Annotated in this window: 48 protein-coding genes (2 of these 48 running past the window's edge); 27 read left to right on the forward strand and 21 right to left on the reverse strand. The window is 45.9% G+C overall.

From position 1 onward, the window contains the following. The 3 genes from JUB15_RS24705 to JUB15_RS24715 all read left to right on the forward strand — a co-directional run. Positions 1 to 210, forward strand: the 3' portion of a protein-coding gene (locus JUB15_RS24705; RefSeq protein WP_207515334.1) for a sulfatase family protein. It extends 1,353 nt beyond the left edge of the window; only the last 210 of its 1,563 coding nucleotides appear in the window; its start codon lies off the left edge, out of view; it ends in the stop codon at positions 208 to 210. A 125-nt stretch (positions 211 to 335) separates the two neighbouring features. Beyond that, complete coding sequence (locus JUB15_RS24710; RefSeq protein ID WP_242696502.1) at positions 336 to 1,694, forward strand: YeiH family protein; 1,359 nt, start codon at positions 336 to 338, stop codon at positions 1,692 to 1,694. Between the two features lie 177 nt (positions 1,695 to 1,871). Continuing rightward, positions 1,872 to 4,295: a glycoside hydrolase family 2 TIM barrel-domain containing protein gene (locus JUB15_RS24715; protein ID WP_207515335.1), complete on the forward strand. Its 2,424-nt coding sequence runs from the start codon at positions 1,872 to 1,874 to the stop codon at positions 4,293 to 4,295. A 195-nt stretch (positions 4,296 to 4,490) separates the two neighbouring features. On the opposite strand, the gene JUB15_RS24720 is transcribed toward JUB15_RS24715, so the two are convergent. Further along, a complete protein-coding gene (locus JUB15_RS24720) occupies positions 4,491 to 5,003 on the reverse strand; it encodes a hypothetical protein (protein ID WP_207515336.1) in 513 nt (170 codons plus the stop codon). A 363-nt stretch (positions 5,004 to 5,366) separates the two neighbouring features. On the opposite strand from JUB15_RS24720, the gene JUB15_RS24725 reads away from it, so the two are divergent. The 9 genes from JUB15_RS24725 to JUB15_RS24765 all read left to right on the forward strand — a co-directional run bounded on the left by JUB15_RS24725 (position 5,367) and on the right by JUB15_RS24765 (position 19,194). Next, the gene (locus JUB15_RS24725) at positions 5,367 to 5,726 is read left to right on the forward strand and encodes a DUF6934 family protein (protein ID WP_207515337.1); all 360 of its coding nucleotides are present in this window, start codon (positions 5,367 to 5,369) and stop codon (positions 5,724 to 5,726) included. A 102-nt stretch (positions 5,727 to 5,828) separates the two neighbouring features. After that, a complete protein-coding gene (locus JUB15_RS24730; protein WP_207515339.1) occupies positions 5,829 to 6,002 on the forward strand; it encodes a hypothetical protein in 174 nt (57 codons plus the stop codon). A gap of 241 nt (positions 6,003 to 6,243) precedes the next feature. Continuing rightward, complete coding sequence (locus JUB15_RS24735; protein ID WP_207515340.1) at positions 6,244 to 7,311, forward strand: hypothetical protein; 1,068 nt, start codon at positions 6,244 to 6,246, stop codon at positions 7,309 to 7,311. Positions 7,312 to 7,755: 444 nt separating this feature from the next. Beyond that, positions 7,756 to 10,182: a DUF8696 domain-containing protein gene (locus JUB15_RS24740; protein WP_207515341.1), complete on the forward strand. Its 2,427-nt coding sequence runs from the start codon at positions 7,756 to 7,758 to the stop codon at positions 10,180 to 10,182. Positions 10,183 to 10,533: 351 nt separating this feature from the next. Beyond that, positions 10,534 to 11,097: an RNA polymerase sigma factor gene (locus tag JUB15_RS24745; RefSeq protein ID WP_255539676.1), complete on the forward strand. Its 564-nt coding sequence runs from the start codon at positions 10,534 to 10,536 to the stop codon at positions 11,095 to 11,097. Positions 11,098 to 11,313: 216 nt separating this feature from the next. Then, complete coding sequence (locus JUB15_RS24750; protein ID WP_207515343.1) at positions 11,314 to 12,531, forward strand: FecR family protein; 1,218 nt, start codon at positions 11,314 to 11,316, stop codon at positions 12,529 to 12,531. A gap of 372 nt (positions 12,532 to 12,903) precedes the next feature. Continuing rightward, positions 12,904 to 16,389, forward strand: coding sequence for a SusC/RagA family TonB-linked outer membrane protein (locus tag JUB15_RS24755; protein ID WP_207515344.1), 3,486 nt, complete (start codon positions 12,904 to 12,906; stop codon positions 16,387 to 16,389). 53 nt (positions 16,390 to 16,442) lie between these two features. Next, positions 16,443 to 17,813 (forward strand): RagB/SusD family nutrient uptake outer membrane protein, encoded by a 1,371-nt coding sequence (locus JUB15_RS24760; RefSeq protein WP_207515345.1) that lies wholly within the window; start codon positions 16,443 to 16,445, stop codon positions 17,811 to 17,813. A gap of 100 nt (positions 17,814 to 17,913) precedes the next feature. Then, on the forward strand, positions 17,914 to 19,194 hold the full coding sequence (locus JUB15_RS24765; RefSeq protein WP_207515346.1) for a redoxin domain-containing protein: 1,281 nt from the start codon (positions 17,914 to 17,916) through the stop codon (positions 19,192 to 19,194). On the opposite strand, the gene JUB15_RS24770 is transcribed toward JUB15_RS24765, so the two are convergent. From JUB15_RS24770 to JUB15_RS24800, 7 genes are all read right to left on the reverse strand, one after another. Continuing rightward, positions 19,175 to 20,224 (reverse strand): hypothetical protein, encoded by a 1,050-nt coding sequence (locus JUB15_RS24770; RefSeq protein WP_207515347.1) that lies wholly within the window; start codon positions 20,222 to 20,224, stop codon positions 19,175 to 19,177. The genes JUB15_RS24765 and JUB15_RS24770 overlap by 20 nt on opposite strands. Before the next feature lie 66 nt (positions 20,225 to 20,290). Then, positions 20,291 to 20,512, reverse strand: a complete 222-nt coding sequence (locus JUB15_RS24775; protein WP_207515348.1) for a hypothetical protein — start codon at positions 20,510 to 20,512, stop codon at positions 20,291 to 20,293. Positions 20,513 to 20,594: 82 nt separating this feature from the next. Further along, positions 20,595 to 21,086 (reverse strand): MauE/DoxX family redox-associated membrane protein, encoded by a 492-nt coding sequence (locus tag JUB15_RS24780; RefSeq protein WP_242696503.1) that lies wholly within the window; start codon positions 21,084 to 21,086, stop codon positions 20,595 to 20,597. Between the two features lie 228 nt (positions 21,087 to 21,314). Beyond that, a complete protein-coding gene (locus JUB15_RS24785) occupies positions 21,315 to 21,677 on the reverse strand; it encodes a helix-turn-helix domain-containing protein (RefSeq protein ID WP_207515349.1) in 363 nt (120 codons plus the stop codon). A gap of 262 nt (positions 21,678 to 21,939) precedes the next feature. Continuing rightward, positions 21,940 to 22,557 carry a fibrobacter succinogenes major paralogous domain-containing protein gene (locus JUB15_RS24790; RefSeq protein ID WP_207515350.1) on the reverse strand — a complete coding sequence of 206 codons (618 nt, stop codon included), beginning with the start codon at positions 22,555 to 22,557 and terminating at the stop codon, positions 21,940 to 21,942. Next, positions 22,554 to 23,120 carry a hypothetical protein gene (locus tag JUB15_RS24795; RefSeq protein ID WP_207515351.1) on the reverse strand — a complete coding sequence of 189 codons (567 nt, stop codon included), beginning with the start codon at positions 23,118 to 23,120 and terminating at the stop codon, positions 22,554 to 22,556. The genes JUB15_RS24790 and JUB15_RS24795 overlap by 4 nt, the downstream gene beginning before the upstream one ends. Before the next feature lie 114 nt (positions 23,121 to 23,234). Continuing rightward, entirely contained in the window at positions 23,235 to 24,305 is a 1,071-nt protein-coding gene (locus JUB15_RS24800) for a right-handed parallel beta-helix repeat-containing protein (RefSeq protein ID WP_207515352.1), read from the reverse strand. A 445-nt stretch (positions 24,306 to 24,750) separates the two neighbouring features. On the opposite strand from JUB15_RS24800, the gene JUB15_RS24805 reads away from it, so the two are divergent. Together JUB15_RS24805 and JUB15_RS24810 are read left to right on the forward strand one after the other, a co-directional pair. After that, positions 24,751 to 25,635: a helix-turn-helix domain-containing protein gene (locus tag JUB15_RS24805; protein WP_207515353.1), complete on the forward strand. Its 885-nt coding sequence runs from the start codon at positions 24,751 to 24,753 to the stop codon at positions 25,633 to 25,635. Between the two features lie 129 nt (positions 25,636 to 25,764). Further along, positions 25,765 to 26,142, forward strand: coding sequence for a DUF983 domain-containing protein (locus tag JUB15_RS24810; RefSeq protein ID WP_369411603.1), 378 nt, complete (start codon positions 25,765 to 25,767; stop codon positions 26,140 to 26,142). 57 nt (positions 26,143 to 26,199) lie between these two features. Here JUB15_RS24810 and JUB15_RS24815 read toward each other — a convergent pair whose 3' ends face one another. Continuing rightward, a complete protein-coding gene (locus JUB15_RS24815) occupies positions 26,200 to 26,670 on the reverse strand; it encodes a hypothetical protein (RefSeq protein ID WP_207515355.1) in 471 nt (156 codons plus the stop codon). Positions 26,671 to 26,812: 142 nt separating this feature from the next. Here JUB15_RS24815 and JUB15_RS24820 point away from each other — a divergent pair, with 142 nt between their 5' ends. Next, the gene (locus JUB15_RS24820; RefSeq protein ID WP_207515356.1) at positions 26,813 to 27,481 is read left to right on the forward strand and encodes a YceI family protein; all 669 of its coding nucleotides are present in this window, start codon (positions 26,813 to 26,815) and stop codon (positions 27,479 to 27,481) included. A 56-nt stretch (positions 27,482 to 27,537) separates the two neighbouring features. On the opposite strand, the gene JUB15_RS24825 is transcribed toward JUB15_RS24820, so the two are convergent. Beyond that, entirely contained in the window at positions 27,538 to 28,161 is a 624-nt protein-coding gene (locus JUB15_RS24825; protein ID WP_207515357.1) for a GyrI-like domain-containing protein, read from the reverse strand. A gap of 221 nt (positions 28,162 to 28,382) precedes the next feature. Between JUB15_RS24825 and JUB15_RS24830 the strand changes: the two genes are divergently transcribed. The 9 genes from JUB15_RS24830 (at position 28,383) to JUB15_RS24870 (ending at position 41,239) form a co-directional block, all read left to right on the forward strand. Further along, complete coding sequence (locus JUB15_RS24830) at positions 28,383 to 28,985, forward strand: RNA polymerase sigma-70 factor (protein ID WP_207515358.1); 603 nt, start codon at positions 28,383 to 28,385, stop codon at positions 28,983 to 28,985. Positions 28,986 to 29,094: 109 nt separating this feature from the next. Beyond that, positions 29,095 to 30,291 (forward strand): FecR family protein, encoded by a 1,197-nt coding sequence (locus tag JUB15_RS24835; protein WP_207515359.1) that lies wholly within the window; start codon positions 29,095 to 29,097, stop codon positions 30,289 to 30,291. A 268-nt stretch (positions 30,292 to 30,559) separates the two neighbouring features. Then, complete coding sequence (locus JUB15_RS24840) at positions 30,560 to 33,913, forward strand: SusC/RagA family TonB-linked outer membrane protein (RefSeq protein WP_242696504.1); 3,354 nt, start codon at positions 30,560 to 30,562, stop codon at positions 33,911 to 33,913. A 108-nt stretch (positions 33,914 to 34,021) separates the two neighbouring features. Further along, the gene (locus tag JUB15_RS24845) at positions 34,022 to 35,491 is read left to right on the forward strand and encodes a RagB/SusD family nutrient uptake outer membrane protein (RefSeq protein WP_207515360.1); all 1,470 of its coding nucleotides are present in this window, start codon (positions 34,022 to 34,024) and stop codon (positions 35,489 to 35,491) included. A gap of 14 nt (positions 35,492 to 35,505) precedes the next feature. Then, on the forward strand, positions 35,506 to 36,309 hold the full coding sequence (locus JUB15_RS24850) for a DUF4843 domain-containing protein (RefSeq protein WP_207515361.1): 804 nt from the start codon (positions 35,506 to 35,508) through the stop codon (positions 36,307 to 36,309). 26 nt (positions 36,310 to 36,335) lie between these two features. Further along, a complete protein-coding gene (locus JUB15_RS24855; protein WP_207515362.1) occupies positions 36,336 to 37,754 on the forward strand; it encodes a PKD-like family lipoprotein in 1,419 nt (472 codons plus the stop codon). Positions 37,755 to 37,786: 32 nt separating this feature from the next. Further along, a complete protein-coding gene (locus tag JUB15_RS24860; protein WP_207515363.1) occupies positions 37,787 to 38,890 on the forward strand; it encodes a TlpA disulfide reductase family protein in 1,104 nt (367 codons plus the stop codon). A 401-nt stretch (positions 38,891 to 39,291) separates the two neighbouring features. Beyond that, positions 39,292 to 39,846 carry a hypothetical protein gene (locus JUB15_RS24865; protein WP_207515364.1) on the forward strand — a complete coding sequence of 185 codons (555 nt, stop codon included), beginning with the start codon at positions 39,292 to 39,294 and terminating at the stop codon, positions 39,844 to 39,846. 826 nt (positions 39,847 to 40,672) lie between these two features. After that, entirely contained in the window at positions 40,673 to 41,239 is a 567-nt protein-coding gene (locus tag JUB15_RS24870) for a sugar O-acetyltransferase (RefSeq protein WP_207515365.1), read from the forward strand. A gap of 12 nt (positions 41,240 to 41,251) precedes the next feature. Here JUB15_RS24870 and JUB15_RS24875 read toward each other — a convergent pair whose 3' ends face one another. The 4 genes from JUB15_RS24875 to JUB15_RS24890 all read right to left on the reverse strand — a co-directional run bounded on the left by JUB15_RS24875 (position 41,252) and on the right by JUB15_RS24890 (position 48,719). After that, positions 41,252 to 42,244 (reverse strand): bile acid:sodium symporter family protein, encoded by a 993-nt coding sequence (locus JUB15_RS24875; RefSeq protein WP_207515366.1) that lies wholly within the window; start codon positions 42,242 to 42,244, stop codon positions 41,252 to 41,254. Positions 42,245 to 42,359: 115 nt separating this feature from the next. Beyond that, positions 42,360 to 43,616, reverse strand: coding sequence for a PepSY-associated TM helix domain-containing protein (locus JUB15_RS24880; RefSeq protein WP_207515367.1), 1,257 nt, complete (start codon positions 43,614 to 43,616; stop codon positions 42,360 to 42,362). A gap of 11 nt (positions 43,617 to 43,627) precedes the next feature. Continuing rightward, entirely contained in the window at positions 43,628 to 46,084 is a 2,457-nt protein-coding gene (locus JUB15_RS24885) for a TonB-dependent receptor (protein ID WP_207515368.1), read from the reverse strand. A gap of 226 nt (positions 46,085 to 46,310) precedes the next feature. After that, positions 46,311 to 48,719 (reverse strand): prolyl oligopeptidase family serine peptidase, encoded by a 2,409-nt coding sequence (locus tag JUB15_RS24890; protein WP_207515369.1) that lies wholly within the window; start codon positions 48,717 to 48,719, stop codon positions 46,311 to 46,313. A 380-nt stretch (positions 48,720 to 49,099) separates the two neighbouring features. Here JUB15_RS24890 and JUB15_RS24895 point away from each other — a divergent pair, with 380 nt between their 5' ends. Next, positions 49,100 to 49,945, forward strand: coding sequence for a CvfB family protein (locus JUB15_RS24895; protein ID WP_207515370.1), 846 nt, complete (start codon positions 49,100 to 49,102; stop codon positions 49,943 to 49,945). 19 nt (positions 49,946 to 49,964) lie between these two features. On the opposite strand, the gene JUB15_RS24900 is transcribed toward JUB15_RS24895, so the two are convergent. The 5 genes from JUB15_RS24900 to JUB15_RS24920 all read right to left on the reverse strand — a co-directional run bounded on the left by JUB15_RS24900 (position 49,965) and on the right by JUB15_RS24920 (position 56,338). Beyond that, entirely contained in the window at positions 49,965 to 50,414 is a 450-nt protein-coding gene (locus tag JUB15_RS24900; protein WP_242696505.1) for a DoxX family protein, read from the reverse strand. Between the two features lie 109 nt (positions 50,415 to 50,523). Beyond that, a complete protein-coding gene (locus tag JUB15_RS24905) occupies positions 50,524 to 51,108 on the reverse strand; it encodes a Crp/Fnr family transcriptional regulator (RefSeq protein WP_207515371.1) in 585 nt (194 codons plus the stop codon). Between the two features lie 90 nt (positions 51,109 to 51,198). Next, positions 51,199 to 53,658 carry a spermidine synthase family protein gene (locus tag JUB15_RS24910; protein WP_207515372.1) on the reverse strand — a complete coding sequence of 820 codons (2,460 nt, stop codon included), beginning with the start codon at positions 53,656 to 53,658 and terminating at the stop codon, positions 51,199 to 51,201. Beyond that, entirely contained in the window at positions 53,627 to 54,319 is a 693-nt protein-coding gene (locus JUB15_RS24915) for a protein-L-isoaspartate(D-aspartate) O-methyltransferase (protein ID WP_207515373.1), read from the reverse strand. The genes JUB15_RS24910 and JUB15_RS24915 overlap by 32 nt, the downstream gene beginning before the upstream one ends. 45 nt (positions 54,320 to 54,364) lie before the next feature. After that, complete coding sequence (locus tag JUB15_RS24920) at positions 54,365 to 56,338, reverse strand: sensor histidine kinase (protein WP_207515374.1); 1,974 nt, start codon at positions 56,336 to 56,338, stop codon at positions 54,365 to 54,367. A 90-nt stretch (positions 56,339 to 56,428) separates the two neighbouring features. On the opposite strand from JUB15_RS24920, the gene JUB15_RS24925 reads away from it, so the two are divergent. Both JUB15_RS24925 and JUB15_RS24930 read left to right on the forward strand, forming a co-directional pair. After that, the gene (locus JUB15_RS24925; RefSeq protein ID WP_207515375.1) at positions 56,429 to 56,854 is read left to right on the forward strand and encodes a response regulator; all 426 of its coding nucleotides are present in this window, start codon (positions 56,429 to 56,431) and stop codon (positions 56,852 to 56,854) included. A 47-nt stretch (positions 56,855 to 56,901) separates the two neighbouring features. Further along, positions 56,902 to 57,126: a hypothetical protein gene (locus tag JUB15_RS24930; RefSeq protein ID WP_207515376.1), complete on the forward strand. Its 225-nt coding sequence runs from the start codon at positions 56,902 to 56,904 to the stop codon at positions 57,124 to 57,126. A gap of 124 nt (positions 57,127 to 57,250) precedes the next feature. Here JUB15_RS24930 and JUB15_RS24935 read toward each other — a convergent pair whose 3' ends face one another. Together JUB15_RS24935 and JUB15_RS24940 are read right to left on the reverse strand one after the other, a co-directional pair. Beyond that, entirely contained in the window at positions 57,251 to 57,463 is a 213-nt protein-coding gene (locus JUB15_RS24935) for a hypothetical protein (protein WP_207515377.1), read from the reverse strand. Positions 57,464 to 57,565: 102 nt separating this feature from the next. Continuing rightward, positions 57,566 to 57,671 carry the final stretch of a secondary thiamine-phosphate synthase enzyme YjbQ gene (locus tag JUB15_RS24940; protein ID WP_242696506.1) on the reverse strand. 317 nt of this gene lie beyond the right edge of the window, so the window shows 106 of its 423 coding nt (coding positions 318-423); the start codon falls outside the window, past its right edge — the gene reads right to left on this strand; the stop codon is at positions 57,566 to 57,568.

The following is a 57,671-nucleotide window of genomic DNA, read 5'->3' on the forward strand; positions in this document are numbered from 1 at the left end:
AAAAATGGTACGCCAGAGTGGCTGAAAAGGAAAAGGATTGAATCTGGTTTATCACCGGAATTGCAGTTGTATGACCTCGAAACCGATCCGGCAGAAAAAAATAATGTTGCTGCTGAACATCCTGAAATCGTTCGCCGGTTACAGGCTGAACTAAAAAGAATACAATCAACACGGAAAAACCGCGACGCGGCGCAGAGTTACCCCCGCTAATGCCGGCGTGTACGTGGCTAAAAAGCACATTAAAATCATTGTAAGCAAGTCTATTCAAATTATTGACTGAAAAGTTTATGTAAATTGTTAGCGGGATTCCTGAACAGCTGATAAATAATTATAACATGTCGTACCAACCCGCTGACAGTTTAACAGCCAAAGAGACCAGTCAACCGGTTCCTGCAAAAAAAGCCATGCTCGGAGATCTCTCGGAGGATGGCTGGGCCATATTGATAGGGAGTGTTGTTATTGTAGCCATCCTGGCATTAACCACTTTGGTGGCTGGTTTCAAATTCCCCCTGCCAACGTATCAATGGGAAAATACCAGCGACCTGGCGACCAAAGTATTCTCCGGTAAAAATATCATATTGATCGTTCAAACCGGGTTGTTGTTCCTGGTGCTCTCCGGTGTGGCTATCCGGTTGTCGGGTGGCAGCATTAAAAATTATGCGGCCGGTTTCTCCCTGGTGTATTTGCTGGCCGTCGCAGCGCTTATTATAGAAGGTAACAGTACCATCTCTTATTATGGACTGGAATATGTGGTCTTTGCGCTGGTATTGGGGTTGTTGATCGGTAATCTCACCCGCATTCCGGTTTGGCTCAAAGAAGCCGCCCGTTCCGAATTTTTTATTAAAACAGGCCTGGTGATCTATGGCGCCAGCATCTTGTTCACCGATATTATCAAAGCCGGTGCACCGGGTATTTTGCAATCGGTGCTGGTGGTGCTTGCCGTTTGGTTCGTGGCCTTATGGATCTGCCGGCAATTAAAGGTGGATGATGAGTTTGGCGTAATACTGTCATCGGCAGTAGCCATCTGCGGCGTGTCGGCAGCCATTGTGGCCAGCGGCGCTATCAAAGGCGATAAAAAGAAACTGTCTTATGTGACCACGCTGGTATTACTGGTAGCCATTCCCATGCTGGTAATTCAACCCTGGTTGATCAAACTGTTGAACATACCCGAAATAGCAGGCGGCGCCTGGCTGGGTGGTACACTGGATACCACGGCTTCCGTTTCGGCAGCAGCGGAACTGGTGGGCCCTAAAGCCTCCAAAGTAGGGGTGATCGTAAAATTTTCGCAGAACGTATTGATCGGGATTGCCGCTTTTTTCATTGCCCTTTGGTGGACGTACAGAAAAGATCCCTCCAGACAAGGCTCCGAAAAACCAGGGCTGGGCGTAGTATGGGAACGGTTTCCCAAGTTCGTGCTTGGTTTCATTGCAGCTTCGCTGATCTTCTCGTTTTTGATACCTGCAGCCGTTACCAAAGAGGTGGCCGGTCCATTGAAAGGGTTGCGCACGGTATGGTTTGCGCTGGCATTTGTTTCCATTGGATTGGAAGCCCGTTTTACCGACCTGGTAAAAACGGAAGGCGGCAGGCCGGCGCTGGCATTTATAGTAGCGCAGGTGTTTAATATTCTCTGGACCCTGTTATGGGCTTACCTGTTGTTTGGCGGTGTGCTGTTTGCGGTTCCGGATATTGAGTAATGAAGCGGCACTGTGCCATGGTTGCCTTACGGCAAAACGAAAGCGGCGCAGTTTGATCAATAGTAAAATATACAATTGTAACCCCTGCTGTAAACATTTGGCTACCGCGATATTGCCCGGGGAACCTTAATTTCATGCCCGTAAAACATAAACCGTCACCATACCTGAAAGATCGCCATGCAGCTTCGAAAAAATGTCCTGCTTGTTACCTGTTTTCTCTGTTGCTTTTTTAATTCCCTGTATGCACAACCAGCCCGTGTTAGGGAGGATTTTGATAAGAACTGGACATTTCACCTCGGTGATATTGCCGGGGCTAAAAGTACCAGCTTTGATGATGCCTCCTGGCGAAAATTAAACCTGCCGCATGACTGGAGCATTGAGTTGCCGTTTGATTCAACCAGTCCTACAGGCACAGGTGGCGGCGCCTTGCGGGGTGGATTGGGCTGGTACCGGAAAACGTTTACCCTGCCGGCCAGCGACAAAGGCAAAAATATCTTTATTGACTTCGATGGCGTATACTGCAACAGCGAAGTGTTTATCAATGGCCATTCTTTTGGCGTACGGCCCAATGGCTATATTTCTTTCCGCTACGATCTCACCCCTTACCTCAAATACGGAAGCGAAAAAAACGTCATTGCCGTAAAGGTAGACAACAGCAGGCAGCCGAACAGCCGCTGGTACAGCGGTAGTGGTATCTATCGAAATGTATGGCTCGTAAAAACAGGCAGCACCTATGTCGATAACTGGGGAACTTATGTTAAGACGCCATCTGTGTCCGCTGCTTCCGCCAAAGTAAATATCACAACAACGCTTTGTGGAACCGGCGACTATTGCGATGTTACAACCACCATCCTGAACGCAGCCGGTGCTCCGGTGGCTACACAAACACAAAAGAATTTACATGTGGGGGCTTTACAAACAGCGAGCCAGGCATTTACCATTAGATCGCCGGTGTTGTGGAGCATCGAGAACCCATACCTGTATAAAGCGGTCACCAGGATCGTTAGCAAAGGAAAAACAACCGATGAATACAGCACTGTATTCGGCATTCGTAGTTATCAGTTTGATGTTGATAAAGGGTTCTTCCTGAATGGTAAACAGGTGAAAATTGTGGGGGTATGTAATCACCATGACCTGGGTTGTTTAGGAACGGCCATCAATACGCGGGCATTGGAGCGGCAACTGCAGATCATGAAAGGCATGGGGGTGAATGGGATTCGCACATCGCATAATCCACCGGCGCCTGAGTTGCTCGATCTGTGCGATAAAATGGGCTTTATTGTAATGAATGAAACCTTCGATATGTGGAAGCGCAGCAAAAACAAATACGATTACAGTAATGATTTTGACGAATGGTACCAGAAAGACCTGAAGGATCAGGTGTTGCGCGACCGCAATCATCCATCGGTCTTTATATGGAGCGTAGGCAATGAAATACCGGAGCAATGGGCAAAAGATGGTGATACATCGGGAGGGGCTTATTTGCGCACTATGCAGAACATTGTACGCAGTCTCGACGACCGGCCTACTGTTACAGCCAATAACGAGGTAGGAGCATCGAACCAGTTGCTGCAAACGGGCATTAATGAGCTGGTAGGGTATAACTATCATCATCAGCATTGGCCGGCCGACTCGGTGCAGAAAAAATGGGGCCGCAAACCTTTCATTGTAACGGAATCGGTTTCTGCATTACAAACGCGTGGGCATTATGATATGCCTTCCGACAGTATGCGCATCTGGCCTCAACGGTGGGATCTGCCTGTAGCCAATGCCAATGCAGACCTGACCTGTTCTGCTTACGAAAATTGTTTTACGCCCTGGGGATCTTCTCATCTGGCTACTTTAAAAACATTCTTAAAACATGAAAGCATCAGCGGCATGTTTGTGTGGACCGGCTTTGATTATATCGGTGAGCCAACGCCTTACCCGTGGCCGGCGCGCAGTTCTTATTTCGGAATTGTAGACCTGGCCGGATTTCCGAAGGATGTTTATTATTTGTATCAAAGTTTGTTTACCTCAAAAAATGTATTGCATTTGTTTCCCCACTGGAACTGGCAACCCGGGCAAACCATTGATATGTGGGCCTATTACAACAATGCCGATGAGGTGGAGCTGTTCATCAATGGCAAGTCACAGGGAGTGAAAAAAAAGGCGGCGGATGACCTGCATGTGATGTGGAGGGTAAAATATGAAGCAGGCAGGGTAGAAGCAGTGTCGAGGAAAGCGGGAAAAGTAGTGGCCACCAGATTGATAAGAACAGCTGGTGCGCCTGCCAGGATCATCCTGGAAGCAGACCGCCGGACAATTCAGGCCAATGGCAAGGATCTTTCGTTCATAACGATAAAAGTGGTAGACAAGGATGGCAACCTGGTTCCCGATGCGGCCAATAAGATCCAGTTTACCGTCAATGGTGCAGGTTTTATCGCGGGTGTCGATAATGGTGATCCAACCAGTTTGGAATCATTCAAAGCGAGTGAACGAAAAGCATTCAATGGATTATGTTTGGCGGTAGTTCAGTCGAACGGCAAACCGGGCAGTATAAAATTGCAGGCAAAATCAGCTGGACTCTCAGGCGCATCGATCGATATCATAAGTAAATAAGAAACGGTCTTTCCGTTGTGAAAGCATATATGCCGGGGTTATGGGCGTATATGCTTTTTTTATGACATCCTGTAAATGACTTGCCCAAACTTGCAGGCGTCTGATGTATGCTTGCGAGTCTGGGCAAAAGCAGCTTAATAATTTACAATTCAGTTACAGCGTTACTAAAGCGATCAGTAATTTATGCAATGACTATTAAGGAAATAATCCTGCGTATAAAGCCTGAAAAGTATCCACGATCAGTTCATTGAATTTCTTTGAGATGGCAGGATTAGCAACAGTGCCCTGCTCTGTTAATACCACGTTGCCAACCTGGTAATAATTGGTGGTATTATTATCAAAGATCTTGTTCACGCTATTGCCTTTGAAATAATAGCATCTGCTGAAGTTCAGTGAATCAGTGGTGAACACATAATTGGCTTTCAAAACCTCTTTTGTGCTTTTACTGTAGAATAATTCAACCCAGTATTTACCTTCCCGCGCTTTACCTCTGAAGGAAGCATGGTCCAGATAAACGCTTCCATCTGTTGCGGAAACTATTGAGTCGATCTGTACTTTCTGATTTGCAAAATTGATCATTGGTTGTGCAGGTGTTTGCGCAACGGTTTGTTTTGCATTAACATATTTTACAGTGGAATTCGTAGGTTGCTGCGCAAGGGCAGGAACGGCTACTGTGGCAAGTATAAGAGTAAGCAATCGGGTTTTCATATTGTGGGTTTTTTTAAAACTACACAAGTTATTTTACATCTGCAATAGAGGATGGAAAATAACTGTATAAGCTAAAACCCTTACGGATACAGGCTTTAATGTATTAATGTGGGGTTCAATGGGTTGAGGCATGCTAAAAGGTTAAGCGGGGAATCTGGGGAAAATTTGAAAAAGTTTGAAAACAGTTGCTGTTCATGCTTAAAACGGCTGAATCCTCAGCTGGCAATGGTGTTCAACGTAAGTTGATAGTTGGCTGCATAAGGTATGCGTATGGGCCCTTATAAACTTGATAACCGACAAGAAATATTAGTTACGGTAATGTATGAGTGATTTTATGCAGGATAATGAGTACTTTTTCGAGGTATGAAGTATGAGGTATATACTGATATCCGTAAGGATGCTGAACTTCGAATTTTTGAATTCGTAAGTATTGGGAAGTTTGGTGCTATTCGAAAACGAATTTCTTTTATGCCAACATCCTTGCCATATGTTTATAATTTAGCATTTGGAGATATTAATAAAGATGGTGAAATTGATGATATATCGATAAGTGATAATGGGGATCGAAATAAGATCCTGGCGACCCTTGCAAAGGTTTTAGATCAATACACCTATAAGTATCCTGAAAGATTCATCTATTTTCGGGGGAGTACGAAAGAACGGACAAGGCTATATCGCATGGCCATAGGTCTGAATCTCGAAGAACTATCTGAATCGTTTTAAATTTATGCAGAAATGAATAATAAGCTGGAGTTTGTTCCATTTCATAAAAACATGGAAATCACGGCATTTCTTATTAAAAGAAAAATTGTTTAACTTCATAACATGAAGAAGCTCCTCAAAAAGCTATTTAAAAAGAAAAAGAAAGGCTTACTTTCTTCAAAGGTCAGGTTAACCTATGATCCCAGGTTAGATAATGTGCAGTTGGGGCCATACGAACTAAAGAAATTAGAAGAAGCAAACTTCCATTTAAAAAAGATGAAGTCATTACCTAAATAACAGGGATCTATAAATCACTTAAAGAACCCCATAGGCCTTAGGCCCATGGGGTTTTTATTTGACGCATCGAGACACTAAAAGTTATTAATGTGCGTTTGTAAGGGTTAACCGGTATCGCCCTATTATAGTGTGTGGCAGCATGCCGAAAAGTTATGAAGGCAATACTTTGGTCACCTGTTTTAACCTATTTTCGCCCGCAAATTGACCTTTAGAATAAAGTACAAAATCGTATCACAAAGCAATGAAATCAATAACCTGGTTTAATCGGTCAGGACGCCTGGTAGTAGCAGCCTGTTTACCGTTTGTTTTCCATGCCTGCTCCAGCGGAGAGGCGAATACCACCAACGTCAAAGCCGTAGACTCTACTGGTGTAAACACCAAAGACAGCTCCGTAACGAAAGAAACTGCAGCAACAAAGATCCCCACAACACTCGACACCGCCCTCTACAATCGCAAGCTGGCCGAAATGGCCAACGGTGATTCCTCGGGCCGCTGGCCGGTAAAAGGTCCTTATCCGTTACCAGGCGCCATTCTTCCCTTTAAAAGGGTAGTGGCTTACTATGGTAACCTGTATTCGAAGCAAATGGGTATCCTGGGTGAATATCCGCCCGATGAAATGCTGGCAAAGCTGGCCGCAGATGTAAAGAAATGGGAAGCCGCCGATCCTTCAACGCCGGTGCAGCCCGCTTTACATTATATTGCAGTAACTGCCCAGGGTAGTCCGGGCAGAGACGGCAAATACCGATTGCGCATGCCTTTCAATCAAATCGATTCCATCCTGGGGATGGCTGCCCGCATCAATGCCCTCGTATTTCTCGATGTTCAGGTCGGCTTCAGCAATGTGCAGGCTGAAATTCCCCTGCTCGAAAAATACCTGAAGATGCCGCACGTACACCTCGGTATCGATCCTGAGTTCTCTATGAAAACAGGAAAGAGACCGGGCGCCGTGATCGGTACCATGGATGCAAGCGATATAAATTTTGTTACCGATTATCTGGCCAATCTTACAAAGGCCAATAACCTGCCGCCCAAAATGCTGGTAGTGCATCGCTTCACCCAGAACATGGTTACTAACTATAAGAATATTAAGCTGCACCCCGAAGTGCAGATCATCATTGACATGGATGGCTGGGGCGAACCTTCGCTTAAACATGACAGCTACAAAGCTTATGTTTGGAAAGAGCCTATACAGTTTGCGGGATATAAACTGTTTTACAAGAACGATATCCGCAAACCGGGCAGTCATATGTTAACGCCTGAAGAAGTACTCGCCGAGAAACCAAAGCCAGTCTATATTCAGTATCAATAAAATTAGTGCGGGCCAATCTGGCTGCATGATATTAAATCCGTTCCGCTTTGCCGGGACGGATTTTTTTTATACTATCTTTAAAGCAACGCAGGCCAAAACACAACCCTGTATGGCCTATAATGAAAAATTAGCAGACCGCGTTCGGGAAATAATATCACTCACCTGGAAGAGAAAAAGATGTTCGGGGGATTGTGTTTTATGGGGTAAAATAACCGCTACTTTATGGCAGCGCCCCTCTGAAATATGGAAATTGTTCTTTTTACCTGTATATTTATCTACACTATAAAAAACCCTAAGGACATTTTCTTTTCCGGGCATCGGCAGGTGCCTGGCTACGGGTCTCTTCCTTTTGAAATACGCTTTTATTAAAGGGATGACCAACCGGTACAGGATAATTATCGTACTAAAGTATTACAGGACTTTATTTGGACCCCCTATCAAAACATGATGAAATATTTACTCTGCCTTGCCGCCATTATGGTAGCGCTTTGCGGTTTTTCTCAAATGCAGACCTGTCCAACCAACATCAATTTTGGTACAGGTGATCTGTCATTCTGGTCAGCCAGGACCGGGTTAATGGGGGGATTGAATATAAATTATCCGGCTCCCAATGCAGGGCTTACCAACGTTCCTGAATACACCATTGGCAATACCGGTATCCAGGTGATTACAACGTCAACCAGTGATCCATATGGCTTTTTTCCTACCATTCCCACTATTAATGGGTATGCATACAATTATTCCATCAAGCTGGGCTCCACCTCCACAAGCCGCGACCTGCAACAGGGCGGGCGCAGCCCTGGTGGATTTACCAGGGCGGTCTCTTACACCATTGATGTTCCTGCCGGTCCTGCTACTGTTCCTTATACAATGACCTACGCGTACGCCATGGTGCTGGAAAACGGAACACATAATTCAAGCGAGCAGCCGATGTTCAGGGCCACCCTCAGCACGCAGGACAGTATCATTACCTGTGCATCCCCCGGTTATTATCTGCCTACATTCGATAATGCACCCGGTGGCGGCAACAGCACCGGCGCTACACTTGATTCAGCCGCTGCGCTGGCCAATGGATTTACCAATAGTCCCGTTCCTTTTCTCTCTTTTTCAGGCGCCGGTAATCAGAACGGTGTGTTGTTGTATGATGTGTGGACAAAAGGCTGGACCGAAGTGACCTTTGATCTTTCGCCCTATCGGGGCCGCCAGGTTACACTTACTTTTGAAGCTGACAATTGCACCCCGGGCGCCCATTTCGCGTATGCTTATGTGGCGTTGCGGAATGTTTGCGCCGGCCTGGAGATCAGCGGCAAAACCGTTGCCTGTACAAATACTACCGTCGAATACTCGGTACCAGCCCTGGCTGGTGCTACCTATGCCTGGACGGTGCCTGCCGGCTGGACGATCAACTCCGGAGCGAATTCAAATATCATTAATGTAACAGTAGGTCCCGGCGGCGGATTCATTACCAGCCATGAAGTGAACGGTTGCGCCGATCTGCGCGATACAATCCCGGTAACCACTACGGCACCTACTGTGGCCGGAAGGATCATGAGCGACACTACCGTCTGCGCCGGCATTAATAACTGTCCCTTATCGATCGCAGATGAGCGGGGAACTGTTTTAAAATGGTTGTCGTCGACAGACGGTGTGCGCTGGCAGGAGATTGCAGTGGCAACGGATAACTATACGGCGCAGAATTTGACGACATCAACCCGGTTTGCCGCTCTGGTGCAAAATGGTGATGCCTGTACGGTTGATACGGCCAATGCCGCTTTTATTACCGTTGATCCCAAGTCAGACGGAGGTAGAATAAGTCCCGACCTCACCAATGTTTGCCTCGGCGAAAATGTTGATCCCAAACTTACACTGAACAATAATACAGGCGCTGTAATGAACTGGCAGTTGTCATTCGACAATAGCAGCTGGAGTAATGTAACGCCTGCAAATAGCAGTACAACCCTGCAGGCAGGCGCCGTTTCCAGAACAAGCTACTATCGTTCTATTGTGAAAAGCGGTGTTTGTCCCGGCGATACCAGTGATGTGGCAACCATCAGGTTCTATAATGTGCCGGCTCCGGCAGCTACCATTGCTCCTGATTCAATTGAAATATGCCATGGCAAATCGGCTGTGCTGAGTGCAACCATTACTACCGGCACCAGCTATGCGTGGAGCACGAATGTGCCGTTATCGCCTGGTGGCAGCGGGGCGGTCACGGCTGTTCCTTATTCGTTAACTGCTACAGCAACTCCCCCGGTAACTTCCAACGTGGTGCTTACTGTAAATAATACCGGTTGTCCCAACCCATCAAAAGATACATTCTATATATACGTAACCGACCCCATCGTAGTACGTGCCGGAAATGATACGGCCGTTGTTTATAATCAGCCTTTGCAGTTCAATGCAACCGTGAACGACCCCAAAGCCAATAGCTGGGATTGGGCGCCCGCTTCTTATTTAAACAATCCCGGTATTCCAGATCCGCTTGCAGTCTATGATCTGAACGCACCGGCTGAGGTCACCTACATTGCCACCGCAAAAACGATGGCCGGTTGCAGCGGTTCCGATACCTTGACCGTAAAGATCTTCAAGACCGGCGCCGACATCTTCATGCCTTCAGGTTTTACACCCAACGGGGATGGCCGCAATGATGTGATCCGCCCCATAATGGCAGGTGTAAAGCAATTGAACTTCTTCCGGGTATATAATCGCTGGGGGCAGCTGGTATTCAGCACCAGTGAGGTTAATAAGGGCTGGAATGGCGAGATCGGCGGTACGAAGCAGTCGTCCCAGAACTTTGTGTATATGGTTCAGGCAGTTGACTATACCGGAAAAGTGATTGTAAAACGCGGAAGTTTTGTGCTCATCCGCTAACCGGCGATCGCTTTAAAAACCTATTCACCGCTATTTGCAGGTATTAAGATTATTTCTAATCCGCGCATTGCAATGCTGCTGCACCAAATTGTTGCCCGTTCAAATAGTACGATTTCTTAAATTTGATGTCAGGCGTTGACGTGTCAGGAAGTGACTTTTTTTCCGCACATTCATTGATCTTCGTCAAGAAGTATAACGTCATAACACTGTTAAAGCCAATTACTAACATTAACAATATCAGTAACCGAGAAATGTTATTAAGAAAGCAGCTAATTTATTTGATTATAAGAAAGGGGATATATAACTTGGTGCCATACCTTATTTCTGATTTGTATGACAGATGAGCAAATTATGCAGCGAATCATGTACAAGGATTCCGAGGCGTTCAGCGAGCTGTATGATAGAACATACAGGAAACTATTTCTATTCGCGAAAAGTTTGGTAGGAGATGCAGAAGAAGCCCGGGATATTGTCACTGACTCGTTTATTAAACTTTGGTCGCACGAGACTTCCTTTTCCAATATGACTCATCTACAGGTTTACCTCTATAAAATAATAAGAAATTCCTGTATCGATTACCTGCGCAGAGATAAACTCAGAATTAAAATAGAAACCCAGCTCAGCAAGGCAGAGATCATCCATGAAAATGTAATTGAAAGAAAATACCAGGAAGCTGAGTTGGTGACCATGTTATATGAACGTATAAACCAGTTGCCCGAAAGAATGCGGCAGGTTTTTAAACTTACTTACCTTGATGGGTATAGCAGAACAGAAGTAGCACAAATGCTGAACCTGTCAGAAAATACCATCCGCAATACGAATGCAGCCGCTATGAAAGCGATCAGGTTAACGCTGGGCGTAGAACCCATGGTGATACTGGCCATCCTGGCCGCCCGGCACATGGAACTGGCTTAAGACAGGCGCTCCTTTTTACATGATTTCCGTCAGTATTTAATACCACAGATCTGTATAGTTCTTTTTGGGGCTAACGCTCTTACATAAACTTTTTAGAGAAATTTTTGCGGAGCACTGGTACAAAATATTTAACTGTACGTATACTCATAGCCCGTATCCTTCAATAACCATTTTTTACTTTAGAGATACGTTTAATATCTCTGCAAAACCAGTGTAATGCAGGACAATAGCCTAATCAATGAGATACTTCTTAAGGTAATTAGAGGCGAAGAGCTTTCTTCAGTGGAAAGTTCTAACCTGCAGGAATGGCTGACAGATGCAGAGAAGCGTAGGCTACTGGACGACCTGAGAGATACGGATTACCTGCGTGAGAAATTAAAAGAGGCAGCTGAAGTTGATGTGGCAGGGGCTAAAGATCTCTTTTTTCAAAGACTGGCTATCGGAGAGCGCAATAGCATAAAAAGGCAATGGCAATGGAAGTTGTTTCGAGATGTAGCAACAAAAGCAGCAGCAGTTTTGGTACTGGCTGCTGCTTCCTTTTTCTGGTTCTATAACCGCAAACAAGGCGGTGATACGGTGACAAAGGGAAAGGCGCAACAAGCAGAGATCATCATTGCCAATGACGTGGCGCCGGGTCAAACAAAAGCGTCGTTAACATTGGCCAATGGCAAAACGGTAGTGTTGGATAGTACGGTAGTAGGGCAGGTGGCGCAAGAGGGTGGAATTGTAGTTGTGAATACCAGGCGGGGACTCACTTACCAGAAAAACAGCGATGAACAAAATGATGTGTTGTATAATACATTAAGTACAAAGAATGGCGAAACATATTCCGCGGTGTTGGCCGATGGTAGTAAGGTTTGGCTGAATACAGGCGCATCGATCCGGTACCCGGTTACATTTACCGGCAGCGAAAGAAAAGTAGAAATAACCGGCGAAGTTTATTTTGAAGTGGCCCACGATGAAAGTAAACCGTTTTTTGTTCATACCACCACGGCGCAGGGCGAAGGAATGGATGTGCAGGTATTGGGAACACATTTTAATATCAGGGCATACCAGGATGAGGCGGGCATTAAGACGACATTGCTCGAAGGATCGGTGAAGCTAATACAAAACAATAAAGAGACTTTATTGAAACCCGGCCAGCAGGCTCAGGTGAACAATGGCAATATTAAAGTGATCGGTGATGTAAATGCAGAGGCGGTGATCGCCTGGAAGAACGGCTTTTTCCACTTTGACCATGCGAGTATAACGGAAGTGATGCGGGAACTACAGAAATGGTATAATATCGAGGCGGTGTATGCTGGCGCCAAACCAACCGCGCCGATCATCGGTGATATAAACCGGAATTTAATGTTGTCGGAAGTTGCAAAAATGCTTGAATTGAGTGCCGATCTACATTTGCGCATCGAAGGTAAAAAACTGATCGTACAGTAAGCCACTGATTAAAATAACGAACGCTGATCTTATTTACTTCTGGTCCTTTATTCTTTAACGGCAGCCTTGGTTAATGCCATTTAAATGTAAAACCATATGAACCATTTAAACACCCCAGCTACACTTACATTCATTTATCAGTTCCATCCAGGCTCTCCCCATTAAGCCGGGCCATAAAAAAAGCCGGCGTGTCCACGAAACACACCGGCAGAAAAAAGGCCAATAACATGACTGATTAGAAATCCTATTATCAAACCTTTCAACAACTAAGGTATGCATTTTCGCAATTACCTGCGGACTGTTATTTCCTATACAGCCGCCAATACCATTAACTGTTTAAAAATCCTTGTGTGTAAACAAACGTTGCGCGTTATGAAGTTGACAGCGATCATTTTAACCATTACCTTCCTACAGGTGCACGCTGCGGGGCTTTCGCAAACCGTTACATTTTCAGGCAATAATATATTGCTGGAAAAAGTATTCGCAGTTATAAAGCAGCAAACCGGCTATACGTTCCTGTACACGGCCGATGTTATTAAAGATGCCAAAAAAGTAAGCCTGCATGTAAAAGATGCTGCGCTGGAAGAGGTGTTGGGTCTGGCGCTGAAAGATCAGCAGCTGGGCTATCATATAGCCAACAAAACAGTCATCATTCGTAAAAAAGAACCGGAAACCAAACAGCCGGCTAGTAATATAACGGCGCCGCCCGGTGAGGTAAAGGGCCGGGTATTAAATCATAAAGGAGAGCCGTTGGTAGGCGCCAATGTGAAAGTAAAGGGAACTGCAATTGCAGGCGTTACCAATGCGGATGGCGCTTTTGAATTAAGAGGGGTAGATGAAAATGCACTGCTCGAGATCTCTTACCTGGGTTTTGAAACGCAACTAATAAAAGTAGGCGGCCGTACCACCCTTGCAGTACAGTTGAAACTCGTGGAAAGTGAATTGGAGGCGGTTTCCGTGTCGGTATATAACGGGTACCAGCGAATACCGAAAGAAAGGGCTACGGGTTCTTTTGTTCAGATAGATAATAAGCTCTTGAACCGGGGAGTAACGATCGATGTTCTTGGCAGGCTCGAAGGCATAGCCAGCGGACTGGCGTTTTACAGGAACAGCAAAACAGAGCAGCCTGCATTAAATATCCGCGGGCGCAGCACCATCTTTGCCAATGCATCGCCGTTGATCATCCTTGACAATTTTCCCTATGACGGTGATCTAAGTAATATCAATCCGAATACTGTTGAGTCAATAACCATTTTACGGGATGCGGCTGCCGCATCTATCTATGGCGTAAGATCAGCCAATGGCGTGATCGTGATCACCACTAAAAAAGGAAAGGCGAACCAGGCGCCCCAGGTTAACTTTAATACCAATCTTACTGTAGCAGCAAAGCCTGATTTGAATTATCTGCCAACGATGCCGGCGGAAGATTTTATCGAGGCTGAGCAGATATTCTTTTCAAAGGGTTGGTACACCGCTCAGGAAAACAGCGCATTTAAAACCCCGTTAACCCCGGTTGTAGAATTGCTGATCAAACAAAGAGACGGGTTGATCTCCGCTGCAGAAGTTGATCAGCAGATAGCGAACTTTAAACAATACAAGGCAACCGATCAATACGAAAAGCTGTTTTTCAGAAACAGAGTGCTGACTCAAAATGCATTGTCGGTAAGCGGTGGGTCCGGCAAATCACAGTACTTCCTCACGCTGGGTTATGATAAAGACCAAAGCGGTTTTAAAAGGAACAGTTATGAGCGGTACTCGATCAATGTGTTCAATACTTTTAATCCATTTAAGAATATTGATATTAATGCCGGATTTATATACACGAATACCAGGACCGATAATAATAATCCGGGCATCAACGATTTTATTTCACCGGTTGGAAGGAAATACTATCCGTATGCTCAGTTTGAAGACGACTACGGCTTTGCCTTGCCGGTAAGTTTCGGTTTCCGCGATACGTATAAAGCGCTAAAGGAAAGCCAGGGATTTCTCGACTGGCAGTACCGGCCTTTGGATGAGCTTAATATGGCTGATAACACCACATTGCAGCAATATAACCGGGTAAATTTTGAGATCCGGAAAACATTCAGCCGGAGTTTTAATATTGAAGTAAAATACCAGTATGAAAAACAGGTTGGGAAGAATGAGAACCTGATGAGCCAGGAGACGTATTTTACGCGCAACTTAATTAACGTCTATTATAATCCTGCAGGCACCATAAAATATCCGGTGCCGCTAGGTGGTATACTTGATCAGGCAAACAATGAATTGCAGGGCCATACGGGCAGGGTACAGGCAAATTTCAATCCATCCTGGCAGAAACACAGAATAAACGGCATTGCTGGTTTTGAAGTGAAGCAGCTTGAGGTAAAAAGCTACCAAAGCAGGTTATACGGGTATAATCGCGATATCGCGACAAGTCAGCCGCTTGATTTTGTTACGAGATTTCCAACGAACCCGAATAATGTCCCTGTTCCGATCCCGTATCCACGAACAGTAACGGATGTGATCGACAGATATCTCTCTTACTATGCCAATGCCTCTTATACTTACGATGACCGGTATGTTCTTTCCGCCAGCGGCCGTTTCGACAATACCAATTTTTTCGGTATAAAAAGCAATCAACGGGTGGTACCCTTATGGTCAACAGGTTTTAAATGGAACATCTCCAACGAGGCGTTTTTCAAAAGGGGCTTGTTGGATCAATTGGCGCTGCGGGCAACGTATGGGTATAATGGTAACGTGAATAAAGACCTTACTGCGTATACAACTGTCAGATATGGTACAGATGCCCTTACCCGTATGGCTTTGGCAACTGTCGTGAATCCACCCAACCCTGAACTGAGATGGGAAAAGATCAGCATGATTAACCTGGGCGTTGTTTTCGCTTTAAAGAAGAACGTATTGAATGGTACCATCGAATATTTTAACAAAAAAGGAAAGGACCTGATCGGTGATGTGGCTATGGATCCTACCACGGGTATTACCAGCTTCAGGGGTAATTTATCGAATATCAGCGGGAAGGGCGTTGATGTACAGCTGACCGGTAAAATATTGAACGGGCAGCTTTCCTGGAATGCCACTGCTTTATTCAGCCATGCCATTGACAAAGTAACCAATTATACAAAGACATTTTCCGGCGGAGCATTGATCCAGGGTGGAGTTGGTGATGCCTCCAGTTTCACCCCGCTGGCAGGCCATCCCGTATTAAGCGTGTATAGTTATGCATGGGGCGGTTTGGATCCTGCTAACGGTGATCCGCTAGGCGTGGTAGACGGTAAACCATCAAATGACTACTCTGCTATCTTGGCTGCAACTGCGGCCGAACTTGTTTATCACGGCCCGCTGAACCCGCCCATTATAGGCGCTTTCAGAAATGATCTGTCCTGGAATAATTTCTCTCTCTCGGTAAACATCACTTATAAACTGGGTCATTACTTCAGAAGGCCATCGATCGATTACGGCCAGTTACTGAACTTCTGGGCAGGTAATAAGGATTTTGCGAACAGATGGAAGAATCCAGGCGATGAGGCATTTACCAATGTGCCTTCAATTCCTGGTCAGCTTCCCACAGTAGGCAGCAACAGGGATTACAGGTTCTATGCGAATTCAGAAGTGCTTGTAGAAAAGGCAGACCATATTCGCCTGCAGGATATTGTACTGGGTTATGATCTTGATAAGGAAAGGTGGAGAAGGCTGATCTTTCAGCGTGCCCATATTTATTGCAACATTAATAATGTAGGAATATTATGGCGGGCGAATAAATTCGGGATAGATCCGGATGCTGCTCCCCATGCACTGACGCAGGTGTTACCACAGGCTCGCAGTATAACGCTGGGCGCCCGTTTCGATTTTTAAATGTGGCGGAATAAAATATTGGGGTTTTCTGTTCAATCATAAAAATTATGCACATGCTTAATTATAAAATATTGCTTTTTGTATTCACAGTTTTCGCTATCATTTCCTGCAAAAAGGACTGGATAGAGATCAAACCAAATAAATCCCTGGATGTTCCAACCTCTGTAGAGGATTTTCAGGCTTTATTGGATAATTCGCCCATTATGAATGACGGACATCCGTCACTGGGCGAGGTAAGCGCCGACAATTATTATCTTCCGTATAATATCTGGCAGAATTGGGGATCAGTAAACAGGTATGCGTCGATATGGGAAAGTGATATCTATAATAATTTAAGTACTGATAATACCAATTGGAATTTTTCTTACCGCCAGGTGTTTTATGCCAATATCGCGCTTGACGGTATTGACGCGGCAGGTTCACTGGCAGATAATTCACCGGCATGGAATAATGTAAAGGGCAGTGCGCTTTATTACCGCGCTGATGCTTTCTTTAATATATCGCAATTATTTACAAAGCCATACAGTTTAACGTTTCCCGACCAGTTGGGAATACCCCTGCGGTTGAGCGCTGATCCCAACGAAAAAACAACCAGGGCAGGTTTACAGGACACTTACGATCGCATTTTGGAGGATCTGCATAATGCCATAGCTTATTTACCCGATACAGCACTGCATAAAACGAGGCCTTCCAGGGCGGCAGCCTATGCTTTGTTATCAAGAGTATATCTCACGATGCAAAATTTTTCCAAATCATTGCTGTATGCAGATTCAAGTTTGAAAATATACGATTCATTACTGGATTATAATACGCTTAAAACAACTGTGGCTAATCCAATTCCCGGGCTCAATAAAGAAGTGATCTTTCAGGCGACAATTGCCGATGATCTGCAAGCTACCCTCAATTGTATCGTGGATTCGACACTGTATAAAAGTTATGCCGCCAATGATCTTAGAAAGCAATTGTTTTACAAAGTAAATGCCGCTGGTCAGGCAAGTTTCATTGGGACTTATACCGGCGGTACGGTTGGTACAGGCAGCAAGGCTTTCGGCGGTCTGGCAACAGACGAAGTATACCTTACCCGGGCGGAATGTTACGCCCGTACAGGCAATGTTACTGCTGCCATGAATGACCTGAATAAGTTGCTCAGTAAGCGGTGGAAGACCGGCACCTTTGTGCCTTTTACCGCATCCAATACGAATGAAGCGTTAAATCTTATTCTGGAGGAACGCCGTAAAGAAACTCCTTTCCGTGGGCTGAGATGGATAGATCTGCGAAGGTTGAACAGCGAGGGTGCCAACATTACGTTGACCAGGAATATAAATGGGCAACTATATAGCTTAGCGCCCAATTCCCCAAGGTACGTATTGCCCATTCCTCCTGATGTTATTGCTATTTCCGGAATACCGCAGAACGAACGATAATCATTGATAATACTTGGTTGATTCAGAGCAGCGCTACACTCCGGCACGGATCTGCATTTGGTCCGTGCCCCTTTTTACTTTATGGCTCAAACTTTATTATATGAAAACAGTATTCCTTTCCATCTCCCTGATGTTAGCGGTCCTGAATGTAAGCACCTCGCAGTCGGTTAAAACGTATCAATCAAATGGATCACCTATAGACCAGTTCTGCCCCAATTTCGTATTCGATACCCTGCTTAACCACCATAAAGAAAAAATAGCTGTAAGTGATTTAAAAGGAAAGTTCATTATATTAAATTTTTTTGGAACCTTTTGCCTGCCTTGTATAGCTGATATTCCAAAGCTGGAGCAGTTGCAGAAGAGATTTGGCGATACGCTGCAGCTGTTAATGGTGGCAACAGACGGCCTGCAAAAGGCAGAACAGTTTTATGCGGCCAGGAAAAATGATAATATGCCCATGTTTTTGCCATGTGCCGTCAATCAGGAAGCTGTTAACTATTTTAAGATAACGTCCGTTTCAACATACGTGTGGATAGATGATAAGGGCTATGTAAAAGGTATTACCGATCATTCTCAAATTACGGAGCAAAAAATAGCTGAGTTTCTCAGGGGTAAAAAGTTGCAGGTACGTCAAATGGCAAAGGATACCAGGCTGGATCCTAAAATACCTCTTGTTGAAGCTGCCAATGAAATAGACAGTAACAGCGTGATGTACAATTCGACCCTTACAAAGCATTTAAAAGGCATCAGATCCACTTATTACTACCCCAAAAGACCGAGGTGGGGGAAGCTTTATGTCTACAATATGCCTGTCAGGAATTTGTACCAGATAGCCTTTGGAGATACCACGGGACCTGTGCCGTACAGCAGAACGGTGATAGAATCTTCCCATCCGGAAAAGATCGCCTGTCCCAAAGAGGAGGATTTTGAATTGTGGAAGCTTAACAATACCTACTGTTATGAGCTAATGGTGCCGAATGATAAGAAGGAAAACATGCAGCAAATAATGCAGGATGATTTAAATCACCTGTTTGGGTTGAATGCATTTATGGAAACACGAACCATGAAATGTTTGATACTTAAAGCGGATAAAAAGGCGAAGTTTTCAGCAGACACTTCTGCGGCGCCTCAACTTGTAATTAACACAGCAGGTATAACGATAAAAAATCATCCCTTTGCCGTGTTTGCCGAGGGTATCAGGCATTACCACCAGGATAAGATCTTTATTGATGAAACCGGGATAACTCAAAGAACGGATATTGCCTTAGTGGCAACAATGAATAATGTGGAATCCTGTAATAATGCGCTTAAGAAATATGGGTTACGCCTTGAATATGAGGACCGCCCTGTAAAAATACTTGTTATCCGTGATCCGGAATGATGCTCAAGTCATACATGACAACATTCTTACCATAGACAGCATACAGGTTTTTGCCGATTACATGGAATTGGTGCAGTTTCTTTCCTTCATGTGCCGGAATATAAAAGCTGCCTTTGTAGCTCCCTTTCTTCAGGTCATACATATCAATAACCGAATTCTCTGCATGGTCTAACTGGTATTCATTGTCTGCTTTAATGGCAGATTGTAAATAGAGTGTGCCTGCTGCTACAGCGCCTAAATAGTTAACAAACTTCGGGGGCGATTTCATTGTCAGCGATGAACCAACGCGCGCAACCTTAATTTCCCTTTTGGAGATGGTATCAATGGTTCTCGCTCTTAGTGTAATGTTCAGATTGGTATCCATGCATATAAAGCCGTTCTGATAAAAGTACGTGTAACAGGCCAACCGGGTGGTTGCATCAAAATATAACACGCCATCAGTAAGAAAATTGCTTTGGCCGTTTCTGTCGCTGAACTGGTCATTGAACCTGGCCGCTGTGTTGTTCAGGTTGATCTTTGTAAATATCGGGTCTTTTGAGAGTGGGTCGTTTGTTCGGAGGATGAAATTGTCTTTCGAAATACAGGCTTCTTTACTATAAAAGTAGGAGAGCGCATGCTTGCGTACGGTTCCGTCATTCAGATCATAGGAAATGATCCCGGGCATGTTTCTACAGGAAACGTATATATGATGATCCTGGAGGAACATGCGAATTCCGGAGTTGATCTTACTATCGGGTTGAATTTTCAGGGCGATATGTTGAAATGATGCCAGGTCTGGACCGGACACATAAATACTATAAGGACTATTACCCTGAAATAATAATCTGCCGGAATCATTGCCGATCATCCTGTTGATAACAACCGGGAAGGCAATCCGCGCACGGGGAACCAAAGCCGCACCAATCAGCCGTCTCGTGAATCCATTTTTATTATTTTGAACCTTCTTTGAAATAAAGGCCAGTGTGCCTATTATAGCAAATGATGCAGCGAATAATACAGATAAGATCAATAAAGGATGCGTCCTGCGCATAATCGTCTGGTTAAAAACCAACCACCGACAGGGCCGTCAGTGGTCAGTTGATATTTGAATAGATTTTTACAATGGATCGATGATAGGAACTTTTTCGGTGACCACCTCATGTGTAAAATCATCTTCGCAACATTCAATGTCGGTTTGATTGAGGCAAAAGGTGCCTCCGGGATCTACAACACTGCACGGGAATGCCTCTTCCTGTGACTTCGTTGCATTGGCGGTAGTTGTTCCGGCAATGGCCAGAACAAGCGCTAAAGCGGCCAGTGATAATCTTGTTTTTTTCATAACTAGGTGCTGTTTTGGTTAAAACAGTAAAATTTTAGTTGATTCATACCTACTCTGTTATAGGTTTTCGGTTTCCCCTAACTTACGCGTAAATATCTTTATGCTGCATGACGGCGCCTGCAGCTGAAATGACTATAAAGAATACATTGAATACAATATGCTCATTCCACGACAAATACTCCAGCACGCCCCCACAGGAGCAGGGAATATAGTAGCTGAAATTCAGCATGATCAATAAATACGCAGTGAATGAGCTCATCAAAAAGAAAGAAGCATACAAACCAATAAGCCGCATCTTTCTTATAACCAGTAGAGCGGAGATCAGGATCTCTACCGCCGGGATGCCCCATGCAAGCTGCTTTGAAAAGGAAGTGATAAACGGCGATTTGCTTAATTGAACAGTAAAACGATCATAATCCGATACTTTGCTTAAGGCAGCATAAATAAACAGTATTATCAACAAGGAACAGATCACCTCGATGATCGTGTTCTTCTTTAACCAGGAAAAAACGGTTGGTTTTTGAAAAACAGTCATACTAAAGAAGTACCTGCTTCTTAACATTGCTTTTTTCATAAAAAAAGGTTTGCTACCAGGGCCAGCAGCCATGTGTCGATCATTCAGATAATATATCAGGGCAGTGCGCTTTCCTGAGCAGAAGGTTTAACAATGTGCCAGCGGTTTATAACAATGCAAAAGGTAAGAAGGTGCCTGGGTGTTACCAGAACTGAGTGCAAGTTACGGGTTGAAAATTGGCGATTCCGGTTAAAGTCATGGCGAATCCGGTTTTTCTGGCCTTTCCGGTTAAAGGAGCATGGAGGGAAATTTGTTACCCGAATGTTTTTTTCTCCATTCCAGCGGTGGCATGCCGGTTGTTTTCTTGAACTGCTTTACCAGGTTGCTTACATCATAGCCCACTTTAACCGCAACTGCTTTCACCGGTTCGTCTGTCGTGAGCAGCATTTCTTTTGCTTTTTCAATGCGGATGCTAACGAGGTATTCATTAATTGTTTTTTTATTTACCAGTTTGAACGCTTTGCGCAATTTACTTTCGTTGGTGCTTACCCGCCTTGCCAGTTGTGCATGCGTATTGTTGATGCGATATTCATTTTCCAGGATGGTCTTTACCTGTGCAATCTTATGCAGGTCATCGTTTGATAGTTTCATGTGAGGTTTTTTAGGAATTTTTTGCTAACTCAATGAATGAGCGCCTTCATACCTGTTACCCTGGCAGTGTAAGTTTTGATAGGAATGATTACTGTTCTGCTACCCGCGGCAAAATTAAATGCTTTTGGGAGTACATTTAATATTTAAATATTGCGTATATAAAGAAAGTAGTGTACATGCCAGTTAGTAGGAGCGCAGGTGGCAGTCGATCGTCCATGCAGGCGAAAATGACATATTTGTTTGAGGGGGAATGTATAGCTGCTTAATCTTTTACACATCGTACAGCCAGTCCGAAGTTACTTTCATAGCGATTTCGTTGCACATCGGCAAAGCCGGTAAAGAGCCGGGAACTCCAGTCGTATATTTCATAACTCCGTGTTGCCGACCACCAGTAGCCATTGAAGTCGATGGTGTGGTAACTACCGCCGTTGCAGAAACGGTAACCGCCAAGTCCTTTTGCTTTTACTATTTCTGCCATCGCAGGTTTTGTTTCCAGTAAACTAATCAGGGCGGCAATTTCTTCATCGGTGGGTATATGCCAGCCTTCGGGTGCAATGTTCCGGCTGTCGTTAATGGCGTACCAGTTATAAAGCCGGCCATAAATGGCTGCATTGCCTGCATCATTGTTGTAATTACACCAGGCGCCCGTAGTACTGGTGCTCCACGCTGTGGTGTCTTCAATATGCGGTATGAGATCACCATTGCGGTACCGGGTCACCCGTAGGTTTTCCGCCATCCATACTTTGTTACCAATGGTAACGGTGGCGTACACGTGTCCATCGATGTCTGTAACCTGGTTATCAGCCTTGCCGGTGGTGCAATGGGTTAACCCTGTAAGCAGTATGATGTACAAAAGATCTATGCAGGTGTTCGGTTTCATTTCATGTAGAATGTTTGTAAGCGATCGTTTTGCCAGTAATAGATGTGCGTGCGTACCTCCAGTTCCAGCAGGGCAAAACCGTTGGATCTCAGGATCAGTGATTGTATCCGGGGCAGCACCACATCGATCTGCGCCGGCGGTGCAACGGCTATTCCATGAAACAGCCCGTGTTCTTTATCATTATAAGAAATGTACGGGTGTTCCGGTCTGTAGTGTGTAAAGGAATGACTGGCTGTGCCCATGAAAACGATCAGTTGCACCAGGCTATCTTTTTTCAACAAAAGCGCATAATCAGCCAGGCGATCGTCATTGATGTCGGTACGCGCCCAGCAGTGATTATAACTGCTGTCGTAAAAAGACCACCAGGTCCTGCTGTAATCGTTTTTCTCCACCATCCGCCATTGGGGAAAATGTACGGTTACATAATCAACTAAGGTGTTGGGTAACCCGTATGCGTGTTGTAGGGTGGTATCAGTACTGGTGGCAGCAGCTGCTGCCTGTTTCACCCGATGATCGCAGGCAACGAGCAGCCATATACTGACCAGCCAGATCCATTGAACCATAGAAGAGATCGTTTTATAAAAAGCCACATAAGCACAATAAGAGGCCGGTCTGTCACATGTGTACTTTATGTGAAAGACTGCTTTCAAGATGTGCCTATGTGGTTGAATACGTAATTACCAGGTACCATTGGCAGCTGTATACACCTGGCCATTCACTGCAGTTCTGCAGCTGGTGGTTCGTACATGTTGCACATTGGGATGGCCGCCAGATACTGTGCCGCCATTCACCCGCGTGTTGGATGCATCTTCCAGAAAAATGCCATGGCTGGTGGAGTTGGCAATATCTACGGTGGTTACCGTGGTGCCATTGCTGCCCGAAACACTGAAGAAACCGCGGCCACTGTTACGGGAATATACCTTGGCGCAGGTTACATTGGGGCCATTGTTGTTAGCTACACGGAAGGTAGCGTAACCACCGCCGTTGTTGTTGTAGCTGCCGGTTACAGTGCCTACACTGCCGTTCCTGGACTGGTTCAGCAGTACGGCACAACCACCGGTGTTGTTACAGGTAACACTGCCAATGTTGAAACCATCCACGCCATACGTTTCAATGGCATGCGTGCCTGAGCCGCTGATGTTGATGTTGCCGTTAATGGTTAGGTTGCTGGTGGCAGCAGTACTGTGGTCAACACGGATGCCCAAACCTGCAGTGAGTGACATGGTGATATTGCTCAGTACCATATTGCTGCAGCCTTTGAACCATATACCATACCGCGGATTACCTGTAACGCGGAGGTTCCTTACTTCGATCTGGGTTTTCCGGTCGCCCTGTACCGGCACTATCAGCAGGTCATTGCTGTTACAGTTGAAGGTGGTGCCAACAAAATCAAGAATGGTGTAGCTCGGAATGTTAACAGCTTTGATAGCGCCGCCAGAGTTGCCCGAGCTGCCTGAATTTTTAATGGTTACTGTCTCTTTGGAAGTTCGTCCGGCGGTAAGGTTGTTACAGGCGGCCTGAATGGCTGCGATGTAATCGGTACCCGTATAGCGGGTTACACCGTTCACCCTGGCAGTCCAGGTACCATTGGTAACAAATACTTCTCCGGAGGCTTCTGTGGTGGGATTTCGTTCAGGTCCCTGATCCTGTTCTGGTGTTTGTTCAACCTGTTTTTTACAACCTGCAGCAGCAAGCATGGCAGCGGTTGAAAAAACAAGCAATGCAAGCGTTAGTGTTTGTTTTTTCATAATAAGCAAGCGTTTAATTGAATGGATGCCTACTCTTAAGATTTTCGGCTTCGTCTGTGGATACTATTTGCAAATATTTTCCAGTAAACTAAATGTAAGTTATTGCCCGGTTACAAAGCAACCTGTACCATCCTGTTGGCATTGCCAGCTAAATCGGGTGTTCATGTGGTATAGGTACATACGTATTATATTATTTGTACGTTTTTATAAATTAATTGTCAAAAGAACAAAAAAGCTGATGAGATTGCTTTTAAAGTAAGGCGGATGTAATGAAAGAGCGCCTGTTTCAATAGTGCGTTCGTATTGATCGTCTGCCGGGCAGACCGATCTCTTTTCCTGGCGCTATGCGTTAAACATCCCGATCGGTAAAAAGTACCATAAAACCCATAAAAATCACCCTTATTCCTGGTATACCTTTTATAGCTTTGTGGTACAAACAAAGGCAATGTCGAAACATCCCCTGCCTGTATATGATATCAACAATTTGAAGGAATCGCGGTTTTCACCGAAAGATTTTATGGCGGATCGTTTTGCACATTATCTGGAGGAGCATAAAGACCTCCGTTTTCCGCATAAGCATTCTTTTTATCACCTGGTTTATTTTACAGGCGGTTCAGGCAGTCATTCGATAGATTTTGTGCATTTCCCGGTAGGGCTGGGGCAGATCTATTTTATGGCGCCGGGCCAGGTACATAGCTGGCATTTCGACAGGCAGCCAGACGGTTTTATCGTTAATTTTTCTGAACAATACCTGAATGATTTTTTAGCAAATCCCCGGTATCTGCAGCAGTTCATTTTTTTTGGGGGCATTGCCCAGGAACAGGTTATCGATATTCCGGAAAGCGGCAGGCCGCAGGTGACAGGCCTCCTGGAAACCATTGTAAGGGAGGGAAGATCCACTGCTGTGTTGAAAGACGATCTCATACGGTCGGCGCTGGTTCAGTTGTTCGTCCTGGTGAGTCGTTATGCCGGCGGGGATACCGCTCCTGCAACCAATAATTATAATACCGTGGTGCTTCGGAATTTTCAAAAGCTGATCGACCAGCATTATAAGGAAAAGAAGCTGACGAAAGATTACGCCGCCATGTTGTATATAACGCCTAATCATTTGAATGCCCTTTGCAAGGATGTAACGGGCCGTTCAGCCGGTGAGTTGATCAGGGACCGGATCCTGCTGGAGGCGAAGCGTTTGCTGGTGAACGCGCGGCTGAGCATTTCCCAGATAGCGGCTGAGCTTCAGTTTATGGATAACTCCTACTTTTCGAAATTCTTTAAGAAATATGTAGGCGTTACGCCGGAAGTATTCCGGAAAGAACAGGTAACAAAATGATATCAGTATATGGAAGCGACTATTTTGGTTAACAAGACAAATGAACAGGATATAACGGGGCAGGACATAAAACCCGGATCATTACTTAATCTGTTAAAGTGCAAATGCCCACGGTGCAGAAGGGGTGATATGTTCGAGCACAAAAACCCCTATGTATTAAGAAAGACCATGAAGATGCGAAAGGAATGTGCTGTGTGCAAACAACCGTTCAATATAGAAGTGGGATTTTATTATGGGTCCAGCTATGTCAGTTATGCCGTTACCGTGGCATTGAGCGTAGCTACCTTTATCGCGTGGTGGATATTGATCGGCTTTTCGTTGCAGGACAACCGGTTCTTTTACTGGATGATCTTTAACTCCGTTTTTTTGATCGCTGCCCAACCTTATTTAATGCGGCTGGCAAGAACCGGCTGGCTGGCATTCTTTGTTCGCTATGATAAGAACTGGCGGATCCCGCCAGCCGGGCAACTCGAAAGATTGAATGAAGAGCAGGAGAAGAACTGGTAATGGTTAGTCATCCGGCTTACAACATTAAAGGCTGCAGTCGCAGCCTTTAATATTTCTCTACTCCCAATCGTCATCGTCCTGGTTGTTATTTGATTCCAGTTGTATGGGATGTAAAGCGACGGTTGCAGACCGGAAATAGGTTGGTTGTTTTACCTGGTAATTGAATTCTCCAAACCAGGTTTCATTTGGAAAAACGCCCAGAAATATAGGGACAGCCATTCTTTTCATATCGCTCCATCTGTATCTTCTGTGGGTTATTATGCTGCATAAAACAAAAGGTTTATCCATGTTTTCAACAGAGTCATAGATCGAGATCTCTATTTTTCCTATAGCTCCAATGGGAGTTCGTGAGAAACTATCCGTATAATGGCGGCTTAGTATTTTATTAAAGGTGCTTTCTACATAATTATTTTCCGCATTGTCGGCTTGCTCTGCAAGCAGCGTCAAACCATATATCGATGCCCCAATCACTCCAAGTATGAGTACGAAAAGAACGAAGTTAACCGGGGGGATCTTTTTTAAGAACATATAATGGCCTTTATAGCAAATATATAATGAACGCCTATAGTCTCCAATACACGTAAGGGTCTGATTTTTGCAGAACTGTAATACAGCGTAGGTATCATATATACCTGCTATGAAAATCAAGTAATCACAAAATCAAAGTCGTATGAAATGTAAAGGATATCTGGCGATCGCAGCTTTTATTGCAGTGATGTCTTCCTGCGGTGATAGTGCTCCCGAGGGGGACAAGGCAACCATCCAGGAACAGCAGGCAACCGCTGAAGCGCAGGGAACACAATTTACGGTTGATACAGCTGACTCCCGCATAAGATTTGTCGGGCATGGCGTAGGTAAAAACCATCCCGGTAAATTTAAATTATCTTCCGGCACAGTTGCCGTAGCCAATAACCAGATCACCGGTGGCAGCTTTACCATCGATATCAAATCAATGGACCTGGAACAAAAAGGCGGCATGTTTGATTCCAAGTTGCGCCCACACCTGATGAGCGGTGATTTTTTTGACGCCAATAAATTCGGAACGGCAAAGTTCGACATCACCAGCGTGCAGCCCTATACGCCGAATAGTACCGACACATCTATCGTGGACGGCGCCAACTTCCGCATCAGCGGTAATTTTACATTGAGAGATGTAACAAAGAATATAAGTTTTCCGGCAAGGGTTGATCTGGACGGCAATACGTTGAAGGCGAAGTCTAATTTTGATATCGACCGCACACAATGGGAAATGCGTTATGGTAACGACAAAACACTGGGCGATAAATTCATTTCTGAAAAAGTGAATATAGAGCTCGACCTGCAGGCTAAAAAACAGTGATCATCATAATTTGAAAAGGAGCGTTCCCGTTGCCCAACCGGAACGCTCCTTTTTTTTTATTTTACCGGTTCCCTCAAAATGGTCTTTAATTTCTCGGGCGCGGTTTTTCTGAAATCCGACAGATAGATCTCATGATGCAATCCGTTTTTGGCCAGTTTGTTTGCTGCAGAGAATTCGGCTATCCGCTTTAAAGTTTCCGGCTCCGTTGAAAACGGACCCACATGTAAGATCTGAATACATTTCCCTTCCGCCATTGTAAAAAAGCTTACCTGGTCAACCAAAGGAAGATCTTTCTTTGTCTTCACCTTTTCTTTTGCTGTATCGATGTCTTCAGCCGTCACAAATGCAGGCATCCTGATGAGTAACCGGTATTCCCATTCGCTCCGGGGTATGCCGGTGGGGGCCGTTTCAATAGAAGTGCCTTTAAATTTGTTTTCATCGAACCACCATAAGCCTTCCAGTTTTGAAACGACAAAATCGCTGTTTTGCGCTTTATACATGAACTTAATGGTGTAGGCCGTGGAATACAATGCTTCTATGTTTTTTGCAAAGGCAGGCGCCGAGGGGTCGCCTTTGCCGGCCAGGGAAATAAATTGGGCGGGTTCAATGGTTACCAGTTCGGGTGTTGTCTTTGCGGTAAAATAGGTCTTGTATGTTTTTGTAAGATCGAGTTTACTCATAATACCTGGTTTGATGATTATGCAAAGAAGCAGGTGCTTACTGCCAACCTTATGTCAACAGGGTTGAAAAATATAATCAGCCAGCGATGTAAACGGTTACGAATGCTTGAATTACTAAGGGTTTTCCCTGTTTTAGCATTGTTTAGCAATGAAGTGTATAAGTGATGCTTACTATTATATGATTTTTATTGTAATTTCAACGCTTCTCATGAAAAGGGTGAATGCAGGCTACTGATTACGTTCAACATACAGACCAGTCTTTACTGCAACTGCTTACGCACGACGACCAGAAGGCATTTACTGCCATCTATCAACGGTACTGGCAATCGTTGTTCCGAGAAGCTATGAACGTGCTGCGTTCGCAGCGGGAAGCAGAGGATTGCGTACAGGAATTGTTCGTTTCCCTATGGAAGCGAAGACAAGCCCTGTCGATAACTTCTTCGCTCAAAGCTTATCTCCAAACGGCCGTTCGTTATCAATGCATCGATCGTATTGAAAGGGATATGATCCGGGGTGGTTATCTCGAAGATTTTACCAACTATCTGGCTGAGCATCATTCGATGCCTACGGTGGAAGAAGAGCTGTATGCCCGTGACCTGGCCGCGAACATTGATCAGGTTATGTACAAGATGCCCGGTAAGATGCGGGAAGTATTCCGCCTGAGCCGCCAGGAACATCTTACGCACCGGGAAATAGCCGACCGGCTGCAGATCTCTGAAGAAACCGTAAAGAAACAGATCTACCTCGCCCTGAAGATCCTCAAATCACACCTCGGCGACGCCTCGCTGGCTATGCTCATTGCCGCGACATTTATTTATAAATAGATTTTTTTAAAAAAGTCTGTTTTTCTCTACCACCTGCCTTCTTTTTTTCCGACTTATATAAGGACCTGCTAATCAAATTTTGCCATAACCTGAATGAATGTCTTGAAAAATGGATGCAAACCAGTTCAGTGATCTGTTACAACGTTATCGCCTGGGCGCCTGTACCGAAGAAGAGAAGGTTTGGGTGGAAGGGTGGTATAACGAACGACGCAACGCCATATACAATCCTTTAACAGAAGAAGAAGAAATGCTTGCGGGCGAGTATATCTACCGCAACTTAAACGATATGCTTACTGCTGAAACCACCAAAAAAGTGATCCCGGTGTGGCGAAGGACCAAAACGTGGTGGGTAGCTGCAGGAACACTGTTACTGCTGGCTGCCGGTGGCTTTTTCATTTTCAGTAATAAAAGGTCCGTACCCCCAATTGTACAAACCCCTAAACCCGAAATAAAACCTGTGACGCCAGGCGGGAATAAAGCGTTGCTTACGCTGGCTGATGGCTCGGTGATCGTGCTCGACAGTGCTGCCAATGGAACCCTTTCGCAACAGGGAAAGACCATCGTGTTGAAAAAGCAGGATGGACAGCTGGAATATAGATCCGGTAACAACGGCAATCAGGATGTCGTTGCCTGGAATACGATCAGCACCCCGCGCGGCGGTCAATACCAGGTGGTATTGCCTGATGGTACAAAAGTATGGTTGAATGCGGTCTCCTCATTACGCTTTCCCGCTGGCTTCACAGGGACTGAACGGGTAGTTGAATTAACGGGCGAGGCTTATTTTGAAGTAGCCTCCCTGCCCATTGCGGGAAGTGGAAAGAAAATGCCCTTTAAAGTTATTATTCCCCCGCCACCTCCGGCCGAAGGCATAGGAGGGGCCCAGGTAGAAGTGTTAGGTACACAATTCAATGTCAAAGCGTATGCCGACGAGGCTTCCATCAACACCACGCTGCTGGAAGGCGCTGTAACCATGAGCAGTCAGAAAAAGCGCGCCCTTATGAAACCGGGGCACCAGGCGCGGGTGACTAAAGACGGACAAATGATCGTTGATGAACATGCTGATGTAGAAGAAGCACTGGCCTGGAAGAATGGCCGCTTTCAATTCACGGATGCGGGGGTGGAAACGGTCATGCGTGAAATTGCCAGGTGGTATGATGTGACCATCGAGTATGCCGGAAAAATACCGGCAGAAAAGTTTGAAGGAGAGATCCCGCGTAACAGCAACATTGCCGAAGTGATCAGGATCCTGGAACTGAGCAATGTGTTTTGCAAAATTGAAGGAAGGAAAATAATTGTGTTGCCATAAAAGATACGGATCGATGAGAAACTGCTAAACCAGATTGTTCACCAAACCAAAACGCACACTAACATGGGAAAGACCTGATCTATCATCCACTGACTGCCATAAAAGAATGAAGCCGGATGCGTTGGCGCGCAACCGGCTGATTTTGGGCAAACTCTGTAAAAGCGTCGAAACTGTTATTTGTTTACCCAACTTTAAAAGTATGATTTTTACCATTCTTTGCCAAGCTGTGCGCGTACCACAGCGGGCAAGGTCCAAAACTATTCTGGTTATGAAGTTAACCGCTGTCTTCCTATTGGCGGGCTTCTTACAGGTTTCTGCAGCTGGATTTTCGCAAACAGTTACAATCTCAAGGGAGAACATGCCCTTGCAGAAGCTTTTCAGGGAAATAAAAAAGCAAACAGGTTTTGTATTCTTTTATAACACGCGCCTGTTGCAGAAAACGCATCCCGTGAACCTCGATGTAAAGAACAGGAACCTGAAGGAAGTGCTCGATCAGGTTTTTGCAGCCCAGCCGGTTACATACAGTATCGTGAACAAAACTGTTGTGGTAAATGAAAGAAAAGAGCTTCCCAGGCCGGTGGAGGCGGAGGTGATAAGAGATACAGTTCCTCAACTGGAGATCCGAGGTAAAGTAGTTAATGAAGCCTCCGGCACGCCGGTGGTGGGCGCTAATATATTGATCAGGGGAAGCCAGACGGGCACCAGTACGGATGCCAATGGTGAATTCTCCATCAGGGCTCAGAAAGGCGCCGTATTGTTGATCAGTTACGTAGGGTTCGAGAACCAGCAGGTAACGGCCAGAGCAGGCGCAACCATATCAGTAAAATTGAAGGCTAAAGATCCTATGGCCGATGTGGTGATCACCGGTTATCAGCAGATCAGAAAAGAAAGTTATACCGGTAATGCGGTTACCGTAACGGGCGAGGAGCTGCGCCGCATTAACCCGGTGAACCTGATGCAGAGCATTCAGGCATTTGATCCTTCTTTCAAGGTAGCCGATAATAATTTACTGGGTTCAAATCCCAATGCCCTGCCGAGGGTAAATGTAAGAGGTAGTACTTCATTGCCTTCCGGGAGCGGAGGAATGCTTACCCGCAATAACCTCGCCGGTAATGTGAACCTGCCCACATTTATTCTGGATGGGTATGAGGTCAGTCTTGAAAAAGTATTTGATCTGGATATGAACCGTGTTCAATCCATTACGCTGCTCAAAGATGCAGCCGCTACGGCCGTATACGGTTCAAGGGCAGCGAATGGCGTATTGGTCATCACGACAAAAACGCCGCAGGAAGGCAAACTGCAGGTTTCCTATAGTTCTGACCTTACAGTATCAGGGCCCGATCTTTCAGATTACCATGTATTGAATGCGGCTGAAAAACTGGAGTATGAGCGACTGGCAGGTTTGTATACAGCGGTGGGGGATCGCTCGGCCAATGAGCAGGAGGAAGCATATTTTGGTAAACTGGCCAATGTAATTGGCGGTGTTAATACTTACTGGTTATCGCAGCCATTAAAAACAGCGTTTGCACAAAAACATTCGCTGTATGTTGAAGGTGGCAGCGCTGCCATCCGCTATGGTATCGATCTGCGCTATCAAACCCAGCCCGGCGTAATGAAAGGCTCGGGCCGCGACCGCTATGGTATTGGGTCTGTACTTTCCTATGCGCCCGGCAAAAAATTCATTTTCAAGAATACCCTCACTGTTACGCAGGTCAACAGCAAAGAATCGCCCTACGGTAATTTCATCGATTATGTGCGGATGAACCCTTACTATCCTAAAAACGACTCCAACGGTCACCTGCTGCAGGCGGTAGACAGCTGGTTGATTGACACCAGGTCCAATACCGGTAATCAATATGTTACCAACAATGTGCTGAACCCAATGTATAACGGTTCGCTAAGCAATTTCGAAAGGTTAAAGTATACCGAGATCATCGATGCCTTTTCTGCTGAGTGGAGCATTGTCAGGGATCTGCGGTTGCGTACCCTGGCAAGTATCACCCAACGTAAGTATAGTGCAGATCGTTTTCTGTCGCCGCTGAGCAATCAATTTTATAATTACGAGCCCAGCCGGCTGAAAGAAAGGGGTAGTTATGATTACATCACGACCGACGAATCGATCTTCGATGGCAATTTTACCCTGAATTACAACAAGCAGTTAGGAGATCATAATGTGAATATGGCAGTAGGAGCGAACGTGCGCACTTCAAGCAGTGATATGAAATTTATACAAGCGATCGGTTTTTCGAACGACCGGTTCACCAACATCGCTTTTGCCAACAGCTATGCGCTGAACAGCGCTCCCCAGGCCAATTATCAGCTGGAAAGGCTGTTCGGATCTTTTCTCTCTGCCAACTATTCTTACCGCAATAAATACATGGCCGATATTTCTGCCCGGTTAGATGGTTCTTCAAAATTCGGCAGTGAAAACAAAGTAGCGCCATTCTGGGCTTTGGGTATCGGATGGAATGCTCACAGAGAAGGTTTTCTGTTGCACAGCGCTATCAGTACGCTTAGGTTGAGGGCAAGCACCGGTGTTACCGGCGCCGTATCTTTTCCTGCATACCAATCGAAAACAACCTATGATTACTATACCGGCAACTGGTATTCAACCGGGTTAGGGGCAGTGGTGAACACATACGGCAACGAATCGTTGCAGTGGCAAAAGACAGATAACTATGATATAGGCGTTGACCTTGGTATTTTGCGCGACAGAATATTTATCAGCGCAAGATATTATCAAAAGCTTACCCATGGTTTGCTGGCAGACATCATTCTGCCCCCTTCCACCGGTTTCAGTTCATACAAAGAGAACCTGGGCGATATGAGAAATACCGGTTATGAATTGAACATGAAAGTTACGCCCATCCAGAACCGTGACTGGACGGTGAATTTTACCGCCAATTTAACCCGCAATGAAAACAAGATCCTCAAGATCTCCAATTCACTGAAAACATACAATGATAAAGCCGATCAGGAACAGCAATCGAACCCCGACTATAAAGGGTTGCCCATATTGCGTTTCAAAGAGGGGGAGTCATTGAACACTATTTATGCAGTTCGCTCACTGGGTATTGATCCGGAAAATGGCAGGGAAGTGTATGTTAAAAAAGATGGAACGTTAACGTATCTCTGGGATGTAAGGGACATTTTACCCGTTGGCGACAATACGCCCCTGGCTTATGGTTATCTCGGAGCCAATGTTGCATACAGGCGCTTTTTGTTGAACGTAAGCTTTTATACCCGTTTCGGTGGAAAGGATTTCAATCAAACCCTGGTTGACCGGGTGGAAAATGCCGACCCCCGGTTTAATGTAGACAGCAGGGTGCTGGCAGACAGGTGGAAAAAGCCTGGTGATAAAGCCCAGTTTAAAAACATCGCAGAACTGGGACAAACCCTGGTTTCCGACAGGTTTGTACAAAAAGATAATGTGCTTGAACTGCAATCGCTGTATCTGTCGTATGATTTTGCGAAACAGGTATACAGTAAACTCGCCATGAAGAATCTGCGGGTGGCATTTACCATGAACGATGCCTGGCGCTGGTCTTCCATGAAGATTGAACGGGGAATAGATTATCCCTATGCCAGGAGTTTCACATTTTCTATTCAAACAAGCTTTTAAATCTCTGGTATGAAATGTCCATTACAAATCTTTCATTATGAACCAAAGCCAGTGAAAATTTTGTAATGGTAGATTCCATCCGACTAAAAAGCAACTAAAAAATTACGGATGAAAAATATTATTTGGTTTGCGATCGTGGTGCTTACATTATCGTCGTGTAAAAAATGGCTGGATGTAAAACCTGTATCGCAGGTGCCTGAGTCAGATCTTTTTAATACAGCCGAAGGATTTGAAGAGAGTCTGAACGGTGTTTATTCACGCTGCGCCCGCAGAGATTTATATGGGTTCGAACTTACCTGCGGGTTCCCTGAAGTGCTGGCGCAGAACTACAGTTTCCCGGGTGCTGATGACTTCCGGGGCTATGTACAAACTTCTAAATACAATTATAAAGAAAGGAATTTCATTGTAAGAAAAGATACGGCCTGGATCGGTTTATACCATGCCATCGTTAACTGTAACCTGCTGCTCAGAAATCTGGAAACACGTAAAGAGGTGCTGTCGCCCGACCGCTGGGCTTTGATCAAGGCGGAAGCGCTGGCATTGAGGGCTTTTTTACATTTCGACGTGCTGCGTTTGTTTGCGCCTTCGTTCAAAAGCAAGCCAACCGCCAAAGCCATCCCTTATGTGGCTGATTTTTCAAACCAGGTTACACCTGCATCAACCGTCACAGAAGTGCTTACGAAGATAGCAGACGACCTGTCGCAGGCGAAAGAGCTGATCCGGCCTGTTGATCCGATACTTACAGCCGCTTACAAGCCCAGTTATCCTACCGACACGGTGCGTACGGAAGAACTGGCAAACACCCTGTTTATGCAGAACAGAAGGCACCGGATGAACTATTACGCCATTTGCGCCGAACTGGCCCGGGTGAATTTGTATATGGAGAAAACCACTGAGGCCCTGAACAATGCGCTGGAAGTGATCAATTCAAACAAGTTCCCTTTTACCCGTGTAGATGATTTTACGGATCCTGAAGTAAAGAGAAAAGACCGGATCATGTATAAGGAACTGGTGTTCGCCTGGTACATACCCCAAATGGCCGATACAATGAAGAACCATTTCAATACGGGCCTTAGAAGCCTGTTCATAGAACAAAATGCAGGTAATGTTTTGTATGAGGCAACAGGCGCAGGTGGCGAAGACCGGCGGTTCAAGGAATGGTTCAAGCCGGTGAGCGGTGCAGCCCCTTATGACTGGTTTGAACTGCAAAAATATTTGCGTGACATTGAAGCGAACCGGCATTACCTGATGGCGCCTGCCATAAGGCTCAGCGAAATGTATTACATCGCTTCCGAATGTTTGTACGATTCAGATCCGGCCAGGGCGGTGGCGTTGTTAAAAACCGTACGGTTCAACCGGGGCATTACCCGTGATTTTGCGGTGAACAGCAAAGAAGACCTTTTGAAGGAGCTGATAAAGGAAGCGCGCAAGGAATTTTTCGCAGAGGGACAGATCTTATATATGTACAAACGGCTGAACCGGGCCATTGACGTGCCGTTGCGTGGCAGCATCCCGGCTTCTGATAATGTTTTTGTACTGCCTTTGCCCGATAATGAAATTGAATTTGGAAACCGATAAACCCAGCACCGTTTATGAAGAAGATCATAACTATTATAGCGGCTGTTGCGTTACTGGCAGCCTGTAAAAAAGCGGAGAACGTTACTTACCGTAACGCTGATAATATATATTTCGATCTTGAACCCCATGGGTATAAAGACAGCATACTGTATTCATTTGCGCTGCATCCCGGAATAGAACAGGACACCGTTTGGGTGCCGCTGAAGATCGCGGGCAATCGCGTTGACAGGCAAAGGGTGTACGCGGTAAAAGTGATCGATACAGCTTCTACAGCCCTTGTTAACCTGCATTATGAGCCATTGAAAGAATCATATACATTCAGCAGCGATTCAGGCACGGCGTTTATGCCAGTGATCCTGTACAATACAGATACCATGCTGGTCGATAGAACTTTTACCCTGAGTTTTCAATTAACGCCAACCAGCGATTTTAAAACCGATATGGCGCCGGTCACGGCACGGCTGGTGTTTTCGAACAGGCTGGAAAAACCGATATGGTGGAATATGTGGCTGGGTGGTTATTATTCGCAGGTTAAACACATGTTGTTCCGACTGGCCGGTACAACCGAAGAACTTACCATCAAAGGTGAGGATGCGCCCAGGAACACGTATTATGTAGATAAGCTGAAGATCCTGTTAGACCAGCCGAAAACCTGGCTGGAGCTTAATCCCGATAAAGGATATAAACTAACCCCCAGGAATGACAGTATTTCTGATTTTTACCATGTAAACACACCGGATAAGATCATTATTTATAAGAAGGAAACCTCCACCGGTAAATCTTTCTTTATAGATGAGTTTGGCGGACTGGTGATCTAAGTGTTAACTGCTTTAAAAATGTTATAATGAAGAAAATAATATTGGTACTGCTTTCAGCCTTCGCGCTGGTACAGCAGGCCTGTTATAAAGATAAAGGTAATTACGAGTATAATATGCCGGTAGCGCCGACCATTTCAGGTCTTGATACCTTGTATACAGTCGCATTAGGCGATACATTGATCATACAGCCTACGGTTACAACTACCGATCCCAATGCCAGGTTCTTTTATAGCTGGACAATCTCGATACCCGAACAGTTTCGCGATACGGTCATAACAGGATTTCCCCTGAAATATGCATTTGGGCTGGATCCCAAAAAGTATGCGGCCCGCATGACGATCACCGACAGTTCGAACGGTATGAAATATTTCCGGGAGTTTATGATAGACGGTCAAACAGAATTTTCTGTCGGCACGCTGGTATTGACGCTGGAGAATAACACCTCTCAACTGAATTTCGTGAAACCCGATGGCTCCGTTATTTCACGCGTTTACCGGGCCATCCATGGCGTTGATCTGCCGGGCGGTCCACAACAGATCATTCCCCTGGTGCATCAGGCTTTAACAACAAAGCCTACATTTTGTTATTGGGTCACGGGTACCGAAACAAATGATGCCGGAGTGCGGCTGGCTACCAATACACTGATCCAGATAAATACACTGCGCAAGAACTTCTTTGACCCGCCGGCTTCAGCCGTGCCCGGACAACTGGAAAGCAAGGCAGATGGGGTTTTGAGAGGGGTGATCAATAAAAAATTATATGTAGGCGCCTGGAAAACATTTTATGGCTTTCCCATATACGGGTACTTCGGTGTGCCTACTGCCGGCGATTACGAATTATACAGGCAGGTAATCTTCAACCAGGCGCCCTATATCATTGGCTATGATAGTAAAGCTAAAAAGGTGGTTGCATTTACCAACTTCGGCGATCCTGCCTACATAGGAACCGATTACCAGGTAACCACTACCACTCCTTTTGATCCCAAAAATGTGGGGCTCGATCTCCTGCATTTTCAACAGATCGGCGGCAACAACTGTTTTGCCTTTGGTAAAGCGGCCGATGGTACCCTGTATGAACTTAAATTCGGCGCCGACTTTATGGGCTTTATTCAATTGTCGCCCCAATATAAGCGTGCATTTGCGCAACCCGGGCTCATAACACCGCTCACCAGATGGGCAGGCGCACCAGGCGAAATATTTTACTTTAACTCGGGCGATAAGATCTACCGGTACAATCCATTGAACCAGGAAATACGGCCATTGATAACCGATTTTGGTGGCAAAACGGTAAGCATGGTGAAGATGATCGATAATGGCAATACCCTGGTGGCAGGTATCGAGGGATCCCTGTATTTCCTGGACGTAAGCACCGGCAAATTCGGCGACATCGTTAAGAAGTACGACGGCATTCCCGGCGCTCCCGTTGATATAGCTATTAAAAATTAATTACTCTGTAGAAAAATATTAAACACAATTTCATGAGACCAGCCTTGTTGAAGACCGCATTATTCCTGTTAATTACGCACAGCGCCCTGGCGCAAAAGAAAGCCCCGCAATTTACTATAAATGCAAAGTTTGCCCACTTTACCGATAGCGTGGTGTACCTGAATTACGGTACCCTCGGTTCATCCAAAACCGACACAGCGAAGGTTACAAACGGCAGCTTTACCTTTAAAGGACATGTAAAAGAGCCCGTGCCTGCTTTTATTTTTTCAAAAACGTTCAAAGTGAAGGTCGACCTGTTCATCGACAATACGCCTATCACCATTACCGGCGATGTTGATTCCATGTTCAATACAAAAGTGACCGGTAAAGGCGTCGTGCAGGAATTTGAAATGTTTAACCAACAGTTAATGAATAACCGCAAGCGAACGATTGCCGTTTACCAAAAAGCCTATGATCTGAAACAGGCGGGCGATACCGTGGCTGCCAAGGAACTGCAGGCCAGGGCCGACAGCCAGTATAACTGGGAATTCAAGGCGAGGAACCAGTATATTGTTGACCATCCGAAAAGTTATATAGCGGCGAAAGAATTACTGGCCTATACCAGCACCATAACGCTGGCCAACAGCATTAAGCTGTTCAACGGGCTCGATGCTTCCATAAAATCAACGAACGTGGGTAAGGAGATCGCTGCCCGCATTGAGCTGTTGAGTAAAGTGGAAGAGGGAAAACCTGCGCAGAACTTTACGCAAAGCACCCCTGATGGAAAACCGGTTCAACTTGCCGATTATAAAGGCCGTTATGTACTGGTAGAATTCTGGGCCAGCTGGTGCGGTCCCTGCCGGGCCGAGAATCCCAACCTGCTGAAGCAATATCAGCTGTACAATAACAAGGGATTCGATATCCTCAGTGTATCGCTCGATAACAATAAAGACTACTGGCTGAAAGCCGTTGAAAAAGATGCGCTGCCCTGGACGCAGGTATCTGATCTGAAAGGCTGGAACAATGAGGTGGCCGTTTTATATGGCATCCGTGCCGTACCGGCCAGTTTCCTGATCGATCCGGCGGGAAAGATCGTTGCCACCGGATTGCGCGGCGAAGCGCTGAATAAAAAGCTGGAATCGCTTTTTGCCAGGTAAGCGGCGCCAACGGAAAGGTAGCATTATATGAAAGACCAGCATATTGGTGAGCGGTGAATATCGCCTGCTCACTCCCGCGGTACATGCAGGCGAAAGCCAGGTATGTACCGCTTTTTTATGCAAAACGCTGAACGCTGAACGCGGAACGCAAAACGCTGAACGCTAAACGCTAAACGCAAAACGCAAATACCGCTGAGGGCTCAAGGCTGAAGGCAAAACGCAAATACCGCTGAGGGCTCAAGGCTGAAGGCAAAACACCACATCCGCCGAAGGCGGTTTTCGTAATGAGCCTTAAGCCTTAAGCCTTAAGCCTTCAGCCTTAAGCCTTAAGCGTTAGGCGTTAGGCAATAATGCATTTCCAGCTGCGTTTAAGGATGCATATTATTTTTAAATCAGATCTTATGGCAACTTTACAGGAATTTTCGAAAAATTTCGATGGGAAAGCGGTCCCGGAAGCATTGAGCCAGCTGTTGGAATTTCAGGAGGAAGCAGGATTTGAATGTTATGCACAAGGTTTCGGTCTGTTATGTGACGACAAAAGCGGATTAAAGAATGGATGGTCAAACGATCCGGCTTTCCTTGGCAAATTAATGCCTTTCGCCCAGGCAAACAGCGGCGGTTCATTTTATGCCTTGTGGCAATATGAAAATACCGTGGGTTTGCATAGATTGCCCGTAGTAATTTTCGGCGATGAAGGTGGTGAATATATCGTTGCTGAAAATATAAAAGGTTTGTTGCAATTGCTTACACTAGACGTAGAGCCGATCGTATATGAAAAAGTCAGTTATTATAAAGGCGCCGGTCAAGAGCCCAGTGACTATGCGAAGAACTTCAGGAAGTGGCTGAAAATGCGGTTCAACCTTGACCCAATTGAAAAAGCAGAACAGATCGTAGCCCCTGCCCAGGAAAAATACCAGGCTACATTCGATGCCTGGAAGCAACAGTATTTCGGCTAGCTGTTTTTAATGATAGTGAAAAGGTATGTTACCCAGGGTAACATGCCTTTTTTTTTGTATGCGTGTAATGGCCGCTGTTACTTGTTTTTTGGTCGTTGCAAGCCGTAATGACGTCAAAACAGCCTGCAAGTAGATCATTACGGGCTGTTATGATACCATACCAGGCTGTTATGCTACAAATACAGGCTGTTTTGGTAACATTACAGCGTAAAATCGGATCAATCCAGGTGAATTTTCATCATTTCAACCTGGCTATGGATCGTTTCCATCTCACTTCGGATCATTGTTTGGCTGTAACGGACCGTTGTTACTTGTTTTTTGGTCATTGCAAGCCGAAATAGCGTGAAAGCAGGTTGCAATTGGATCATAACAGGCTGTTATGATACCATAGCAGCCTGTTATGCTATTAATACACGGGTTTTATTACCATTACAGCGTGAAATCGGATCATTTCAAGTGAATTTTCATCATTTCAACCTGGCTTCGAATCGTTTCCATCTGGTTTCTGATCGTTGCAGCGTGTATTTTCGTCATTGCAAGCTGTTTCTGTAAGTTTACCACTTGCAATGAAGTATTAACAGCATATAATGATGAAATAACAGCTTGTTATGAGCGCATACCAGGCTGTTATGATGAAATAACAACCTGCAACGATGAAATAACAGCCCGCAACGATAACATAACACGCGGAAATGATTCATTGCAAGCCAACTTCGGTCCATTTCAGGCATGTAATGATAAATGCTCGTTCAAGATGACGATTTGGGAAAAATTATATCATCCCAAGCTCAGTTTACAGGCACAATTTTTACAGTAAATTTCCATCATGAAGACCGAAAAAGAAAAAATGCTGGCCGGCGAGCTCTATAATGCGCTCGATCCAACCCTTTCAGCAGAAAGATTAAAAGCCAGGCTGCTCATCAAAGCCCTCAATGATAGCCGGGAGGATGAGCCGGAAGAACGCAGCCGCATATTAAAGGAATTGCTGCCCAACGCAGCGGAAGGACTTTGGCTGCAACCACCGTTTTACTGCGACTACGGTTATAATATAAAATTAGGCCGCAACGTGTTCTTCAATTTCAACTGTGTAATACTGGATGTAATGCAGGTTACCATAGGCAGCAGAACCTTGTTTGGTCCTAATGTGCAAATCTATACAGCTACCCACCCGGTCAATTATAAAGAACGGGCTTCCGGGCTGGAATATGCCAAACCCATAACTATCGGTGAAGATGTATGGGTAGGAGGGAGTGCGGTTATTTGTCCGGGTGTTAGCATTGGCGACCGCACTGTAATCGGCGCGGGCAGTGTAGTAACCAAAGATATTCCGGCTGACGTATTTGCCGCCGGCAACCCCTGCAAGGTGATCCGGCCTTTGGAGAAGGATCAATGAGCGCAGGACTGTTTATCTTCGCCGCGACATGCCTTGCGCTATAATACTTACGGCAATAAGTTGCAATGCATGATACAGCATAATGGGCAGGAGCAGGATGCCCATGAGGGGACTGTTCATAAAGATCACCTTCGCCATCACTGTGCCATGCACCAGTGATTTTTTTGAGCCGCAGAATGTAGCGGTGATCCTGTCTTCCCGGTTAAAATGAAGTAAACGCGCTATAGTTCCCGTTATAAAGTATACAAAAAAGAACAAGCCCAGCAAACAGGCGCCCAGGATAAACAATTCGCCAATCCCCAGGGTGCTGAACATGTGCTGGTGGAATGATTCGCTGAAGGCTGTATAAACGATAGCGAGTATCGTAAGCTGATCAAAGTACTTCAACTGCTTACTGTACTTTTCTGCCAGCCGGCCCAAACGCGTGGGGTTCAGCAGTAAACCGGCCACAACCGGCAGCAGGATCTGCAACAACAATTTCATCACTACATCGCTCATATCTATACGTTGGTCGCTGCTTCCGGTGGCCAGGGCCATCCACGCTGGTGTAAATATAATTCCCAGCAGGCTGGAGATGCTCGCATTGAAAATAGCCGCCGGAATATTTCCATGTGCAATTGACACCATTACAACCGATGAAGAGACGGTAGACGGCAATGCTGCCAGGAAAAAGCTGCCCAGCCATAATACGGCGGTCTCACCGTGGTTGAGCCATGGCCGGAACAACAGCACCAAAACGGGGAACAGGAGGAAGGTGCCTGCTTGTACCAGCAGATGCAGGCGCCAGTTACTGAGCCCGGCTACCAGCTTTTGCCGGTTAAGTTTCAAACCATAAAAAAAGAAGATAAAAGAAACGCCCACACTGGCCAGGGACGATATCGAGAATGGCCCTTTCGCGATCCCTGCATCGGGGAACTGCGAAGCCAGGATGATCATGCCTATAATGGAAAGTATGAACCAGTCGAGCCCGAACCTGCCCAGTATTTGCACTACTTTGCTTGCCATATTATTTGCAAGATAATGAACCCTGGTATTATCAGTTATTCAGTTCCTAAGTTATTCAGTTCTTAAGTTATTCAGTTCTTAAGTTATTCAGTTTGAATAAACGAAGTTTGAATAATTAAACCAGTTCCATTTCCTCCACCATCCGTTTTTGTTTAGCGGCAGGTTTCCTCGCTTTTCGTTTTTTTCCAAACCAGATAATGAAACCGGTGATGGGTAAACTGGCCGATACCAGGCTGATGAGGAAAGCGATGATCTTACCGGTTATACCGCCAATAGCGCCTACGTGAATGTCGTAATTCATTCGCACCAGTTTATCGGCCGCACTGCCTTGCTCATAGGGTTTATTGAAGATGCTTTTGCCGGGGATCTCTTTCAGGGAGTACCGGTCGAAAAGCCGTGTGTGGTTCTTATAATAAGTGCCTTCCTCCGGATTGTGCGAAACGGAGATGGCATCGCTGAACTTCTGCGCAAAGGTGATCTGCAAACTGCCCTGGCCTTTATACACCCGGTTCATATTATGCCATACACTGTCTTCCGCCGAATACAGGGCGGTTTGGGCGGGAATATTCGCAGTATCGGAAAATACAGTGGCCCTTCTTTCAGGCATTTTATTGCCGCCGGAAGCAACCCAGTAGATCGATTTGGGCACCCATTTAAATCCATAGTAAATGCCAGTGATGGCAATGATGAGCGCGCCTATGAGCACATAGAAGCCGAGCACATTATGCAGGTCGTAGTTCACCCGTTTGAAAGTCGCTTTCCATTTTATTTTAAAGCTCTTGTTTACATTGGCTTTACGCAGGTTCTTTGGCCACCACATGATCAGTCCGGAAATGAGCAGGAAAATAAAGACCAGGGTGCTCCAGCTTACTATCTGTTGTCCTATTTCGCGCGGCAGCCACAGGTTGAAATGACCGATGAGCATAATGCGGAAAAAATCCTTTTCCAGCGCTTTTGCTTTCAACACTTCTCCCGAGTAGGGATTCATGTAGATCATCATATAACCCGTTTTTTTATCGCGGTAGGTAGCGATCGCTGCCTTGCCTTTACCTGGATACTGAACCGCATTGATAACCGAACCTGGTTTTCCGGCCTTATCGCCAAACTGGTGTTGTTCGGCGATCTTCTTAAGCACCGATGGGCTCAGGCAGGCTTTTTCTTCCGCCTTAACAAACTGGTAAGGTTGCGTAAGGCTGGTGATCTCTTTTTGAAAACAATAGATACAGCCGGTAATGCTCACAATGAAAACGATCAAACCAGAGACCAGTCCCAGCCACAGGTGCAACCAGTCGTTAATGGTACGGAACAGGGATCTGCCGCTTTTCCTGCGTGCAGCAGCTTTCAGTGATGTGGAAACGGATTGGTTGCTCATGTTGCTGCAGACTAGAATTTATAGGTGAATGTCATTCTCATGTTACGGCGAGCTTCTACGATGTAAGAATAGAAAGCCCTGTTGCCTGTTCCGCTGGGCAGTGAACCCGCGGTAAGCAGTTTGCGGTCGTCGAGCAGGTTATTCACCAGCATCGAAACGCCGAACCTGCCTTTTTGATAAGAAACGCCGCCATCGGCGCGGAAGTAATTAGGCATGTTGGGGGTTTTTGTTGTTCCGATAAAACGATCAGCCAGCCACTGGATACCGCCATTCACGCCAAAACCATTCAATACGCCGCTGCTAAAGCGATAGCTTATCCAGCCGTTGGTAATATGGCGGTTGGTGTTGGGCGTTTGGTTGCCAACTGTTTTTTTGTTATCCGGTGTATTCGGCGATTCTTTAGTGATCTTTGAGTCGGTATAAGCGTAGTTCAATACCACGTTCAGGCCTTTTACCACTTCTCCATTGATGTCTACTTCAATTCCTTTTGATTCGGTTTCACCCAATTGTTCCTGGTAAGTTTGGCCATTGCTGGCAGGTGTGGGAATAGTGACCAGTGCATTTTCCCGGGTGATCCGGTATACACTTACTCCACTTACCCAGCGGCCGCCAAACCATTCTTTTTTCACGCCGAATTCAATGTTATTTCCTTTAATGGGTTTGAACGCATTGCCCGAAGAATCGGTACCGGCCACCGGAACAAACGACTGATCGTACAATGCATAAACTGAAGTTTGTTTGTCGATGGAATAACTGATGCCGGCGCGGGGAGTGAATACCTGCTCTTTAATATCAGCTGCTTTGTTCTTACCTACCGTTTCGGCATACGTAAAACGTACACCCAGTGATATTCTCAAATTGTTGTTCAGGAAACCCAGTTCATCCTGTACATAAGCTGAACCGTAATTGGTGTAGGTAGCGTATGTTGTAGCGCCCGCGCGCTGGCGGATGTTCATCGACCGGTCGAACACCGGAATGGAATCCATAGGTAACCCGTAAATAGGATTGTAAATGTTAAATACCGGTTCTACACCTCTTACGCGGGCGAAGCGAACGTTGGGATTACCTGAACGGAAATCGCCCCAGAACTTTTTATTTCCAAAATCGGCACCGCCGAGTATGCGGTGACGAACGTTACCGGTATATTCTTCGCCGCTGATGGAGAATTGGGCAAAGCGGTTCTCACCGGCTTCATCGCCAATATTGTAATAACGGTACATGTCGCCATTGTCAAGGATGCTGTCGGGCCACATGCTTCCCGATTCCATGGCGAAATCGAAGTAAGCAACCTGTGCATGTGCTTTCCAGCGTTCGTTCAGCTGATGGTCAAGGTAAACGTATACGCTATGATCCCTGATCTTGTTAGGTGGTAAAGAGGGATCGGTATAGAAGAAATCGTTGGCTACCTTTTCATCGGCCAGCTTTTCTTTGCTGAACATGTAGTTGCCGTTGGCCAGGTATTTAATTGCCTGGTAGGTATACTCAAAGGTAACAGCTGTTTTGTCGTCGATCTGGTAGCGGAGCACCGGGGCAATTACCACGCGGTTATTAAAATTGAATTTGGTATGAAAATCTTTTTGCTGTGCTGCCAGGTTCAGGCGGTACAGCAAACGGCCGTCTTTGCTCAGTTTACCATCGAAGTCGGCAGTGGCGCGGTAAGTACTGAAGCTACCGGCGCTCAGGCTGAACGACTGGTGGCTGATGCCTGTCGGTTTTTTGGTAACTACATTATAAAAACCACCGGGCTCACCGGCTGCGAGCATAAATCCGGCGGGGCCTTTTACGAACTCGATATTCTCGATCATGGAAGCGTCTTCAGCAGTAGGACCCCAGCTGGCTTCGATGTTCATGCCATTGCGGAAGGCAGGGATCTTGGAGCCGCGCATCCGGATGTTGGCATACTGGTTATCCCAGTGACCCATGCGCGAAGCGCCGCTGACATTACGGGTGATACCGTCAACGATATCAAAAACCTGTTGATCGGCCATCGTTTTTTTACTGATAACCTGGATATTCTGCGGGGTTTCAAGGATTGAACTTTGCAAGCGGAGTGAAGAAGAAACGCGATCTACCTTGTAACGGCCGCCGGCGCTGATCACTACTTCGGCCAGCTGCGTGTCGGACAGTTCCAATTTGAAAGAAATATTGTTTTGTTTGCCATTCTCTGCAAGCACTACCGTTGTCTCAAGGGGTTTATACCCTTTAACTGTTACATTAACGCGATAGGTTCCTGCAGGGAGATTCTTGAAAATATAAAAACCCGTTTCCGAGGTAAGGGTCATCTTGTCTGTACCTGCCAGTTGTACAGCTACACTTTCAGCAGGTTCATTGTCGGCCGTAGTGATCTGTCCGGAAATAACCCCTTTAGGTGGATTTGTCTGGGCCAAAAGTTCCGGTGAAAGCAGTGCACAAAGCGATGCAAACACAGCAACCAGCAGGCTGCTGCGCAGTTTGATTGAACAGTTCATAGTAAATAATAGGGTTCTAGCGATAATTAAATAACAGGCGAATCGTTCAGAAAGCTTTTACATAATGTCGTTGCCGGAACGCAAAATTATTCACCGATTAATTGTTGTCTTTACGCTTTCGGGAAATGCATTTATGGAAACGGGAAAAAATACCAGCGCCCTAAAGGGGAGCGATAAAAAAAGGCCGCAAATTGCGACCTTTTTAATGAGTGCTATCTGTAATATGTTATTTTACGACTACTAACCGGCGGGTAGTATGCTGTTTGTCCAGTTTAATTTGGATAAAGTAGCTGCCTGTTGAAAGACCGCTGGTGTTGATCACCGTGCTCAAATAACCTGTTTGTTTATTGGTAAAATAGCTTTTGATCAGTTTCCCTTCGCCATTGATAAGGGTGATTTGCATTTTTCCCGTCAATTCATTATTGATTTGCAGGATTGCCTGTTCCTTAGCCGGATTATTTAACAACTTTACTGTCCTGTCGAGGTAATTAACAGGCGCTGAACGTGCGGTTGCTATAAATGGTTGCGCAGTTCTCAAGGTGCTGACTGAATCGCGCAGGGCAATTTCTATAACTGAGATATGACCAAAAGTACTTCCTGCCTTGGTTCTTGCCTCAACAAGCTGGGTGCCATAACAATCGGTCAGTGTAGCATTATTGGCCACTGTGTGGTTGTACGCGCCATCATATTCTTTCCAAAGCGAATCGCCTGCTTTTCGTACCTGCAGTATGCGGGGACCGGTACCTTCGCGGGTGCCCCAAAAGGTAATATCGGCTTTTTTGCCGGCAGGAATAGTAAACGTGAGGGTTACTATGCCCGCAGAAGGGTGAAAGTAGATATTGTCTCTTACTGCACTGGCAGGGTATTTTCCCAGGCTGCTGTCGATGCCATTTGAGTTTACCGATATGTCATTCGGATTGGCATAGGTGCCGCCCGGCCGTTTATCGGCGCTTATAGACAGGTTATGTGTAACGCCGGCAGTATCTATTACGGAGCTGATCCAAACGCCTGGCGAACCACTTGTAATATTATTCCATTTTACACCTGCATTGTTAATGGTTGTATAAGCCGGATTGCCGGCGTCTATCAATATATTTTTCGTAGTGACCGGGGCAGTTGCCGGTTCCAGCGTGTAGCGTAACAACCAGGCGTACAGGTCCAGTGAATCGCGAAACTTGGTTCGTTTATGGTATACATTATTCCATACGGCGTCATCATGGCCGGCATTGCGAACGGCGGTAAGCCACGCTTCGCCGCCATTGGCGTTAATGGAGTCGGTGATGCGTACGCAATTGTCGTATCTGTCATTGATCGTATCGTTTATGCCGACTGTTGTCCATATTTTTTTACCGGCCCAGTTATCAGACAGGTTATAGTGTGTTGAATCGGCTGCCATATAATGCGTTCCAAGCGGTGCTGCTGCTATAATACTGTCTGAGTAAGCAGGCGTTTCGAGGAAGTACTTTATCAGGGCCCGGGCGCCCATACTCACCCCTGTAAGATAGATGCGGTTACGGTCGACCCGGTACTTTGCCTTAAAGGAATTGATGATCTTGTTCAGGTCATGCAAGTCCCATTGTCCGATGCGCGACTGCGGCGCAAATACCAGGAAGGGAATATCATTGCCGAATGCAAGATACTGAGGCAGTCCTGTGCTATACATGTAGTATGGTATGTCGGTACTGTCGGCTGAGCCGGATTGCTGATAGCCCTGTCCGGCGCCATGCAGGTAAATGATCAGGGGATAGGCGCTATCGGAGTTTTGATAGTTGGTGGGAAGGTAAGTCATTCCCCAGTAGAACCGGTTGGTGTTAACAGGGATCCATTTCTCGATCTTTATGCGGGTTGGGGAAACAACCGGGCGTGACGTGTGCTGTAGTAACCAACTGTAGAGATCAAGCGTATCAGCCACTTTGGTTACTTTGTAATAAACGGAATCCCAGACAGCGGCATAGTGTCCGCCTGGTACAGCCTTTAAAGTTGCAATTCCGCCGTTGGCATTGATCGAGTCCCTGTACCGGATACTGTTCGTGTACCTGTTATAAGGAGCGGCATTGTCGGCAGTGCCCATCACCAGCATGGTCTGTTTGGGTTTCCATCTGGAAAATGTTTTCCAAATGGTTGAGTCACGTACTTCATAATGCATCGATACGGGCGCCACCGCTGCAATGCTGTCGGCCGGGTTCGGTTTTTCAAGCAGGTATTTCATTATTGCGCGGCCACCCATACTAATGCCGGTAAAATATATACGATTCGGATCAACGCGGTATTTGGCCTTAAAAGCGTTGATCATTTTAAATATGTCATCATTGTTCCATTGCCCGTTTGCGGTTTGCGGCGCAAAAACAAGAAAAGGAATATTGTTCCCGGCCTTTACATATTTAGGAATACCAGTGCGATACAGTTGCGCCGGAACATCTGCACTGTCGGCCGTGCCTTCGTACGATTCACCGAGTCCATGGGCAAATACAATTAATGGAAAACTGGCCGTGGTGTTATTGTAATCGACGGGCAGGTAAGTCATGCCCCAATAATACCGGGACGTATTTATGGGCGTCCATTTTTCAACAATAATTTGTTGCGCACCCGACAAATAACATGCGAATACGAAAAGAAAAGTAAATACTTGTCTCATAAATGATTGTTTGTTTAAGTTATGATGAATGGCTGTTAAGACGGGCTGTTGGCAATTGGCCGTTTAGAAGATCCCTCAGGGAAGAACCATAAAAAGAGGAGCGGGCAGATCGAAAGCAAAAGAAGTGATCTCAGGTAATAGGAATTAAGGTTCATGTGAATGTAATTGGAAATATATGAATATGTTACTATAGCTTAAGCCAGGCCGCTTACCGGGGATACAATAAGGTATAACCGAAGAATACTAAGTTCGGAAAAAAACAGGTACCGATCAACTGGATCTTGCCTGTAGTGTTTTCTTTTTTGACACATTTTCTCTGTAAAAAGCCGCGCGCGGAAATTGCCGATTTTTTGTCGTTCTTTGCAGAAAAATACAAATACATGGCAATCAGTCAGATCAAAGTGGGGGAGTACAATACATTGCGGGTGGCCCGGGCATTCGATTTCGGTATGTACCTGGGTGAAGACAAAGACGTGGTATTGCTGCCCAAACGCTTTGTGCCGCACGGCGTAAAAGTAGGGGATGTGCTGAAAGTATTTGTTTACCATGATTCGGAAGACCGGCTCATCGCCACCACCCAGCAGCCAAAAGGTATTGTTGGCGATATTGTAAAACTGAAGGTGGTGTCGGTAACCAAACAAGGCGCTTTTATGGATTGGGGACTGATGAAGGACCTGTTTGTGCCCAAATCGAAACAGTTAATGGGCATGCGGGTAGGCGGGGAGTACATCGTGAAAATATACCTCGATGAAATGACCGGCCGTGTGGCCGCTTCGGAAAAAATAGAACCCTTTTTGAGCAATGAACAATTGACGGTGAAAGAACAGGAACCGGTAGACCTGCTGGTATACCGACGTACAGATATTGGTTACGTGGTGATCATCAACAACCGCCACACCGGGGTATTGCATTTCAATGATATTTACCAGGAAATTACGGAAGGCGATCAGTTGAAAGGTTATATCAAGAACATCCGGGAGAACAACAAAATTGATGTGGGCACCGGAAAAATGGGTTACCAGCGCGTGGAAGACGAAGCCGGTAAGGTGATGCGCCTGCTGCAGGAAAATAATGGTTATCTGCCTTACAATGATAAATCAGACCCCGAAGAGATCTATTCTTTTTTCGGTATGAGTAAAAAGACCTTCAAAATGACCACGGGTAATTTGTACAAGAACAGAAAGATCGTTTTCACCCAGACAGGTATTAAACTGGCAGACGAATAGACCATACCGCTTCGGGGGATCAACGATCCCCGGTTCTCCCATAAACGGCATCAATAGAGAATCGCCCCGCACCGGCGTAGATCAATGCGCCTGTCATACCAATAACGAGCAGGAAGAATTCCATACCTTCTGTTTTCTGATTGCCAAACCAGTTCATGAAGAAGTAATCGGTAAAATGGGTTAGAATAATGCCGGCCATAACGACAGCAATGGCAACACTCCAAAGCCTGACGGCAAATCCTAATAACAGCGCCAGTGGACCAAAGAACTCTATCATAATAACGATGAAGCCGATACCCCAGGGTAAATGAACCTTTTCAGTGAAATAATCCATCGACCCGTTAAAACCGGCACCACCGAACCAGCCCAGTAATTTTTGAGCGCCATGCGGAAATAGAACGAGCGCCAGAAAAAGGCGTAACAAAAATGGAGCTAAGGATTGATCCGTGGAGAATATCATTCTCTTCATACATGCAATATTTTATGGCCACAAAATTTCTTAAAACAGGGAGGATGGCCAATCACCCAGGGTAATGAATTGCATTAACCTATGGTAACAAAAATGGGGGTGATGAATTCTATTTTTGTTTTTTGTGGGGCTGCGATCTCAGCCTGCTTAAACTTTGTGGCGTTATTCCAAGGTAAGAGGCTATCTGGTGATTAGGTACGCGCTGCTCTATTTGCGGATACTGGCTGGTGAAATCGAGATACCTTTCCGTAGCGCTTTTGGCAAGGGAAGAAGCCACCCTTTTGATAGCTGCTATGTATGCATTTTGAATGACGATGCGGAAATGACGTTCCATTTTTGGAACCTTTTCGTACAGCGTTTCAAGATTTGGTTTGGTTATTTGATATACCTGGGTGTCTTCGAGGCAATCGATATTGCTTTTTGCTGGCGTTTCCGTAAGAAAGCTGTAGAGATCACCCACCCACCAGTCTTCCAATCCGAATTGTAATACGTGCTCCTGGCCTTTTTCATCCACTTCAAAAGTCCTGGTAACGCCTTTTACAATAAAGGTCTCATGCCTGGTTATTTCTCCTTCCTGCAAGATATACTGGTGTTTACGAAAAGTCCTGAATGTAAAAAGCGATCCTACAATCGTTACTTCTTCGGGTGTTAAAGTAACATATTTGCTAAGTGTATTAACCAGGGCATCAAGCATAATGCGGAGATCTTATGGTGATCAGCCGCCAATATCGCGTAAATCGCTTTAATTCTATAATTTTTTTAGGAGAAAGGATTTACCGGTATCTCATAACCACCGGCTCCAGACAACCAACGGCAAACAATAGGCCAACGCCGCCAGCCACAGAACGAGGGCGGCGCCTGCTTCAACCGCTATTATGGTAGCCAGTGCGGTGCTGATCACGGAAACACAACCGTTCAACCCCCAGGCCCAGGGAATATCAGTGGCTTCCATCCGGGCAAGCCATGACAGTGCTGCCGGGAATGGAATGCCCATACAAAATGCCAACGGCGCCGTTAGTAAGAGCACGACGCCTGTTTTTACCGGCAGGGCGCTGTGTTTGGTTTGTTGCAGCAATGGCATTAATACAGTTGCATAAATGCAAAGAAGCACAATAATAATTGCAGTGATAATCACCATGGCTTTTTTGTTGCCGGCAAAACGGCCGGCCATATAACTGCCGCAGCCCGAGAAGAATAACAGCACGGTGATCACCGCCGCTGCCGCATATACCGGGTGACCGAAATAAAAAGTGAAGTGTTGAATGAAAACCATTTCCACAAACATATACCCCAGGCCTATACCTCCGAAGTATAACAATACGCCTGTTTTGTGTTTGCCTTTCCATCCCCGCCGGAAAAGTGGCAGCAAAACGAGCACAAATGAAACAACGGCTATTTGTACCAGGGTGATCACGACGAGCAGGTAGCCGATCTCGAAGAAAGGAATGGAACGGTTGCCGAAATAAGCAGCGAGGTGCGATAAATTTTTCCAGCGGATGAATTGAGAAAAATAGGGCCGTTCGTCTGTGGCCGGTTTTATATTAAAATCGTAGTTGGCATATAAGGCGTTCCTGTCGTTTGAAAACAAGGCGTCTATATGCTGAAAGAAACTGCTGTCCTGCAAAAAGTGATAACGCGCCCTTTCGCCTGGCTGCAGGCCCGGCAGCAGCACCGGATCAAATTGCCATTGGTTACAGAAGCGCCGGATATTTTGAACGACCGCCGTTGTCAAAGGCCTTTTTGTGATCACGAAGCTGATGGTGCTCCAGCTGCGGATGGCGGTTATATGCTGTCGTGGCTGCCGGATGTTCAGGGCTTCCAGCACTTCTGCGAGCGTAGCCGCAAGCTTTAGCGGATGACGTACGGGATAATCCATCCAGGCGCTGATGCTGATGGCGCCATCCTCCTGCAGCCGGGGCCACATGTGCATAAATGCATCCTTCGTCAATAAATATTGTTGATGCAGCGCATATAATCCGGCCGAGCCGCCAAAGCTACCGGCCATTGGCAAATGGATAAGATCATAATAGGCCGTATCCGTTAACAGGAAAATGCGCGGGTCTGTAGTATGTACGGAAATAGCGGGATGGTAAAAAAGCGAATCATTGTCGGCGGATAATGTCTGTTGCAGGGCCGTTGTCAATACGGCATTAGGCTCGATGGCTACAATACGGGTTGCCTGCCGGCTAAGCGCATGCGCTACTTCCAGTCCCGTACCGGCCTGCAGTACCAATACGTCTTTTCTGTCAGCCATTTTGTAAGGAAGATCGAAGCTGGTGTTATGCAACACAAAGGTAGTATCGGCCTGGTTATAGCCGGCAACGGCGCCCAGCCAGTCGCCATTCAGGAACACCGCTGTGCTGGCAGTCACCGGTTGTTCTGCAGCCAGGCTCATGCCCGGGGCATATCGCAATACAGGCGAGGAGACTGCCTGTATTGGTCCGTACGGACTGGTTCTTTCCATTTTGATAGCTGCCTCCGGCAGCAACAAAGTTTTGCTCAGGTCTTTGAACTGCGATAAATGTAATGTGGGCGGGAAGACGATGGTAAGCGCACACATCACACAGGCAAGTAATGCAAACAGGCGCAAGGCACCGGTGCGTTTGTGCAGCTGCGGTATGATCATGGCGCCGGCTATTACCGGTAACCAGGAAATGATGGCAGGCAGTCTGTTGGGGTATAAATACCATAACAACGCCAGTAACAACAAACCACCGGCCGCCGAGCCCAGCAGGTTGGCGAAATACACCTTGCCTATAATGGCTACGTAATGGTCAAACACAAGTCCAATGGCAAGGGCACCCAGTAAAAAGGGAATAAAGAACAACAGGTAGGTTAGCAGTAAACGGCCTATATGCGTATAGTTGGCGAACAGCATATAGCTGTCGAACCGGATAAAAGAAAGTTGAGATAGATAAACTACCAGCGACATGCTAATGCCGCAGCTGATCATCAATACGGGGAGCCACCACCCGATGCCCTGCAGCAGGCGCTGCCTGAAAAAAGCCAGCACTGTACCGGCAGCGCCAAAACCCAGCATGGCCACTGAAATGACCATATAAGCAAAATGATGCCATTGTACAATGGATAAGATCTGCATGAGGGCCAGTTGAAAAGCAATGATGGCAGCAGAAAGAATTCCCAGCGACAGCATGAGCCGGGTAGATGAATGGTCTTTCGATTGTGTGGAATTGTGCATACCAATGATGCTTTCATTCACTTTTCTTCCGGGTGAGGGGAACAAAGGTCACCGGTAGCAGGTTTTTGGTGGTGGTTGATCCGTTTTTCTTTTCTACCAGTATCAGCATCTGGGTCAGAAATGTTGAGCCTACCGGGATCACCATTTTACCGCCCTCTTTCAATTGACTGATCAACGGTGGCGGAATATGTTCCGCAGCGGCTGTTACTACAATGGCGTCGTATGGACCATTCTCTTTCCATCCATGATACCCATCGCTTATTTTTACCTGAACATTCCTGTAGTTCGTTTTCAGCTTTTCTGTAGCTGACTTACCTAATTCAGGAACGATCTCGATGGTGTATACTTCTTTTACGATGGCCGAAAGAATAGCGGCCTGGTAACCGGATCCGGTGCCAATTTCCAGCACCTTAAAATGAGATTGTGGTTTTATCACTTCGGTCATATACGCCACGATGTATGGCTGTGAGATGGTTTGGCCATAACCAATGGGCAGCGGGCGGTCATCATAGGCGTTTTTGGTTTGGTCGGCAGGAACAAATTCATGCCGCTTCACCGTTCGCATGGCTTTCAGCACTACCGGGTCTTTTACGCCCCGCCGTTGGATCTGCTGACTCACCATTTTCTCTCTCTTGGCTTTGTACACGTCTTCCTGCCATGGTGCCAGCAACAGGAATAATCCTATGTAACAGATTGTGCTGAGCATAACCGCACGTTTAACTGTTATCAAAATTAATCACTTTGTACGATACTAATGAACCACCGGCAACAGCACAAAAAAGGTAGCGCCCTTGCCCGGTTCGCTCTCCGCCCAGATGGCGCCCTGGTGGTTCTCAACCACTTTACGCGCAATGGCGAGGCCAATGCCTGTTCCCGCATATTGTGATTTCGTATGCAGGCGTTCGAACATATCGAAGATCTGCTCGGCATATTGCTGACTGAACCCGATACCGTTGTCGATCACTTCTATGATATAATGCGGCTGCTCTTTCGGGTTCCTGGGTAATCGGGCCGCCACCAGCGCTGCATCAGCCAGCTGGCTGCGTATCGTAATAACAGGCTGTGCATTGAGGCTGCTGTATTTGAGCGCATTGCCGATCAGGTTCTGGAATAACTGTTCGAACTGCCTGGCATTCCCTTCTACGAACGGTAATGGCTCAACGGTGATCACTGCGTGTTTCTCTGCAATGCTTAGCTCCAGTTCATCAAGCACCGCCTGCATTATTTCATTGAGGTCGATCGTGTGTTTTACCAGGCGTTGCTGACTGATATAGGAAAAACTAAGCAGATCGCGTACAAAATCATTCAGGTGCCGGGCTGCCGATTCAATACGATTCAGGATGCGCAGGTCTTCGGGATCTATGGTAGAACTGACGCTGCTTTTCAACTGGTCGACAAACAGCAGGATCTTTCGCAATGGTTCTCTCATGTCATGAGATGCCGCATGTGCAAAATCTTCCAGGTACCTGTTCGATTGTTCCAGGGAAGCAATGGTTTGTTCGAGTTTTAATTGTGATTTGCGCAGGAAGCTATGGTCAGAGAGGCAGACCAGCAGCTGGTTATTCAGTTTGATGCACTGGATATCGAGGTAGCGGTCGAGCCCGTCTGCATCATAATGCAATTCACGGCGCTGCCGCTGCCCCGTTAGATAGGTGTCCCTGTACATCTTAAAAGCGTCTGTTGCCAGGTAGCCGGGAAACCAGTTGCCGGCAAGGTCTCCTGTAAGCAATGCCGGTGGCTGATGAACAAGATTGGAGATCGTTGCATTCACCAGCACAAATCGGAAGTCGATGATCTCATTATTTTCATTATATACGGGATCAAGCAGGGCCATGCCGGTTTGGGCTGCATCGAATACCGATTTCAGGGTACTGGCAGATTGTTCAATTTGAAGCTGAACCTGTTTTAAAGGCGTGATATCTGTAAATATATGGATGAGGTGGTTTAGATCGAGACGCGAAACGGTTGATTCTATCCATCGGCCTGTTGGTTCTATCATATGTTGCCAGATGAAAGGATTTCCGGTTTCCAGTGTCATGGCGCTGCCCTGGAAATATTCCGTTTCTACGATGCCGGGCTGAATCTCGGTCACCCGTTTGTTGATAAAAAATTCGCGGGGCACACCGGTAGCATGAACGGCAGCATCGTTTGCAATAATGACCACGGCGTCAATCACTATTCCATCATCATTACGGATGGCGCGGGTTACACAGATGCCATTAGAAGTGTTCTTTAGAATATTGTCGAGCAGTGTTTTTTGCTGCTCCAGCTGGCGGGCGCCCTGTTCCAGTGATGATTTCTGCGCCTGCAGCGTAGCGATCATTTTTTTTTCACGCGTAAAATCCTGCACTACAGTAAGTATTCCGCCACGCAGTTTGCTGCGCATGACGCGCGCGTGTTTATTCAGTGCGGCATTGAAAATAGATGAAGTTGCTTTTTTACCGGTTTCATACACCCACTTCATTTCATCAAGGACCTGGTTACGAAGTTCAGCTGATAAAGTAGGAGAATTGCGAATAGTAAGGTTTTTAAACTGTGCCGGAGTGAGCTTTAAGTATTCAAGTCCCTCGGTGTTGGCATACGTAAAGGCAAAGTCTACAATTTGTTGACCGTCATCAGACCAAATAGGGCTGAACCACAGAATGGCCTGTGGCTGTCCGCCGTAGAACTCCTCAAACAACCGGGCGTCAAACAGGGGGTCTTCTTGCCGGGGGTCTGTCGTCATGTTTATAATTATGCGAAACCGGTGCCACGAAACGCGGCTTAAAAATTAACTTTGTAAGCAGGATGGCAGTCAATATTTAATTTTTAAAAAATGAAAAAGTTTCCCAGTGGACCGATTCTGATTGTTGAAGACGATGAAGATGACCGCTTTTTTATTACCAATGCCATCCGGAAATGTGGAATACAGAATGAACTTAAATATTTTGATAACGGTCAGCAGGCGCTCGATTATTTAATGGATACCAGCGACAAGCCATTTATCATTCTCTGTGATATCAATATGCCTGTGATGGATGGCATTGAGCTTGGCCGTAAAATTAATGGCAATGATTATCTGCGGAAAAAATCCATCCCTTTCATCTTTCTAACTACCACCGATAATCCCCGGCACATTGAAGACGCTTACAAGTTTACCGTGCAGGGCTTTTTTAAGAAACCTGACGATTGTCAGCAGTTGCAGGAGATCATTCAGCAAATTTTTGGTTACTGGACAAGATGCCTGTATCCCGAAAAATAACAGGCGCGCTGTGGAACAACAATTGCAATAATGTTAAAAAGACCTATATGGAAACTCGTTTACAGCAATTTACAGCGGCACAGCTTCGTACTATTGTAATACATGAGATGAGAAAATTCGCGCTGGCGCTGGAATACGGCTCTACCATCAGCGATTTGCAGGAAATAAGGGAACAGGTGAGGCTACTGGCAGATACACTGGCTGCCAAGGAGAAGGAAGAGGCCGCGCCTTATTTTGTAGAAAGTCCGCTACGTTCCGGTTTAACCGCTTAAGTGTAAGAATTATGCCCGGTATAGTATATTAATTCAGGGTGTTCCTGGCTGGTAACCTGAAAAAAATTCCTGTGCACATTGATGTTGTCAATTAGCACAGGAAGTAATTGCAATTTACAATGATTTAAAATCCCAGTTTGCTGCCCAGGACGCCCAGCGGATTTCCGCTGCCGGTGTTACCTGATTGCTGGCCACCGCCGCCTAATAGTGAATCGATCTGCCCGCCAAATTGCGGGAATTTTTGTTTAATATAACCGGAAACTACTCCTAAAACCTGTTGGGCTTTGTCTGCTGGAATGCCTGTTTTCTCAACTATCTGGTTAATTAGTTCATTCATGGTTTACAATTTTATGTAATGCTACAAATTTGGGGCCTTCTTAGGTGATCTTCCAGGCAGGATAGCCGAAATACGTTTGAGCATGTAGTTTTTTACAATTTGTTACTGTCCCCACGCAGTGATCACCAGCTTTCTGCTGCCGCCCTGGTTGCGGTGCTCACATAAATAAATGCCCTGCCAGGTGCCGAGTGCCAGTTGTCCTTTACGA

The sequence above is a fragment of the Longitalea luteola genome (assembly GCF_017356035.1).
Taxonomy (GTDB): domain Bacteria; phylum Bacteroidota; class Bacteroidia; order Chitinophagales; family Chitinophagaceae; genus Niastella; species Niastella luteola.

Excerpts from the sequence above, each read along its gene's own strand:
- JUB15_RS24710 (WP_242696502.1), top strand. The coding sequence starts at position 336 with ATGTCGTACCAACCCGCTGACAGTTTAACAGCCAAAGAGACCAGTCAA.
- JUB15_RS24715 (WP_207515335.1), top strand. The coding sequence starts at position 1,872 with ATGCAGCTTCGAAAAAATGTCCTGCTTGTTACCTGTTTTCTCTGTTGC.
- JUB15_RS24720 (WP_207515336.1), bottom strand. The coding sequence starts at position 5,003 with ATGAAAACCCGATTGCTTACTCTTATACTTGCCACAGTAGCCGTTCCT.
- JUB15_RS24725 (WP_207515337.1), top strand. The coding sequence starts at position 5,367 with ATGAAGTATGAGGTATATACTGATATCCGTAAGGATGCTGAACTTCGA.
- JUB15_RS24730 (WP_207515339.1), top strand. The coding sequence starts at position 5,829 with ATGAAGAAGCTCCTCAAAAAGCTATTTAAAAAGAAAAAGAAAGGCTTA.
- JUB15_RS24735 (WP_207515340.1), top strand. The coding sequence starts at position 6,244 with ATGAAATCAATAACCTGGTTTAATCGGTCAGGACGCCTGGTAGTAGCA.
- JUB15_RS24740 (WP_207515341.1), top strand. The coding sequence starts at position 7,756 with ATGATGAAATATTTACTCTGCCTTGCCGCCATTATGGTAGCGCTTTGC.
- JUB15_RS24745 (WP_255539676.1), top strand. The coding sequence starts at position 10,534 with ATGCAGCGAATCATGTACAAGGATTCCGAGGCGTTCAGCGAGCTGTAT.
- JUB15_RS24750 (WP_207515343.1), top strand. The coding sequence starts at position 11,314 with ATGCAGGACAATAGCCTAATCAATGAGATACTTCTTAAGGTAATTAGA.
- JUB15_RS24755 (WP_207515344.1), top strand. The coding sequence starts at position 12,904 with ATGAAGTTGACAGCGATCATTTTAACCATTACCTTCCTACAGGTGCAC.
- JUB15_RS24760 (WP_207515345.1), top strand. The coding sequence starts at position 16,443 with ATGCTTAATTATAAAATATTGCTTTTTGTATTCACAGTTTTCGCTATC.
- JUB15_RS24765 (WP_207515346.1), top strand. The coding sequence starts at position 17,914 with ATGAAAACAGTATTCCTTTCCATCTCCCTGATGTTAGCGGTCCTGAAT.
- JUB15_RS24770 (WP_207515347.1), bottom strand. The coding sequence starts at position 20,224 with ATGCGCAGGACGCATCCTTTATTGATCTTATCTGTATTATTCGCTGCA.
- JUB15_RS24775 (WP_207515348.1), bottom strand. The coding sequence starts at position 20,512 with ATGAAAAAAACAAGATTATCACTGGCCGCTTTAGCGCTTGTTCTGGCC.
- JUB15_RS24780 (WP_242696503.1), bottom strand. The coding sequence starts at position 21,086 with ATGAAAAAAGCAATGTTAAGAAGCAGGTACTTCTTTAGTATGACTGTT.
- JUB15_RS24785 (WP_207515349.1), bottom strand. The coding sequence starts at position 21,677 with ATGAAACTATCAAACGATGACCTGCATAAGATTGCACAGGTAAAGACC.
- JUB15_RS24790 (WP_207515350.1), bottom strand. The coding sequence starts at position 22,557 with ATGAAACCGAACACCTGCATAGATCTTTTGTACATCATACTGCTTACA.
- JUB15_RS24795 (WP_207515351.1), bottom strand. The coding sequence starts at position 23,120 with ATGGTTCAATGGATCTGGCTGGTCAGTATATGGCTGCTCGTTGCCTGC.
- JUB15_RS24800 (WP_207515352.1), bottom strand. The coding sequence starts at position 24,305 with ATGAAAAAACAAACACTAACGCTTGCATTGCTTGTTTTTTCAACCGCT.
- JUB15_RS24805 (WP_207515353.1), top strand. The coding sequence starts at position 24,751 with ATGTCGAAACATCCCCTGCCTGTATATGATATCAACAATTTGAAGGAA.
- JUB15_RS24810 (WP_369411603.1), top strand. The coding sequence starts at position 25,765 with ATGTTCGAGCACAAAAACCCCTATGTATTAAGAAAGACCATGAAGATG.
- JUB15_RS24815 (WP_207515355.1), bottom strand. The coding sequence starts at position 26,670 with ATGTTCTTAAAAAAGATCCCCCCGGTTAACTTCGTTCTTTTCGTACTC.
- JUB15_RS24820 (WP_207515356.1), top strand. The coding sequence starts at position 26,813 with ATGAAATGTAAAGGATATCTGGCGATCGCAGCTTTTATTGCAGTGATG.
- JUB15_RS24825 (WP_207515357.1), bottom strand. The coding sequence starts at position 28,161 with ATGAGTAAACTCGATCTTACAAAAACATACAAGACCTATTTTACCGCA.
- JUB15_RS24830 (WP_207515358.1), top strand. The coding sequence starts at position 28,383 with ATGCAGGCTACTGATTACGTTCAACATACAGACCAGTCTTTACTGCAA.
- JUB15_RS24835 (WP_207515359.1), top strand. The coding sequence starts at position 29,095 with ATGGATGCAAACCAGTTCAGTGATCTGTTACAACGTTATCGCCTGGGC.
- JUB15_RS24840 (WP_242696504.1), top strand. The coding sequence starts at position 30,560 with ATGAAGTTAACCGCTGTCTTCCTATTGGCGGGCTTCTTACAGGTTTCT.
- JUB15_RS24845 (WP_207515360.1), top strand. The coding sequence starts at position 34,022 with ATGAAAAATATTATTTGGTTTGCGATCGTGGTGCTTACATTATCGTCG.
- JUB15_RS24850 (WP_207515361.1), top strand. The coding sequence starts at position 35,506 with ATGAAGAAGATCATAACTATTATAGCGGCTGTTGCGTTACTGGCAGCC.
- JUB15_RS24855 (WP_207515362.1), top strand. The coding sequence starts at position 36,336 with ATGAAGAAAATAATATTGGTACTGCTTTCAGCCTTCGCGCTGGTACAG.
- JUB15_RS24860 (WP_207515363.1), top strand. The coding sequence starts at position 37,787 with ATGAGACCAGCCTTGTTGAAGACCGCATTATTCCTGTTAATTACGCAC.
- JUB15_RS24865 (WP_207515364.1), top strand. The coding sequence starts at position 39,292 with ATGGCAACTTTACAGGAATTTTCGAAAAATTTCGATGGGAAAGCGGTC.
- JUB15_RS24870 (WP_207515365.1), top strand. The coding sequence starts at position 40,673 with ATGAAGACCGAAAAAGAAAAAATGCTGGCCGGCGAGCTCTATAATGCG.
- JUB15_RS24875 (WP_207515366.1), bottom strand. The coding sequence starts at position 42,244 with ATGGCAAGCAAAGTAGTGCAAATACTGGGCAGGTTCGGGCTCGACTGG.
- JUB15_RS24880 (WP_207515367.1), bottom strand. The coding sequence starts at position 43,616 with ATGAGCAACCAATCCGTTTCCACATCACTGAAAGCTGCTGCACGCAGG.
- JUB15_RS24885 (WP_207515368.1), bottom strand. The coding sequence starts at position 46,084 with ATGAACTGTTCAATCAAACTGCGCAGCAGCCTGCTGGTTGCTGTGTTT.
- JUB15_RS24890 (WP_207515369.1), bottom strand. The coding sequence starts at position 48,719 with ATGAGACAAGTATTTACTTTTCTTTTCGTATTCGCATGTTATTTGTCG.
- JUB15_RS24895 (WP_207515370.1), top strand. The coding sequence starts at position 49,100 with ATGGCAATCAGTCAGATCAAAGTGGGGGAGTACAATACATTGCGGGTG.
- JUB15_RS24900 (WP_242696505.1), bottom strand. The coding sequence starts at position 50,414 with ATGAAGAGAATGATATTCTCCACGGATCAATCCTTAGCTCCATTTTTG.
- JUB15_RS24905 (WP_207515371.1), bottom strand. The coding sequence starts at position 51,108 with ATGCTTGATGCCCTGGTTAATACACTTAGCAAATATGTTACTTTAACA.
- JUB15_RS24915 (WP_207515373.1), bottom strand. The coding sequence starts at position 54,319 with ATGCTCAGCACAATCTGTTACATAGGATTATTCCTGTTGCTGGCACCA.
- JUB15_RS24920 (WP_207515374.1), bottom strand. The coding sequence starts at position 56,338 with ATGACGACAGACCCCCGGCAAGAAGACCCCCTGTTTGACGCCCGGTTG.
- JUB15_RS24925 (WP_207515375.1), top strand. The coding sequence starts at position 56,429 with ATGAAAAAGTTTCCCAGTGGACCGATTCTGATTGTTGAAGACGATGAA.
- JUB15_RS24930 (WP_207515376.1), top strand. The coding sequence starts at position 56,902 with ATGGAAACTCGTTTACAGCAATTTACAGCGGCACAGCTTCGTACTATT.
- JUB15_RS24935 (WP_207515377.1), bottom strand. The coding sequence starts at position 57,463 with ATGAATGAACTAATTAACCAGATAGTTGAGAAAACAGGCATTCCAGCA.